Raw genomic sequence first — 48,107 nt, 5'->3', positions numbered from 1 at the left:
GCCGAAGGCCGCCAGGGGGCAGGGTCCTCGTGGCGGCCTTCGCGCTGTCCTGTGGCGGAGGTGGGTGCGTGCATGCCGGAGTCGGGTACTTCGGCGGTGAAGAACGTCTACGCACTGCGTAACCGTCCATGTGTCGGACGAGGTGCTCGCCGAAGTGGGCTGACGCCGAGGCCGGGAGTCGCGCCGAAGGCCGCCAGGGGGCAGGGTCCTCGTGGCGGCCTTCGCGGTGTCCTGTGGCGGAGGTGGGTGCGTGCATGCCGGAGTCGGGTACTTCGGCGGCGAAGAACGTCTACGCACTGCGTAACCGTCCATGTGTCCGACGAGGTGCTCCCCGATGTCGGCTGAGTGCGAAAGCGAACGGAATGCGCCGCGGGATCTTCCGTGGCGCATTTCTTTTTCCCTTGCACTGCAAGGACTTCCGGGGCGCGGCCGGAACTTTTCCAGCCCGGGCACTGGGCGGCGGCGGGCTCGTCAGGCAGAATGTGCGCCGTGACCTCGACGACCCCCGCCGCTTCCGCCGACATCACCGCCGAACTCTCCGCGGACGAACTGCGCCTGATCGAATGGATCGAGACGCAGGCGAAGGAACGCGGCAACGCGGTCATCACGGTCGCGGGTGACGACGAGGGCGCGGGCTACTGCTTCACCGCCTGCGCGTGGGCGCTCCACCACGTCCCCGAGGCCGTCGTCGTCGGGCTGCCCGACCAGATGGGCCAGGTACTGCTCGACGCCTACGTCGACCGCGCGGCCAACGGCGAGATCTTCGAGGTCGGCAAGCGCTACGACGACTTCTTCGAAGGCGTCCCGGTCGTCCTCGAGCGCGTCAACAAGGGGCACTACCCCGAGTTCTTCGGCACGGCGTTCCTCATCTACCCCGACGGCGACTTCCCGGCCTTGCAGCTGATCGTCGCCACGCCCGAGGGCAAGTTCCCCTGGCATCCGGACGCACCCGAAGGGTTCGCCCGGTGGCAGCTGGTGCTGACCGAGAGCGGCGACCCGGAGAGCTGGACCCCGGGCGTCGACGGTCCCTAGAACTTCCGCAGGTCGGCGGCCGCTTCCGGATACCGCACAGCAAGGTCCGCGGCGGCCGCGAACTCCACGCAGCCGTCCGTGTAAGGCGGCACGACGACGGTGCCGAGCAGGCTCCACGAACCGCGCGTGACCGTGGCCTGCCAGGTCCCCGCGGGCACCACGACCTGCGGCCGCTCGCCGGCGGCGACGTCCGTCCCCAGCACCGGCCGCTCGACCGAGCCGTCCGGGTGCAGCAGCAGCATCTCCGCGGGCGCCCCCGCATGGTGCGCGTAGACCTCGACGCGGTCCAGCCGGTGCGGCGCGGAGGACTCCGGCGCGACGAGCAGGTAGTAGATGGCGGACCCGGTCTCCGAGCGCCAGCTCTGCGCCCACCGCCCGCCTTCGACCGGCAGGGGCTCAAGACCCAGGTGGGTGACGAAATCCGACGGCTCCGGCATGTCACCCATCCTGCCGCAGGCGCGCCCAGTAGCCTGCTGCTCGAACTGGTGTTCGCGGCGGGAAGGAAGACGGGTGCGGGTGCTCGGGGTCGACCCCGGTCTGACCAGGTGCGGCCTGGGGGTCGTCGACGGCGGCAAGGGCCGGGCCGTCCGCTGCGTCGCCGTCGACGTGGTGCGGACGCCGGCCGACGCCGACCTGGCGCACCGGCTGCTCGGCATCTCCGACGAGGTCGAGCGGTGGATGGACAAGTACAAGCCGGAAGCCGTGGCCGTCGAGCGCGTCTTCGCCCAGCACAACGTGCGGACCGCGATGGGCACCGCGCAGGCCGGCGGGGTGGTCGCCCTGGCCGCCGCGCGCCGGGGCCTGCCCGTCGTCTTCCACACGCCGAGCGAGGTGAAAGCCGCGGTCAGCGGGTCGGGCCGGGCGGACAAGGCGCAGGTCACCGCCATGGTGATGCGCCTGCTCAACCTCGAGGTCGCCCCGCGCCCGGCCGACGCCGCGGACGCCCTGGCCCTGGCCATCTGCCACCTCTGGCGCGAGCCGATGCGCGCCCGGCTCGCCGAAGCCGAGGCCCGCGCAGCCGAGATGGCCCGCACGCACAAGGCCCGGCTGGCCGCGGCCGCGAAGCAAGCGTCGACGAACACTGCGGCGAAGCAAGCGTCGACCAACACCGCGGCGAAGCAAGCGTCGACGAGCCAGACGAAGAAGCCCATAGTCAACAAGCCTGGAGCAGCACGATGATCTCGTCGGTACGCGGGGAAGTCCTCATCGTCGGCCTGGACCACGTCGTGGTCGAGGTCGGCGGGGTCGGCCTCGCCGTCCAGGCCACCCCGGCGACGCTGGCCACCCTGCGCCGCGGCGAAGAGACCCGGCTGCACACCGCGCTGGTGGTGCGGGAGGACTCGCTGACGTTGTTCGGTTTCGCCGACGCCGACGCGCGGGAGCTGTTCGGGCTGCTGCAGACCGTGTCCGGGATCGGGCCGCGGCTCGCGCTGGCCACCCTCGCGGTGCTGGACCCCGGCAAGCTGCGGGCCGCGCTGGTGGAAGGCAACATCACCGTGCTCACCTCGGTGCCCGGCATCGGCCGCAAGGGCGCCGAACGGCTGACCCTCGAGCTGCGCGACAAGGTCACCGCGCTCGGCGGCGGCGACGTCCCCGCGGTCACCGCGCCCGGCGCCCTGCGCGCGGAGGTCGTCGAGGCGCTGGCCGGGCTCGGGTTCCCGGCCAAGCAGGCCGAGCAGGCCGTGGACAGGGTCCTCGCCGAAGGCGACGGGCACACGACCGCCGGCGTGCTGCGCGCTTCGCTGGCCACCCTCGGCCGGAAGCGGTAGGGCCCCTTCATGGACTATGAGGCCGTGACCGAGGACGAGGACGACGCCCTTTCGGCGTGGGCCCAGACCGGCGAGGAGAACGTCGAGGGCACGCTGCGGCCCCGCAAGCTCGACGAGTTCGTCGGCCAGCCGCGCGTGCGGGAGCAGCTGGAGCTGGTGCTGGAGAGCGCGCGCCGCCGCGGCGTGCCGCCCGACCACGTCCTGCTGTCGGGTCCGCCCGGGCTGGGCAAGACGTCGATGGCGATGATCGTCGCCGCCGAGCTGGGCGCGGCCATCCGGATCACCTCCGGTCCCGCGCTCGAACGGGCCGGCGACCTCGCCGCGATGCTGTCCAACCTGGCTCCCGGCGATGTCCTGTTCATCGACGAGATCCACCGGATCGCCCGCCCTGCCGAGGAGATGCTCTACCTGGCGATGGAGGACTTCCGGGTCGACGTCGTCGTCGGCAAGGGCCCGGGCGCCACGAGCATCCCCCTGGAGATCGCGCCGTTCACACTGGTCGGCGCGACCACGCGGTCGGGGTCGCTGACCGGGCCGCTGCGCGACCGGTTCGGCTTCACCGGCCAGATGGAGTTCTACACCGACGCCGAGCTGGAGCTGGTCGTCCGGCGCGCCGCGACGATCCTCGACATCCCGATCGACCGCGACGGCTGCGCGGAGATCGCCGGCCGCTCGCGGGGCACGCCCCGGATCGCGAACCGGCTGCTGCGGCGCGTGCGCGACTACGCCGAGGTCCGCGCCGACGGCAAGGTGACCGTCGAGATCGCCCGCGCGGCGCTGGCCGTCTACGACGTCGACGAGCTGGGGCTCGACCGGCTCGACCGGGCCGTGCTCACCGCTTTGACCAGGTCGTTCGGCGGCGGGCCGGTCGGGATCTCGACGCTGGCGGTCGCCGTGGGGGAGGAGTCGACCACCGTGGAAGAGGTGTGCGAGCCCTACCTGGTGCGCGCCGGTATGCTCGCCCGCACCCCGCGGGGCCGGGTCGCCACGGCGGCCGCCTGGGAGCACCTCGGCATGGTGCCGCCCGCCGACCACCCGGGGCGCCCCGACCCGGGCGGGCTCTCGCCGTTCGAGCAGGACTGAGCGGCCGGAAGCGGCGGGTGGGTGCTGGCGTCCGCGCTGGTACCTGGCACACTTGACCGGAGCACATACCCAAAAACCGGACATTTCGGCTGGGCCCGGTGTCCGTCGAACGGAGAATCATGCAACAGCTATTGCTGCCCCTGCTGCTCGTGCTCGTCCTCGCCGTGCCGTTGGTGATGAGCACGCGAAAGCAGAAGAAGCAGCAGGCCGCGCAGCAGGACCTGCAGAGCAGCCTGTCCGCCGGTGACCGCGTGATGACCACCTCGGGTCTCTACGGCACCGTCGCCGACGCCTCCGGTGACACCACGATCGACATCGAGATCGCCCCCGGCGTCGTCACCACCTGGCTGCGGCTCGCGATCCGCGAGAAGGTCGAGCCGGTCGTCGAGACCGAAGAGGACTCGGCCGACGAGGTCGTGGAGGCCCCCGCCGAGGATTCGCTCATCGAGTCGGGTGCCGGCATCAAGAACGAAGACGAGCCGCAGACCACCGCTCAGGTGGCGCCGCCGCTGGAGCACGGCAAGAAGTAACCCCCGCGGCACCCTGGGCGTGGCCGCGGAAACGCCCGACGAAAGTCGGTGTGGCCTCGCACGCCGGGCTCACGCAGCACCGAGTACTGTCTCGGTGCTGCGTGCGTGTCCGCCGTCATACCCGCGCCCGGGAGTGAATCGCACACAGTCCCTCCCGGTAACCCTCCGGGCGGGCACCGCAACTTGGGGGTCCACCCCGTCCGAGGAGACCGAAGCACCGTGGCAGCTTCAGCCGGGCATCTCCGCCCGGGACGCTATCTCGCCCTGTTCGCCTTGATCGTGATCGTGCTGTACGCGCTGGTGTTCCTCACCGGCAACCACAAGCCGACCCCGAAGCTGGGCATCGACCTGCAGGGTGGCACTCGCGTCACGCTCACCGCCCGCACCCCCGACGGTGGCCAGCCCACCCGGGAGTCCCTGGACCAGGCGCGCCAGATCATCGAGCGGCGCGTCAACGGGATCGGCGTCGGTGGCACCGAGGTCCTCCTCGACGGCAGCAACGTCGTCATCACCGTCCCCGGCGAGCAGGGCGACCAGGCGAAGAACCTGGGCAAGACCGCGAAGCTGGGCTTCCGGAAGGTCGTCGCGAACGCGACGCAGCCGGTCGTGCCGCCGCAGACCACGCCGCCGCCGGCCACGGGCACGCCCACAGGGACGCCGACGGGGGCCCCGAGCAGCTCGGCGCCCCCGTCTTCGGGTGCTCCGAAGGCCAGCTCCAGCGCCCCGCCGTCGAGCCCGGCCGCCGGTGGTGGCGGTGCCCCCGCCGCGGCGCCCGCGCAGCAGCAGAGCACCACCCCGGCCCCGCCGAGCAGCAGCACCCCGCCGCCGCCCGCGTCGAGCCAGGCACCCGTGGACGACTCGGTCGACGAGCAGACGGCCAAGGAGATCCAGGCCGCCAAGGCGCTGCGGCAGAACCCGCAGCTGATCGGCGCCGACGGCACCGCGAACCAGGAGCTCGTCACGCAGGCGATGGCGTCGCTCACCTGCGCGCCGAACGCCAAGGACCCGCTCGAGGGCAACGACGACCCGAAGCTGCCGCTGGTCGCCTGCGGTGACCACGACACGTACAAGTACCTGCTGGAGCCGGAGTTCCTGCCGGGCACCGAGATCGCGGACTCGAACTCGGCCTACGACTCGCAGCGCGGCCAGTGGGTGGTGAACCTCAGCTTCAAGAGCGAGGGCACCAAGATCTGGGCCGACTTCACGACGAAGAACCAGGGCCAGCAGGCCGCGTTCGTGCTCGACACGCAGGTCGTGTCCGCGCCGAACATCCAGGTGGCCATCGTCGACGGCAACACCCAGATCACCGGCAAGTTCACGCAGTCCGAGGCGAAGGACCTCTCGGACATCCTCAAGTACGGCTCGCTGCCGCTGTCGTTCGCGTCTTCGGACGCCACCACGGTGTCGGCCACGCTGGGCTTCGCCTCGCTGCAGGCGGGCCTGATCGCCGGCGGCATCGGGCTGCTGGTGGTCTTCGTCTACTGCTTGTTCTACTACCGGCTCCTCGGCGTGCTCACCATCCTGTCGCTGGCGTTGTCCGGCGCACTGGTGTTCGCGGTGCTGGTGCTGCTCGGCCGCTGGATCGGCTACACGCTGGACCTGGCGGGCATCGCCGGCCTGATCATCGCCATCGGGATCACGGCGGACTCGTTCGTCATCTACTTCGAACGGCTGAAAGACGAAATCCGGGAGGGCCGGACGTTCCGGTCCGCGGTGCCCCGCGGCTGGACCCGCGCCCGGCGCACCATCCTGGCTTCGGACGGCGTGAGCTTCCTGGCCGCGGCCATCCTGTACGTCATCGCGGTCGGTGACGTCCAGGGCTTCGCGTTCACCCTCGGCATGTCCACGGTGCTCGACCTGGTGGTCGTGTACCTGGTGACGCACCCGCTGGTGGCCATGGTGTCCACGTCGAAGTCGTCGTTCCTGTCCAATCCGAGGAACCTGGGCCTCGGCGCCGTGCAGCAACTGGGTTCGCAGCGGAAGAAGTCGACCACGGTCGGCCGCGCGAACGTGAAGGAGGCCTGACGTGGGGGTCGAAGAACTGGGCACGGACGCCGAAGGCAACACCAAGGCCGCCGTCCGGCCGGGCAAGAAGGAAAGCGTCTTCCACCGCCTCTACGTCGGCACCGGCGCGTTCGACGTCATCGGCAAGCGCAAGCGCTGGTACGTGTTCTTCGGCGCGCTGGTGCTCGTGTGCCTCGCGTCGATGGTCATCCGCGGCTTCAACCTCGGCATCGAGTTCGAGGGCGGCACGCAGATCCAGATGCCGGCCGCCGGCATCCACGGCGTGATCACCGAGGACCAGGCCAAGGAGTCGTTCCAGAAGGCGCTCGGCCACCCGGCCGCGGAGACGCAGAAGGTCGGCACGGGTGCCGCGTCGACCATCCAGATCCGCACCGAGACGCTGAACGCCGGCGAGGTCGGCAAGCTCAAGCAGGTGCTGTTCCAGGACCTGGGGCCGAAGGACGCCAACGGACAGCCGAGCGCGCAGACCATCAGCGACAGCGCGGTGAGCGCGTCCTGGGGCGGGGAGATCTCGCAGAAGGCGTTGCTCGCGCTCGCGGTGTTCCTCGTCGCGGTGGTCATCTTCCTGGCGATCTACTTCGACGCGCGGATGGCCGTGGCGGCGCTGGTCTCGCTGCTGCACGACATCCTGGTCACCGCCGGCGTGTACTCGCTGGTCGGCTTCGAGGTCACGCCGGCGACGGTGATCGGCCTGCTGACCATCCTCGGGTTCTCGCTCTACGACACGGTGGTGGTGTTCGACAAGGTCCGCGAGAACACGCGCGGCCTGCTCGGGCTGACCCGCCGTACCTACGGCGAGGCCGCGAACCTGGCGCTGAACCAGACCCTGATGCGGTCGTTCAACACGGCGTTCATCGCGCTGCTGCCGATCCTGGGCCTGCTGATCGTCGGGTACGTCCTGCTCGGCTCGGGCACGCTGCAGGACCTGGCGCTGGTGCAGCTCACCGGCACCCTGGTCGGCGTGCTCTCGTCGGTCGCGCTGGCGACGCCGCTGCTGGTCGACTTCAAGATGCGCGACCCGAAGTACCGGCAGCAGGCCGAGCGGGTGCAGCAGCGCCGGGCCAGCCAGGAGCGCAAGGCGGCCGGCGCGGAGGACTTCGACGCTTCGGACGACGACTCCCTGGCGAAGGAACTGCGCAAGGAAAAGGCGTACGCGGCCGCGGCCAGCGTCCCCGCCCGGATCCAGAAGCAGCGCCCGGCCGGCAAGCCCGCGGGCAAGCGGAAGCGCTGACGTGCAGCTGGACGACGCCCTCGGCCTGATCGCCGAGGTGCCGGACTTCCCGGAGCCCGGCGTGCTGTTCCGCGACCTGAGTCCGCTGTTCGCGGACGCGGGCGCGTTCAAAGCGGTGACCGACGCGCTGGCGGGCACTCTCGACCCCGGGGTCGAGGCGCTCGCCGGCGTGGAGGCCCGCGGGTTCCTCCTCGCCGCGGCCGTCGGGTACGCCCGCGGCCTCGGCGTGGTGCTGGTCCGCAAGCCCGGCAAGCTCCCGAAGGTGGCGGGCCGGGTGGACTACGCGCTGGAGTACGGCACGGCGACGGTCGAGCTCCCGGCGGACGTCGTCCGGCCGGGCCAGCGGATCGCGATCCTCGACGACGTCCTGGCCACGGGCGGCACGGTCGCGGCGACGGGCAAGCTCCTGGAGGACGTGGGAGCCGTCGTCGACAGCGTGTCGGTGGTCCTGGAACTGGCGGCTCTGGGCGGCCGCTCGGTCCTCGGCGACCGGAAGATCCACGCGCTGCAGGTCTCCTGACCGGACGGCCGGAGTGCCTTGAATGACTCATTCAGGTCTTCGGAGGTCCTGAATGACTCATTCAAGACCTCCGAAGCCGAACGGGCCGAGGAATCCGCTGGTCCGCGGCCTGGCATCCCTCTGAACGGGCGCACCCGAGAGGGCCGCGAGGCGCAACGGCTACCCTGGTGGTTCGAAGGCCGCACGAGCAGCAGGAGGTGCGGGTGAGCCAGGAGCTCGACGCCGCGGTGCCCGCGAAAGAGGGCGCCCCCCAGAACGGGCAGGCGGCGGCCCAGCCGCCGAAGCCGAACGGTGCGGCGCCGAACCCGTCCGCGACCCGGCGGGTCCGGGCCCGTCTCGCCCGGCGGATCACCGCGCAGCGCGCCGCCCCCGTCAAGCAGGTCCTCGAACCCCTGGCCGTCATCCACCGCGAGCTCCACCCCAACGGCGACCTCGGGCTGCTGCAGCGCGCCTACGACGTCGCCGAGGAACTGCACCGGAACCAGCGGCGCAAGTCCGGCGACCCCTACATCACCCACCCGCTCGCCGTTGCGACCATCCTCGCCGAGCTGGGCATGGACACCACGACCCTGGTCGCGGCGCTGCTGCACGACACGGTCGAGGACACCGGCTACGCCGTCGAGAGCCTGAAGGCCGACTTCGGCGAGAAGGTGGCCGAGCTCGTCGACGGCGTCACGAAGCTGGACAAGGTCAAGCTCGGCACCTCCGCCGAGGCCGAGACCATCCGCAAGATGGTCATCGCGATGGCCAAGGACCCCCGCGTCCTGGTCATCAAGCTCGCCGACCGGCTGCACAACATGCGCACGATGCGCTTCCTGCCGCCGGAGAAGCAGGCCCGCAAGGCCCGCGAAACGCTCGAGGTCCTCGCCCCGCTCGCGCACCGGCTCGGCATGGCCACGGTCAAGTGGGAGCTCGAAGACCTCGCGTTCGCCATCCTGCAACCCAAGAAGTACGACGAGATCGTGCGCCTGGTCGCCGACCGCGCGCCCTCGCGCGACATCTACCTGCGGTCGGTCATCACCGACCTGACCAGCAACCTCGTGTCGTCGCGGATCACCGCGAAGGTCGAGGGCCGGCCGAAGCACTACTACTCGATCCACCAGAAGATGATCGTCCGCGGCCGCGACCTGGACGACATCCACGACCTCGTCGGCGTGCGGATCCTCGTCGAGGACGTCCGCGACTGCTACGCCGCGATGGGTGTCGTGCACGCCCTGTGGCAGCCGGTGCCCGGCCGCTTCAAGGACTACATCGCCCAGCCGCGGTTCGGCGTCTACCAGTCGCTGCACACCACGGTGATCGGCCCGGACGGCAAGCCCCTGGAAGTGCAGATCCGCACCTACGAGATGCACCGCACCGCCGAGTACGGCATCGCCGCGCACTGGCGCTACAAGGAAACCAAGGGCACGCACAACGGCAACGCCATGGACGTCGACGAGATGGCGTGGATGCGCCAGCTCCTCGACTGGCAGCGCGAGGCGGCGGACCCGGGTGACTTCCTCGAGTCGCTGCGCTACGAACTGGCCTCGCGCGAGATCTTCGTGTTCACGCCGAAGGGCGACGTGATCACGCTGCCGGTGGAGTCGACGCCGGTCGACTTCGCCTACGCCGTGCACACCGAGGTCGGGCACCGCTGCATCGGCGCCCGCGTCAACGGCCGCCTGGTGGCGCTGGAACGCAAGCTGGAAAACGGCGAAGTCGTCGAGATCTTCACGTCGAAGGCGGAGAACGCCGGCCCCAGCAGGGACTGGCTGCAGTTCGCCGGCTCGCCGAAGGCCCGCGCGAAGATCCGGCAGTGGTTCGCCAAGGAACGCCGCGACGAGGCGATCGAAGGCGGCAAGGAAGCCATCACCAAGGAGATCCGCAAGGTCGGCCTGCCGATCCAGCGGCTGGTCTCCGCGGAGTCCATGGGCGCGGTGGCCACCGAGCTGCGCCACGCCGACATCTCGTCGCTGTACGCGGCGGTCGGGGAGGGCCACACCAGCGCGAAGCACGTCGTGCAGCGGCTGGTGGCGCTCATCGGCGGCGTCGACGCGGCGGAGGAGGAGCTCGCCGAGCGCGCGACACCCTCGACGGTCACCCGCCGCCGCGGCTCCAACGACGTCGGCGTGGTGGTCAAGGGCGCCAGCGACGTCTGGGCGAAGCTCGCCCGCTGCTGCACCCCGGTGCCGGGCGACGAGATCCTCGGTTTCGTGACCCGCGGCGGTGGCGTTTCGGTGCACCGCACGGACTGCACGAACGCCGGCGACCTCCAGTCCCAGCCCGAGCGGCTCGTCGAGGTCGAGTGGGCGCCGTCGGCGTCCTCGGTGTTCCTGGTGGCCATCCAGGTCGAGGCGCTCGACCGGCATCGGCTGCTCTCGGACGTCACGAAGGTGCTGGCCGACGAGAAGGTCAACATCCTGTCGGCGTCGGTGACGACGTCCCGCGACCGCGTCGCGGTCAGCCGGTTCTCGTTCGAGATGGGCGACCCGAAGCACCTCGGCCACGTCCTGAAGGTGGTCCGCGGCGTGGAAGGCGTCTACGACGTCTACCGCGTGACGTCGGCTTCCTGACCTGCGGGGCGCGACGCTAGAAGAGCGCGGCGACCAGTGCGGCGAGCGGCGGCAGGGTCTGGGCGAGCGCGCCACCGCGGCCGGCGCCCCGGGGACGGCTGAGCGCCAGCAGGTCCGAGACGCCGAGGGCGACCCCGGCCAGCGCCATGAACCCGCAGCAGTAGAGCACCAGAGCCTGCCCGGCGACCGCGTTCCCCGTGTGCAGCAGGACGATCCCGGTGATCGGGCCGGCGGCGAGGAACAGGTTGTAGAACCCGACGTTGAACGACCACAGCCGGGTGGCGGGCAGGTTCTCCGACGGAATGCGGAAGAGGTCCCGGTGCACGCCGGGCCGTTCGAACAGCACGACCTCCCACGTGAACGCGAGCAGGTGCACCAGCGCCGCGATCCCGGCGAAGACCTGGACGACGGCGTTCACGGCCGGGCCAGTTCGATGCCGTGCCGGCTCGCGATCTCCGGGAGCCGCTCCGGTGGGGCTTGGTCGACGTCGCGGAAGAAGCGTCCCATCGCATCGGTGAGAGCGACGGCGAGGAACTTCGCCGACGGCGTGTGCACGGTGAAGGTGTTGCGCACGCCCGCCGGAATGCTGATCGACGCGCCGGGGCCGAGGTCGTGCAGCTCGCCGTCGGCGTAGACCGTGATGCGCCCGTGCAGCACGTAGAAGCTCTTCGCCCACGGCTCGGTGTGCGGCGGGACCGACGGCCCGCGGGGCGCGTCGACCTCGAACAGCTCGTAGGCACCGCCGGTGTGCTCGGCGCCGACCTTGACGGTGATCCGCGCGTCCGTCGAATCGAGTTCCGGGCCTTCGCCCGGGGCGCTGAAATGGGTCATGCCGCCAGTCTGGAAACTCCGGGAGCGGGGAGCCATCCCGGAATCGTGGGATACCCGCCGGCCCGCTCGCGGCGCATACTGCGTCCATGTGGGAGGGTCGGGCGCAGAGCGCGCGGCGCGACATCGCCGCACTCGCGACGGCGGGCCTCGGGGTCGCCGAGCTGCACGCCGCCGCCATCGAGCTGGTCGAGCGCGTGGTGCCCGCCGAGCTGACGTGCTGGGCGTCGCTGGACCCGGACACCGCGGTGATCAGCTCGATGACCAGCGGCCGGGCCCGGATCCCGGCGCGGTACGAGCCGCTGCTGGCGACGTACGAGTACGACGGCGCCCAGCCCCACACCTTCGCCGAGCTGGCGAGCCGGCCGGTGCCGGTGGCCCGGCTTTCGGACCTGCCGCGCCGGGAGGCCGAACGGAGCGGGCGGCTCACCGAGATCTGGCGGCCGCTCGGCCTCGATCACGAGCTGCGCGTGGTGTTCCGCGTCGACGGGACGTCGTGGGGCGCGGCCGGTCTGGTGCGGCGCGGCGAGTTCAGCGACCGCGAAGCCGAGTTCCTGACGGCGATCGCGCCGGCGGTGGCGGCGGCGACGCGGGTGGCCGCGCGCACGCGCGACACGGGGGAGCGGGCGGACCCGGCGATCGTGGTGGCCGGCCCGGACGGCCGGCAGCGGGCGGCCACCGCGGCGGCCGCGGTGTGGCGGTCCGAACTGGACGCGATCGCCGCCGGCCGGTTCGCGGTGCTGGTGCGCGCGGTCGTGACCGGCGCGCGGGCGGCCGCGACGGGTACTTTCCGCGCGCGGGTCCGGGACGCCCGCGGCGGCTGGATCGTGCTGGACGCGAGCCGGCTGGTCACCGGGTCCGCCGACGACGAGACGGTGGTGACGATAGCCCGGGCGTCGGGGGCCGAGCTGTTGAGCGTGCGGCTCGCGGCCTACGGCCTGACCGCGCGCGAGCGCGACGTCTGCCGCGAGGTGCTGGCCGGACTGTCCACTTCGGACATCGCCGGCCGGCTCGGCATCTCGGCGCACACCGTGCAGGACCACCTCAAGTCCGTGTTCGGGAAGGCGGACGTCCGCAGCCGCGGGGAACTGACCGCGAAGCTGTTGTCGTAACCCGTCTCGGCGCACGCGAAGAAACTGTCGAACGAATGGTTCCGGGGCGATTCCGTGTCCGAAATACCGTCACTTGTCCCGCTTGTGCATGCTACGGTTCGCAAATTGCAAAGGGTGGCCTTTTCCGGAAATCCCGAGGGAGCGAGCATGTCCCCTGGCTCGGCCGACGACACCACGCGCTACCTGTGCGCGGCCTCCTACCTCGACCCCCGCTACAGCAGGCGGGTGATCACCGAGTTCCTCGTCGAGCCGACCCGGCCGGTGCCGCCGTCACCCGGCCTCGACGCCGGCCGCGTGCTCACCGAGGCGGTGCGGGCGCGGGCGCGCCGGAAGAACTACGACGGCCTGCTGGTGCTGCTCATGGCCGTCGTCATCGGGCTGTCGTGGGACAACCCGCTGCTCTACGGCTGGATCGCGCTGTCGGTCGTGCTCGTCGTCGCGCGGGCGGGGAAGAACGCGAACGCGACGGAGCGGTCGTTCAACCCGAAGACGCTCGCCCTGGTGGGCGCCGTCATCGTGGTCGTCTGGCTGCTGCTGACCTACTCGGACGAGCTCTTCGGCTCCGGCCGCAGCAGCTATTCGTCGCGGTACTACGCCGACGTCGAGTTCGAAGACTCCTCGGGCGGCGACACCGCCCGGTTCGTCATCGGCATCGTGCTCGCCGTGATCGTGCTGATGGTCGTGACGTTCGAGCGCTGGTCGCTGTGGAACCTCCTGACGACCCGCTTCAAGCGCTTCGCCCCGCCCGCCCCCGACAGCGGCAGCCTCACCGGATTGTTCACCGAAGACTTCCGCGCGCAGCTCGCCCGGTACCAGCGGATCGACGAGTTCACCGGTGCGCCGGGCGCGCCGCTGGTGGTGTACCGCGGCTACAAACCCTTCGTGGGCGCGGGTTTCCGCCGCGACGCCTGGTCCATGGCGATTCCGCTGGAGCGCATCGAGGACGGCGAGACCGACCCGGCGAACCACCGCGAGCTCACCACCGAGTCCCTGTACGAGGAGATCCGCGGGGCGATCGGCGACCTGCGCCGCTCGGCCGCGCTGTCCCCGGACGGCCGGCTCGGCGGGCTGACCGTGACCGAGGCGGTGTTCACCCCGGCCTCCGAGCTCGTCGACCACCTGGCGGAGGCCGTGTCCTACCTGCCGGACATCGAATACCCGCCGCACACCCGGCTGACCGAGGCCGACGTCGAGCGGATCCGCCGCGAGCCGAAGGAGTGGGCGCGCTACTACCTGTGCTTCCAGGTGGAGACCTGGGACCGGGAGCTGGTGCTCACGACGTTCCTGCACGTGGCGGTGGACGACACGACGCTGTACGTCGAGTGGACGCCGTTCATGCTGCCGCCGATCCGGGCCGACTACCGGGCGGTGGACAAGATGCGGCAGGAGTCGCTGCGCCCGTTCGGCCAGGGGCTGCTCGCCTGGCTGGAGCTGCCGGCGAGCCTGCCGGGCCGGATCGCGAACCTGGCGTCGTGGATCCGGCCGCCGAGGCGCGAAGCCGGCGTGCTCGACCCGGAGCGCTACGGCGCGGCCAGCACCCTGCGCGAGCTCGCGTCGGTGAACCTGTTCACCGACTACTTCCAGCTCGTCGACATCGAACGGTACGAGAAGATCATCGAAAGCCGGCTCCTGCCGACGATCGGCAAGCTCCTCGGCGACGCCGGGTTCTCGACGGCGAAGTTCGAGGAGCAGGCGGCCGTCGTCATCAACAACGACATCACCATCGGCGGCGACAACCGCGCCCCGATCACCCAGACCGGGCGGCGCGGCCCGACCCGGACGACCGGCCGCCCGGCCGGAGCGGAGGCCTGATGGGACACCGGATCACGAACAAGGTCAGCATCGGCGGTGACAACTCGGGCCGGATCACCCAGACCGGCATCGAGGGCGGCGGCGCCGACGTCACGGTCTCCTCGCTGCTGGAGCTGATCGAGCGGCTGACGGCCGAGGTGCGCGGGCAGGACCTCGCGAAACAGGAGGTCCTGGAAGACACGCTGACCGACCTGGCGACCGACCTGCGCGAGGGCGACGCCGCGGAGCCGGCGGTGGTGCGCAGCCGCTGGGAGAAGGTCAAGGGCCTGCTGGGCGGGGTGGTGCAGTTCTCCGAGCTGGTCGCGAAGATCTCCGACCAGGTGCAGAAGATCTTCACCTGAGCCGGGTCAGAGGACCTTCCGCAGCAGCGCGGTGACCTCCTCCGGCCGTTCCATCGACGGCAGGTGCCCGGTGTCGGCGAGTTCCACCAGCTCGGCGTTCGGCAGTGCTGCCGCGAGGTGGTGGGAAAGCTCGACGAGGCCGGGCGCGTCCGCCGTGCCGATCACCACCAGGGCGGGCGTCGTGATGTCGGCCAGCCGGTGCCGGGTGCCCGGGATCCGTTCCGTCCACTGTGGAGCGGTCCACTCGCGGTGGTAGACCTGCTCGCACATTTCCCGCACCAGTGCGAGCATGTCCGCCGGCAGCACGGACACGTCCCGGTCGGGACCGGCGACCAGGTAGCGGATGTTGGCGTCCGCCATGGCCCGTACGTCCGCCTCGTCGACGTCGATCTCGCGGGTGGCGTAGCGGGCGAGACGCCCCTCCGGAAGCACCTCCGCGGTCAGCTTCGCGATGTCCCGCTGCATGTGCTCCGGCCAGGTGTGCCCGGTCAGGCCCGAGCCGAGCAGCGCGAGCCGGGTGATCCGCTCCGGCGCGGCCAGGGCGGCGTCCAGCGCGCACGCCCCGCCCATCGACGCCCCGACCAGCGCGGCCTGCTCGATCCCCCGGGCATCGAGCAGGGCCAGCAGGTCCTCGTAGTGGGCGAACTCGCCGGGGCCGTCGGCGGTTTCGCCGAAGCCGCGGCGGTCGTAGCGGATCACCCGGTGCGTGGCGGTGAGCGAGGCGAACTGGGCGTCCCACATCCGGCGGTCGCCGATCGCGGCGTGCAGCAGCACGACCGCGGGCCCCTCACCCGCTTCGTCGTACCCGAACGCCGTCCCGCCCACCTCGATCATCGCCATGGACCCAAGCTAGCCACCCGACCGTGTCACACACCGCACTTTTCGCTCAGGGCGAGAAGCTAATGTGCCAGGCATGACCGACGGATTCGACCTGACGCGCGACGGCGAAGTCGCCCGGCTCACGCTGACCCGACCGGAGAAGATGAACGCGATCACCTACGGCATGTGGTCGGCGCTCCCGGACGTGGTGGCCGAGGTGGAGGCCGACCCGGCGCTGAAGGTGCTCGTGATCGCGGGCGCGGGAAAGCACTTCTCGGCGGGCGCGGACATCAGCGAATTCCGCGAGCTGCGGACGACGGCCGACGGCGCGGCGAGCTACGACAAGGCGGTCGAGGGCGCGGTCGCGGCGCTGACCGCGATGCGCAAGCCGTCGGTGGCGATGATCCAGGGCAACTGCATCGGCGGTGGCTGCCAGGTCTCGGTCGCCTGCGACTTCCGCTTCGCGGCCGGGGGGTCCCGGTTCGGCATCACCCCGGCGAAGCTCGGCATCGTCTACCACTTCGATTCGACACGTCAGCTCGTGTCGCTGGTCGGGCCGGCGCACGCGAAGTACTTCCTGCTGTCGGGTGAGCTGATCACGGCGTCCCGGGCCCGCGAGATCGGGCTGCTCAACGACGTCTTCGCTCCCGACGACCTGGAGGCTTCGACGCTGGAGTTCGTCTCGACGCTCTGCTCGCGCTCGCAGGCGTCGATCCGCGGGATGAACCGGATCATCGAGAAGATCGTGGCGGGGCAGGAGACCTCGGACGCGGAGGTCGAGGAGATCCGGTCCGAAGCGCTGCACGGAGTGGACTACGCGGAGGGCGTCGCCGCGTTCCTCGAGCGGCGCCCTCCGCGCTTCACCCACCGCTGACTCAGGTGCAGGTCACCGTCGCGTCGGCCCAGTCGGCGTGGTCGTAGTCCCCGTCGTCGCCGCCGTCGGCCACCTCCAGCGTCAGCCGCCGGATGCCCGTCACGTCGGCCGTCAGCGGCACCGCGCCGTCGGCGTCGCGGAGCACCGGGGTCGACGCCAGCAGGCGGCCGTCGCCGACCACCCGGAAGGCCACCGAGCCTTCCTTGCCCACTTCGTCGTCGAGACCCGTCATCGCCGAGAACGCCGTGCACGCGCCGCCGAGCCAGACCGTCACCGAGCTGGGCGCGTTGGTGCCCAGGCCGTGCGCGTAGGTCCTCCCGGCGATGGTCAGCGGCTGCCCGTCACCCTCGGACGTGTCGCCGTTGGACCGGTCGCGCTCCACCGGGCCCCAGCCGTTCGACGACGCCAGGAAGGGCAGCGCACTGACCTGGGCGGTGCCCGTCGGCGCCGGTGGCGGGATGAACGCGCTGGTGGCGGCCTCGACGTGCACCGGCCGCTGCTCCGGGTCGCCCCGGAAGCGGTAGGTCGCCGCGACCGGCAGGTCCGTCGTGCCGGCCGGGCCACCGGTGAACCGCCAGGTCCCCGCCATCTTTTCGCCGGCGGACAGCACCGGCCGGAAGACCGGCTCCCCGGTCACCCGCCAGCCGGCCGGGGCGATCGGTGCCAGGCCGACGTCGTACAGCGACGCGCCACCCTCCGGCAGCTCGAAGGTCGCCGAGACGTCGACGCTCGTGCCCTCGGCCGTGGGCGGCGTGACACTCAGCCGGGTCGTGGGCACCTGCCGGACCTCCTGGTCGCAGGACGTCCGGCCGGGCCGCACGGGACAGAGGACCGTGACGAACCCGCCGTTCGCGGCCACCGGCACGGTCAGCTGCCCGCCCGCGGTGACCGTCGACTTCTCGCGCACCAGCCCGCCCGGCCCGTCGCGCAGGGTGTCGGCGAGCCAGCGGCCGTGGCCGAGGAAGTCCAGCGACGCCGTCGTCTTCGTCGCCGGGCCGGCGAAGATGCCGCCGACGAACCAGCGCTCGCCCGAGCGCCGCGCGAACACGGCCTCGCGTCCGGGCCGCCCGGACAGCAGCCGGGTCTCGTCCCAGACGGTCGGCAGCTGGTCGAGCGTGTGCAGCGCTTCCGGCCGTGCTTCGTAGTTCTCCGGCTTGTCGGCGCCGTGCTGCCAGCCCGACTCGTAGACGAAGAACGTCGCCACCTCGTGCGCGTCGGTCGTGTCTCGATCGGACACGACGAAGGCGGTCGGCGTGTAGTCCATGCTGCCGACGACGTTGCGGGTGAACGGGAACATCGTGTTGGTCGCGGCCCGCGTCTTGAACTGCTCCGCGCCGCGGACGGCTTCGAAGCTCATCACGTGCGGCCAGGTGCGCTGGAAGCCGCGCGGGACGGTCGCGCCGTGGAAGTTGATCATCAGGTGCTGCGCCGCGGTCGTCTTCGCGATGTCGTCGTAGAACCCGAACCGCGCCTGCGTGTCGGAGTCCATGAAGTCGACCTTGATCCCGGCCGCGCCCCACGACTTGACCAGCGGCAGCCACTTCGCGCGCTCGGCCGGCGTGTCGAGCGTGGTCCAGCGGAACCACAGGATCACCTCGACGCCGCGGGCGCGGGCGTAGCGGATGACGTCCGGTACCCAGGAGGCGTCCCAGCCTTCGTCGATGAGCAGGTACGGCCAGCCGTTGCGCGCGGCGAAGTCCGCGTACTGCTTCTGCCGCACGGGATCGCCCGGGCTGTCGTGTTCGGACAGCCAGGACCATGCGACCTTCCCCGGCCGGATCCAGGACGTGTCGGCCGGCTCGGCCGGCGGCGCGAGATCGTCGACCAAAGTGGACTCGGTGACCGTCGCCAGGTCGCCGGTGATCGCCACCCGCCACGGCGTGGCGAACGGCCCGGACCCGGTGACGGCGGCGTCGGCGAGCTTGATCGTGTAGGTGGAACCGCCGGCCGCGTGCGCCAGCCGCGCGCCCGAATAGCGACCATCCACATCGGACTCGGTCAGCAGGGTGTATCCGCCGTCGCCGGTGTCGAACAGCGACGGGAAGCCGTAGTCGCCCGCCGCCGCGCCGCCCGCGGTGGTCTCGACGCGGACTTTCTCGTAGTTGGGGGAGTAGGGCAGCAGCCACGCCGGCGCCGCCGCGGGCGGGGTGAACGACGAGACCTCGCCGGTGATCGTCCCGCCCGCGGGCAGCACGTAGCGGTAGGCGACGCCGTCGGCGGCCGCGCGCACGACGACGTCGAGCTGCGTTTCGCCGGACCCGGTGAAGGACAGCGTCGTCTCCGCCGCCCGGGCGTGCCGCTGCAGGCGCTTCCCGGTGGTCATCGTGTAGTGCTCGTCGACGACCCGGTCGGTGCGACGGGCGAACCGCAGGTCGCGCGTCAGGTCGGCGGTCTTCGTCCGCAGGCCCAGCGGGGCGGGGGCGAGCACCGTCGCGCCGTCGCGGGACACCGCGAACGTCAGGCCGCCCTCGCCGGTGCGGGCGACCTCGGCGGTCACCGCGCCGGTGAGGCTCACGGTCCAGCGATCGGCGGCGTCGGCGGGCATCGTGGTGACGAGGGTAGCCGCGCAGGCCACGGCGAGCACCCATGCGCCGCGCCTCATCGGTGGGCTCGCCAACCACTCGGACGGCGTAAATGTGCGAAACCGGTGACGCTGCGTTCGGCCGATTCGGTGACGTTCGCCGAATCGGGGTGAAGCGCTTTCCTGGACGCCCAAGAACCCAGCTCCTTCGCCGCACGGAGAAACGGTGTCGATCATCGATCTTCGGCGGCCGTTCCGCATCCGGTCAACGGACAGAGCGGGACGAAAACGTCGTCAGGCGTCCAGGTACTCGCGGAAGTGCTCGGCGACCACGTCGGTCACGCCGGCCGGATCGAGCCGGCCGTCGATCTCGATGACGCGGATGCCGAGCTCCCGCGCCGAGCGGACGGCCTGCGCGGCGAGCATCCGGTCGCGCGTCAGCCGGCTCCGCTGCCGCGGGATCGCCGGCTCGTCGGATCGGTGCCGCAGCTGGTGCTGGCGGAACAGCTCGGTCGGCACCAGCACGACCATCCGGCTCGGCGAATCCACGAGCGGGGCGACCAGTTCCGGCCGCAGCCCGCGGCCCTCGGCGACGATCGGCCGCGGTGACTCCCACGCGCGCAGCTCCTCCAGGGCGCGCTCGAACCGCTGCCGGAACTCGGCCAGCGCCGCGGTCAGCTGATCACCGGCGGGGATGTCGTCGGCCGGGGTGGCGGCGGTGCGGGTCCGGTCGTCGTGGTGGTAGGTCGCCAGCCCGTGGCGGGCGGCCAGCAGCCGGGCGACGGTGGACTTCCCCGTCCACGGGGCCCCGCCGATCCAGAGCGTCTTCCGCAGCGTCCCGAAGGGATCCGAGGTCATCGTCCGACTATCGCGGCACCGGCGGGCCGAAGGCCAGTGTTCCGGCGCCGGTTGAGCCGTTCAGCGCAGAGTGACCCTCTGCGTACCGGGGGCCACCCGGGGATCCGTCACGATCTGTCGCCCTCGTCGTCGACGACCAGGACGGTGGAGCTGTCGGCGAAGTCGGGTTTCCCGCCGATCCGGAAGTGGAACCGCGAGCCGGGCCGGACCGCGGCGACCACCTGGGTCTCGGCCGTGTCGAGCACGATGATCGAGAGCTCGGTGGTGATCGGCTCCGGGTACAGCACCTCGGGCGGCACGATCGGGATCGGCAGGGTTCCGCTCACCGAGCCGGATCCGTCGTCGTCCTCCTCGTGATCGGCGTTGTCGGACGGCGGCGGCGGGACGAGCCGCGGCCGGCGTCGCCACCAAAGTCCGGCGATCAGGCCGGTCAGCAGACCTCCGGCGCCACTGACCGCGGACGCGAGCCCGACACTGAGCGCGGACGAGGGCTCTTCGGCGGGTTGCGCCGCCGGCACGGCCGGGGGAGCGGCCGGCAGGGGACCGAACCGCACGGCGGGGTCCTGGGCGTCCTCCGGCAACTGGAGAACCTGCCCGGGCTCGACGACGGCGGGGTCGGTGAACGGCGTCCCGTCCGGCCGCGGCCGGCCCTGGTTGAGCCGGAAGATCTCGGGGAAGCGGTTCCCGTCGCCGAGAGCGCGCTCGGCGATCTTGAACAGCGTGATGTCGTCGGGGTTGTCGGCGTGCGGGACGACGTAGTACTTGACCGGAGGCGGCGGCGTGGCCTGCGCGAGCGCGGGCCCGCCGGCGAGCACGGCGAAGAGGACACCGGCGGCTCCGGCCTGCCCGGCCCGCCCGAGAACGCGGCGTACCGCGGGAACCCGGTTTTCGGCCATGGTCGTCCCACCCTCTCCCCGGTGACCCCGGCGGGTTCCGGTGCTGCCCCTTAACACGGGGCGGGAGCGGGCGCGGTTCAGATCTTGTGGTGCGGCGGCGGGTTCGCGCCTGCGCTGGGGGCGCCCGGGGTCAGATCTCGTCCCAGGGCACGGTTTCGTACGCCTTCGCGAGCAGGTCCACCGCGCGGTCCGCGGGCGGCAGCACGAGGTCGTCGACGGACGCCACCGCCCGCCCCGGCGTCTCGGAGTTCGTCACGAACATCGCGTCGAAGTCGCGGAGGTCGGCGGGCCGGACCTCACGCGTCTCCTGCGGGACGCCCAGGCGGCGCAGGGCTTCCTTCTGCACCAGCATCGTGATCCCCGGCAGCACCGCGGCTTCCGGCCACACGACCGTGTCGCCGGCCAGGAACCCGGCGTTCCAGATCGAGGCCTCGCTGATCCGGCCCGCGGGATCGACGAACAGCGCGTCGTCGTAGCCGGCCAGCTCGGCCTGGCGGGAGTGGTAGATGAGGCCGAACGTGCCGAGGTGCTTCACCTGCGGCAGATCCCGTTGGTAGCGCACGGTCCCCAGGCGCAGCGGCGCCGGTTCGGGCGGGTGCGGCGGGAGCGTCCGGACCAGGATCTCCGGCTTCATCGGCTCGTCGAACGAGCGCGTGAGCACCATGACCCGCACCGACAGCGCGGGTTCGCCGTCGATCGCCCGCCGGACGTAGGACCGGACGAGGTCGACGTCGAGGTCGGCGCCGAACAGCAGGCGCGTGCTCGTGGCGAGCCGCTCGAGGTGGTATGCGAGCCCGCGGACCCGCCCGTCCCGGACCTGCATCGCGGTGAAGTGACCGTAGGAGGTCATTCCCGCGACGAAGGCGTCCGGGCCGAGCGGGTCCCCGTTCAGCTCGATGCGCCGCGTCACTACTGGACGGTGACGCCCGTGAACTTGACCTGCTTCGTCGGCGCCCCGGTGCCGTCCTGCGGGTTCGGGTTCGCGATGCCCGCCTTGGCGACCGCGTCGAGCACCTTCAGGCCCTCGTCGCTGATGCTGCCGAACACCGAGTAGTCCGCCGGGAGGCCCTCGGCGCTGCCGTAGACCATGAAGAACTGGCTGCCACCCGAGTTCGGCGCGGACGTCTTCGCCATCGCGAGGATGCCGCGGCCGTACTTGATCTCCGGGAACGCCTCGTCCGGCATCGTGTAGCCGGGGCCGCCCTGACCGTCCTGGGTCGGGTCGCCGGTCGCCGACGGGTCACCGCACTGCAGCATCTGCAGGCCTTCGGTGCCCAGCCGGTGGCACATGGTGTCGTTGTAGAAGTTCTGCTTCGCGAGGCTGATGAAGCTCTGCACCGCGCACGGCGCGAGCGCCCGGTCGAGCGTCAGCGGGATGTCGCCCGCGGTGCTCTTCAGCGTCACGTTCACCGTGCCGGTCGACGGGACGTTCTTGCCGTCGGGCAGGTTCACCTTCTTCGGCGCCTTGCCCGTCGTGTCGGCCTTGAAGTCGCACGTCGTCGGGTTCGGCAGTGCCGTGGCCCGCTTCGGCAGCGCCGTGCGCTGCGTCGGGATCTGGAGGTCGGTCGGCGGCGGAGCGGCCGACGACGACGCCGCGGTGTCGGTGTTCTCGCCGCCGTTCGCGCTCACGATCCACACCACCACGCCCGCGACGACGAGCACGGCGACGCCGACGACACCAGCGCCGATCCTCCTGCGTCGCTTCTGCTGCTCCAATCGGCGCTCGAGTTGCCTCTCGAGCTTGCGCTTCGCAGCTTCGCGGCGCTGCTGGTTGGTCGCCACCCCGTACCCTCCCAGGTTTCCGCTCGTGTCACACGTCTGAGGTAGCGGCAGTGTATGGGCACAGCCTGTGAGGACCATGTACAGGGCCCGCTAGTCTCAACCCGATCGTGATCGGCGCCATCCGGCGCGGAAGTCCGGGAGGCGTTCGGTGCTCGTCGTCGGGTTCGGCAGCGGCCCGCTGCAGGCCAACTGCTACCTGCTGGCGGAGGCCGCCGGCGGGCCGTGCGTGGTCGTCGATCCGGGGCAGGAGGTGGCTGCGCCGCTGGCCGCCGCGCTCGCCGAGCACCGGCTGGTCCCGGCGGCGCTGGTGGCCACCCACGGGCATCCCGACCACGTCGCCTCGGCGGCATCGCTCTCGGCCGAACACGGCGTCCCGCTGCACCTGCACGCGGACGACGCGGAGCAGTACGAGGGGGCCAGCGTGCCGCTCGAAACCGGCACTTTCGCCGGTTTGGCCGTCGAGGTCCGGCACGTGCCCGGGCACACGCCGGGATCGGTGGTGCTGGACCTCGGGACGCCGGAGGGCGGGCGGCTCGCGCTGACCGGCGACACGCTGTTCGCCGGGTCGGTCGGCCGCGGCGCCGACGCGGAGTCGGTGCGGGCCCTGTTGGAAAGCCTGCCGGACGACACGGTGGTGCTGCCGGGCCACGGCCCGGCGACGACGATCGGGCGGGAACGCGCGGGCAACCCGTTCCTCGCCGGGACAGGGGCGTGAGCATGGCCGAGGAGACAGAGGCGTCATCGGAACGGATCGCGCTGTTCGAGGAAGACCCGCGCGGACGCCGTCGCCGCGGGATCTCGGGGCTGATCGGCGTGGTGATCGTCGCCGCGGCGTTCGGCGGCGTCGCGGGGCTGATCGGCGGCACGCTGATCGGGTTGATCGTCGCCCTGGTGATCGCGCTGCCGCTGCTGTACGTGATGGCGGTCAGCATCCGCCGCCGCGTCTGGCTGGAGGGCTCGACGCTGCTCGTGCGCACCTGGGGGCTGCGCCGGGTCGACCTGGTCACCGCGACGCGCCTCGACCTGGTGATCGGGGACGTCCGCGGCTCCCGCACGGTGAGCCTGCTGGTCAACGCCGGCCGGCGGGGCAAGGTCGGGAAGGTGGACCTCGCGGTGTTCTCCGGGACCGGCGGCCGCGAGCTGGGCGTCCTGCAGCTGCGGAAGCTGGCGAACGCGCTGATGAACAACGTCGAGGCGAACGGCCTCGTGTTCGGCGAACTGCTGGTCGCCGAGCTGAAGGCCGAGGCGCGCGGCTCCGGCGTGGCGGACCGCCCGCTCTACCGGCTCGCGTCGGCGGCGCCGTCGGGCAAGTACGTGCAGCGCTTCACGATGGAGGCCGTCAGCCGGTTCGTGGCGACTCTCGACTGAGCTCCTCGCACAGCTCGCTGCTCCGGCCGCGGCCGGGGTGCGCCGGTGTCACGGGTGGGACGGAACGGCTTTCGTGGTGCCGCTGAGGTACGTCGCCGGCTCGCGTGAGGCGATCAGCGCGGCCAGGACCGTCGTCACCGGGACGGCCGCCACGATGCCGACGCTGCCGGCGAGCGTCCGGATGATCTCCTGCGCGATCTCCTCGCTGCCGAGCAGCGCACCCAGCCCGACGCCGGAGATCGACGAGTACAGCAGCACCGGCAGCGCCGCCCCGGCATAGGCCATGACGAGCGTGTTGACCGCCGAACCGACGTGGTCGCGGCCGATCCGCAGGCCCGAGCGGTACAGCTCCTGCCAGCTCAGGTCCGGGTTGGCGCGGCGGAGCTCCCAGACCGCGCTGGTCTGGGTGACGGTGACGTCGTCGAGCACGCCGAGCGCGCCGATCACGACGCCGGCGAGCAGCAGGCCACGCGAGTCGATGCCGTGGCCGAGCGAGCCGATGAGCGTCGACGTGCTGTCGTCGAGCCCGGTCAGCGACGCCGCGGCGGAGAAGATCGCCGACAGGACGCCGATGAGGGCGAGGCTGGCGAGCGTGCCGAGGACGGCCGCGGATGTTCTCGCCGTCAGCCCGTGGGTCAGGTAGAGCGCGATGAACATGATCGCGCCGGACCCGGCGATCGCCACGACCAGCGGGTTCTCCCCGGCCAGGATGGCCGGGAGGATGAACAGCGCGATCACGAGGAAGGACAGGCCGAGCGCGACGAGCGCGGCGAGACCCTGCCAGCGGCCGAGCACCAGGACCGCGACCGCGAAGAGCGCGGCGAGCACGAGCAGCGGGGTGCCGCGCTGGAAGTCGACCAGCTGGAAGCTCGCGGGGTCGCTCGCGTTCCCGCCGTTGTAGGCGAGCACGACGGCGTCGCCCGCGGAGAACCGCGGCGTGCTGGGTTCGATCGGCACGGTCAGCTTGAGCTGCTTGCCGCTCGCCGGGCCGTCGGTCATGGTGAGGTCGGCGGTCAGGCACGGCTTCGCGTTCGGGTCCGTCTGGTCGCCGACCTGGACCTGACCCTGGGCGAGGCAGGGACCGGTGTTCGTGGCGGTGATGCTCGCGGCCACGGGCGTGCCCTGCGGGACGACGCTCGTCGGGTCCGGCTTGCCCCACGGGTAGAGCACGATCATGCCGGCGACGGTGGCGAGGGCGAGCGGGGCGAGCAGCCAGATCAGGAGCAGCCGGACCCGCTTCGACGCGGGGGCGGCGGGGCCGTGCCCGTGTCCATGGCCGTGGCCGGTCTCGGGCTCGGGTTTCTTCGCAGTGCGCGGCTTGGTGCCGGCCGGGACCCGCTGCGGCCCCGTGTCTCCGCGACGGGCGGCGCGCTGCGGTCCGGTGGGGACGCGCTGAGGTCCCGTTTCGGTCCGCTTGTCGCCGGCCGGCACGCGCTGGGCGCCGGTGCTCGGCACCCGCTGTGGTCCCGTGTCCGCGCGGCGCCGCGCGGGGTCGGCGGCCCGGCGCGCGCCTTCGGGCGGCGTCCGGCGGACGGGTTTGCGGGGCGTTTCAGCCGCCGAAGGGGACACCTCGTCCGTGATCCGGCGAATCGGGCCGGTTGCGTCGTCATCCAGGTCGGGGCGGTCCACGCGCACATCCTGACAGCGGGATTCCCCGCCCCGCGCGAGGGGCCGCCGACGGCCCGGTTCGTCCCGATGCGCGTGATCGCGGGGTCGACACGGGGTCAGCCGTAGGCCTGGCGGACGTGGACGCGCCGGTAGGCCGACGGCGGGGTGTCGAAGTGGTCGAGGAAGGCCTGCCGGAGCGTCTCCGTCGAGCCGAAGCCGCAGCGGCGGGCGATCGTCGCCAGAGGGAGGTCGCTGCCGGACAGCAGGCGCGCCGCGTGCTCGGTGCGGACCGTGCGGACGTACTTGCCCGGCGTCGTGCCCAGGTGCGCGTCGAACAGGCGGGTCAGCTGGCGGGTGCTGATGCCCGCGCGGGCCGCCAACGCCGGCGTGCCGAGGTCCTCGTCGAGGTGCTCGGCGATGTACGCGGTCAGGTCGCGGACCTCGCGGTGTTCCGGCGGCGGGCCGGCCAGGAACAGGCTGACCTGGGCCTGGTTCCCCGGCCGCTGCAGGTACGTCACCAGCGACCGGGCCACTTCGCGGGCCAGCGTCGGCCCGTGGTCGGCCTCCACGAGCGCCATGGTCAGGTCGAGCCCGCTGGTCACCCCGGCGGCCGTGTAGACGTTGCCGTGCCGGATGTAGAGCGGCACCGGGTCCACCGTCACCGCCGGGTAGGCGTCCGCCAGTTTCGCGGCCCAGCGCCAGTGGGTCGTCGCGCGGCGGCCGTCGAGCAGGCCCGCCGCGGCGAGCACCTCCGCGCCCGTGCACACCGACGCCACCCGCCGGCTGGTCTGGGCCAGCCGCCGGAGGTGGGCCAGCACGCGCTCGTCGGACGCCGCCGTCGTGCTGCCCCAGCCACCCGCGACGATCAGCGTGTCGAGGTCGCCCGCCACCTGGTCGAGCCGCAGGTGGGGTTGCAGGATCAGCCCGGAGCACGTGCGGATGGCCTGGCCGTCGATCGTGGCCAGCCGGATTTCGTACGGCGGGCGGGCGCCGTGGCGGTTGGCGGCGTCGAGGACGTCCGCCGGGCACGCGACGTCCAGCAGCTCGACGTCGGGAAATCCGACGATCGTTACCCGTCTGGGTGGGCCGGCCATGATCGCACGCTAGCAGCCGGACCGGCCTTCGGACGCGGTTCGCAGGATTTCGGACATCCGCGCCCGCCGCGCGGCGCCTGCTCGCCAGGGTGAGGGCCATGACCGCTGAGCAGAAGACCCTCGCTTTCGTCGTCTACCCGGGGCTGACGCCGCTGGACCTGGTGGGCCCGCTCCAAGTGCTGAGCGCCCTCGCCCAAATGGACCCGAGCTTCCGGACCGTCGTCGTCGGCGCGACGAAGGACACCGTCGGTACCGACACCCCGCTGAACGTCGCGCCGAGCCACACGTTCGACGAGGTGCCCTCGCCCTACGCGGTGCTGGTGCCCGGCGGCACCGTGCCGACGCTGCGGGCGATGTCGGACGAGCGCCTCCTCGCCTGGCTGCGCACCGCGGCCGCCGGCGCCGGACTGGTGACGTCGGTCTGCACCGGCTCGATGATCCTCGGCGCGGCCGGGCTCCTCGACGGCAAGCGCGCGACGACGCATTGGATGTTCCGCGACCTGCTGGCCGGCCTCGGCGCGACCCCGGTCGCCGAGCGCTGGGTCGAAGACGGCCGGGTGATCACCGCGGCGGGCGTCTCGGCCGGGATCGACCTGGCGCTGCACCTGGCCGAACGGCTGGCCGGGCGGCGGATCGCGACGAACATCCAGTTCGCCATCGAGTACGACCCGGAGCCGCCGCAGGGCCGCCTGGACTGGGAGAACCAGCCGTACGGCGACCTCAAGCCGCTGCGCGAGCACACGTTGCGCGCCGGGCTGGCGGAGAACCCGGAGCTGCTGGACAAGCTGCTCGCGCACAGCTGAACCAACGTCGTCGGCCATCCGGGTGAACGAGGGAAATGCCAGCCGCCCGGCGGCTACATTCACCCCGCTCGATCAGGTGATCTCGCGGGTGAGGTGTAGCCGTGCGGTTCCAGGTCCTCGGCCCGATGACGGCCTCCGTCGCGCTGCCGTCGGCGGCCCAGCCGCGCCGGCTGCTCGCCGTCCTGCTCGCGCGCGCCGGGCAGTACGTCGGCCGCGACACGCTCGTCGACGAGCTGTGGCCGGACGGCGCGCCGTCCAGCGCGGCGGCGATCGTGCAGGTCACCGTGTCGAAGCTGCGCAAGACGCTTTCGCCCGGTCTCGGGGCCGGCGAGGCCGGGCAGCGCCTGCGCTCGGGGCCGCGGGGCTACGCGCTGGCCGTCGAGCCGGGGGAGCTGGACGCGGACGACTTCCTGACGCTGCTGTCCTCCGGCGCCGACGACCGCGCGCAACGCCGGCGCGCCCTCGAACGGGCCCTGGCGTGCTGGCGGGGTGACGCCTTCGCCGACGTCGCGGGCGGGCCGCTGCTGGAGGCGCACAAGCTGTGGCTGGAGGACCGGCGCTCGGCCGCGCTGCTGCAGCTGGTCGAGCTGGAGCTCGCCGACGGTGACGGCCGGGCCGTCGTCGAACGGCTCGACCCGGTCGTCGCGGCCCGGCCCGCCGACGAGCGGTTCGCCGCCCGGCTCGCGTCCGCGCTCGGCGCCGTCGGCCGCCGCGAGTCGGCTCTGGAGGTGCTCCGCCGGACGCGGCGGGCGCTCTGGGAACAGGCGGGGGTCTGGCCGGGTGACGACCTCGTCGCGGTGTACCGCCGGATCGCCGGCACCGACTGGACGACGCCCGGGCCACCCGCCCAGCTCCCGCCCGCGGTGCCCGACTTCACCGGCCGCGCGGCCGAGCTGGCCGACGTCGGCCGGGCCCTGCGCGGTCCGGGCCCGGTCGTGCTGCACGGGGCCGCCGGCGCCGGGAAGTCCGCGCTGGCCGTGCAGGCGGCCTGGCGGGCCCGCCGCCGGTTCCCCGACGGTCAGCTGACCGCTTCGCTGCGCGGCCCGGACGGCGCGCCCGCCGCCCCGGCGACCGTGCTGACCGGTTTCCTGCGCCTGCTCGGCGCGACCCCCGCGGAGCTGGCCGACCGCGCCGGCCTGAGCGGGCTCTGGCGCAGCTACACCGCGGACCGGCGGGTGCTGGTGCTGCTGGAGGACGTCACGAACGAGGCTCAGGTGCGGGCGCTACTGCCCAGCGGGCCTGGCTGCGCGACGCTGGTCACCGCGCGCCGCGAGCTGCCCGGCCTGTGCGGAGCGCGGCCGGTCCCGGTCGCGAGACTGTCCACAGCGGACGCCTGGGCGCTGCTCGCGGCGATCGCGGGGGAGGAACGACTGCGGGCGGAACCCGAAGCGGCGCAACGGTTTCTCGGCCACTGCGCCGGGCTCGCGCTCGCCGTCCGGATCGCCGGGGTGAAGCTCGCCGCGCGGCCGCACCAGCGCGTCGCCGACCTCGCCGCCCGGCTCGCCGACGACCGCCGCCGGCTCGACGAGCTGACCACGGGCGACCTCGGCGTCCGCGCCGCCGTGACGTCGGCGCTGTGCGAACGGCCCGCACCCGACCGGTACCTCCTGCGCCTGCTCGCCGCTTTCGCCGGTCCCGTCCCGGATTGGTGCGCCGCCGCGCTGCTGGACCGCCCCCTCGATGAAGCCCGCGACCGGCTCGACACCCTGGCCGGCGCGCACCTGCTGGACCGGCACGAGGCCACACGAAGCGAAAGCTGGCCGGGGAAGGAACGCAGCGGTCCGCTCGGCGCCCAGGTGCCGGCCTCGACCGGAACGCACTGGGCGGTCGCCCCGTTCGCCCGGCTCGTCCTGACCGAAGGCGTGCCTCCGGAGACGGACCGGATCGCGTTGCGCCGGGCGTGCGAGGTCACGCTCGCCCTCGCCGAGCACGCCCGAGGCCGGGCACCGGCGGGCTCGCCGAAGCCGGATCCCGGTGCACTGCGGCAGGTCGCCGCCGATCCGGCGGCCTGGGCGGCCGAAGAGACCGCCCACGTCGCCGCGGCCGCCCGGCTGGCCGGCGCGCACGGCTGGCACGACCTCACCGGACGGCTCGCCGACGCGTGCACGGCGCTGGCCGGCACACCGTGGCTCGGCCACGCCGCCCGCGCCGTGTCGGTGCTCGGCCTGGCCGCGGCCCGCCGCCGCCAGGACCCGCACGCGGAAGCCGAAAAGCTGTACAACCTCGGCTCGGTGCACCTGCAGCACGGCCATGCACGGCAGGCGCGCAACTACTTCGTCATGGCGGAGAACCGCTTCCGCCAGCTGGACGACCCGCAGGGCACCGGCGCGGTGCTGACCGCGCTCGCCGACGTCGACCTCGACAGCGGTGACGCGCGGGCCGCCGAGGCCGCGCTGCTGGAGGCGCTCGACCTGCTGCGCGAGTGCGGCGACCGCCACGGGCAGGCGGCCGCGGCGGCGCAGCTGGGTTCGCTGGCCGAGGACGTCGGGGACGTGCGGCGCGCCGTCGAGAGCTTCGAGGTGAGCATGCTGCTGGCCCAGGAGTGCGACGACGGCCGCGGGCACGACCACGCCGCCAAGCGCTACGCCGACGTCCTGCGCCGTCACGGCGGCTGCGACCAGGCGGCCGACCTGCTCACCGGCGCGCTCGGCGGCGCCGTCCGCACCCGGGAACGGCACTGGGAAGCCCACGTCCTGCGCAGCCTCGGCGACCTGCACACCGAGGCGGGGGAGCTGGGTGACGGCGAACGCTGCCTGACGCGCTCGCTGGCGCTGTTCGAGCAGATCGGGCACCGGCACGCCGCCGCGTACACGCACCGCAGCCTCGCCGAGCTCCGCCGCCGGGCGGGCGACCCGGCGGGCGCGCGGTGGCACCTGCGCGTCGCGATGGCCGTGTTCCGGGAGCTGCGGGACCGCCGCGGTGCCGGGTACACCCTGCTCAGCCTCGGCCGGACCCACGCGGGCGAGGGGGCCGGACCGGAGGCCGCGCGGCTGCTGCGGACGTCGGCCGGCCTGTTCGAGGAGCTCGGGTTCCCGCTGTGGGAGCTGCGCGCGCTGCGGGAGCTGACCGCCGTCACCAGTGAATCCCCGGCGCGGGACCGGGCTCGTGAAGTCTTGACGAAGATCAGGACCTGACCCGCTTCCCCCGGGTCCCGCGGCCCCGCCGTTTGGCGAAGTTATGGCCGTCCCGATTTGGCTGCCGCCGTATCGATCGTCGCAACCCCGAGGAGGCAAGGCATGCCGGGACAACGGATGCTCGCGCGCGTGGCAGTGGGATTGACCGCTTCGGCCGCGACGGTGGCGTTCGCCACCATCGGCACGGCGTCGGCGAGCGTCGAGGTCACCAAGCTCAGCCAGTCGGCCGCCGCGTCGCAGCTGTCCGCCGCCGGGGTCACGCACTCCTCGAGCGGGGGCTGCACCACGCGGTCGAACTCGACCTGCACGTCCTACGAGCAGATCAACCAGTCCACGGTCACCGGCGTGATCACGCTGAAGCGGGCCAGCGGCTGCGCGATCAACATCACCGGCGGGACCGAGGTGGGCCACGCGTCGGGCACCTACAGCCACTACAACGGGTACAAGGTGGACATCTCGCACAACAGCTGCATCGACAGCTACATCAAGAACAGCTTCGGCTACATCGGGCTGCGCGGCGACGGCTACCCGCAGTGGAAGGCCGGCTCCGGCAACCTCTACTGCGACGAGGGCAACCACTGGGACATCACGTACTACACCTGCGGCTGCTGAGCTCCGGTGCGGGGCCTGCCCGTTTCGAGGGCTGCGGGCAGTCCCCGGTTACCGGCCGCCACCGCCGGGTACCTCTCCGGGGTGGAGAGGACTTCGCCTGGTACCCCGGCAGGCAGGCCGCGCACCGCCGTGCTCGGCGCGGCCGCGGGCCTCGTCCTGCTCGCCGGTCTCTACTTCGTGCTCGCCCCCTGGGTCACCGGTTTCGGCGGGGCGGGCGTGCTCGCGTTGAGCAACACCGTCGTCGGCCTGGTCCTGGTCGCCCTGGCGATCGCCCGCACCGCGACGCGGCGCCTGCGGTTCCTCGGCTGGGTCGTCCCGGTGCTCGGCGCGTGGGCGGCGCTGTCCCCGTGGCTGCTGCGGCAGGCCGCCGGAACGCAGCCGTCGACGGCCGCGCTCGTCGGCAACATCGTGGCCGGCGCCGTGGTCATCGCGGCGGGCGTGGTCGTGGTGATCCGCGGCGACTGACCTCGCAGCCGGGGAGATGAGCCGACCGCCTCGCGGTTCGTACGGTCGTTCGCACGACCTGGACGAGCATGGGAGCGCGGATGACCCTCGCAGAATCGGCGCGGCCGGACTCGGCCGCGCGGCCGGCGGACCCCCGGCGCCTGGCGGCGCTCATCTTGCTCTGCGCGGCCAACTTCATGGTGATCCTCGACTCGCAGACCGTGATCATGGGCGTGCCGGTGATCGCGGCGGACCTCGGGCTCTCGCCGGTCGAGGCGCAGTGGATCCTCTCGGCCAACCTGCTGACGTTCGGCGGCCTGCTGCTGCTCGGGGGCCGGGCCGCGGACCTGCTCGGGCGCCGCAAGCTCTTCATGATCGGCACGGCGCTGTTCCTGCTGGTGTCCCTGCTTTCGGCGCTGGCCACCGCGGGCCCGCTGCTGCTGGCCGCGCGGGCGCTGCACGGGATTTCCGCGGCGCTGATGGCGCCGACGGCGCTGGCGATCCTCACCGACACCTTCCCGGAGGGCCGCGAGCGCAACCGGGCGTTCGCCGCGTGGTCGGGGATCGCCGCGCTGGGCGCCACGATCGGCCTGCTGCTCGGCGGCGCGCTGCTCGACTGGTTCGGCTGGCAGAGCCTGTTCTACGTCAACGTCCCGGTCGCCGTGCTGATGCTGGCGCTGAGCCCGGTGCTGCTGCGGGAGAGCCGGGACGCCTCGGCGCACCGCACCTTCGACGTCACGGGCGCGGTCCTCACCACCGTGGCCCTGGGCCTGCTGGTGTACTTGCTGGTCGAGGCGCCCGCCCGGGGCTGGACCAGCTTCCACACGCTCGGCCTCGCGGTGGTCTTCCTGGCGCTGACCGCGGCGACGGTCGTCGTCGAACGGCGGTCGGCGGCGCCGCTGCTGCCCGCCCGGTTGTTCCGGTCGGCCACCGTCGTCGGCGGCAACGTCCTGACGGCCTTGATGGCGATGCTCGCCTACGGGTTGTCGGTCGTGCTTTCGCAGTACGCGCTGGGCGTGCTCGGCTACACGCCGATCGTGTTCGGGCTGAGCCAGTCCGCGATGCCGATCGCGGCGGTGATCGGCGCGTACGCCGGCCAGGCCGCCCTGGCCCGGCGCGGCCTCCGCCCGGTCGCGGTGACCGCGCTGCTGCTGATGGCCGTCGGCAGCTTCCTGCTGACCGGGCTTTCCCCGGACGCCGGCTACTTGACGACCGTGCTGCCGGGCCTGGTGGTGTTCGGCCTGGGACTGGGTATCGGCCCGGTCGTCCTGGCCTCGGCCGCGCTGAACGGCGTCACTTCGGCCGACGCGGGGATCGCCTCGGGCATCAACGTGGCGGCGTTCCAGATCGGCGGCGCGCTCGGGGTGGCGGTGGTGTCGACGATCATCGCGGTGAACTCGGCCGCGGTTCCCGGGCCGGCGGGCGCGCTCGCCGGGTTCCACGCGGGCATGTTCGCCTGCGGCGGGATCGGGGCTGCCGGTGTGCTGGTCGCGTTGTCGCTGTTGAAAAATGCTCGGCGCGGGAAGCTGGCCGCCGTGCCGCGGGTGCATTGAGGTTCAGTCCGCGATGAACAGCCAGTCGCCGGAGTCGTCGCCGGGGCGGTACACGCCGTCCGCCCGCTTGGCGACCACTCCCGGCAAGCCGTGCTCGCGGCTCGCGCCGAGGACGTCCGCGCCGCCGCCGAGGTAGTAGCGGGGGACCTGCCAGTGGCGATCCGTCACCGGCAGGTCCTCCAGCAGTTCGCGGCGTTCCGTGTAGGGCAGGGAAAGCGTCGGCGTGCCGTCGAGGTGCAGGACATCCGATGCGAAGTAGAAAACCGGGCAGCTCGTCTTCAGCCGCTTCGCCGCGGAGCCGTCGGCCCGGCGGCGTTCTTCGAGACCCTTCGGATACGGCTTGCCGTCCTTGATCACGACGACTTCGCCGTCCAGCAGGACTTCCACCGACCCGAGCTCTTCGCCCAGCTTGTGCAGGTCCGGGTAGCGGCCGGTGACGTCGGCGCCGGTGTCGTCGTGCGCGATGACGCGGCCGCCGGAGACCTGCAGCATCGTGCGCAGGCCGCCCCACGCGAACTCGTACGCCCACTCGCCGTCGTCCGCCGGGAGGTCGCCCGGGACCGCCGTCATCGGCTCGAGGAACTCGGGGGCGTCCTCGTGCCCCGGCTCGGCCGGGTCGAGGCGCCGCAGCATCCAGTCGCGGTCGTCGTCGACGTTGTGCCGATTGAGGAAGAGGTACTTGCCGCGTGCCCGCTCGCCGTGGAAGACGACCTCGACCTTGTGGTCGTTCCAGTGCAGGGTTTCGTACTTCCCGGTATCCCACACCGTCATCCGGCCGCCGCCGTACTCGCCCGCCGGGATCTCGCCCTCGAACGTGAGGTACTCCATGGGGTGGTCTTCGGTGTGCACCGCGAGCCGGTTCACCCCGGGCGCGAGCGGCAGGCCCCGCGGCACCGCCCACGACACGAGCACGCCGTCACGCTCCAGCCGGAAGTCCCAGTGCAGGCGGGAGGCGTGGTGCTCCTGGATGACGAAGAGGTCGTTGCCGCCCGGTTCCGGCGGACCGTCGGGCCAGGGTTCGGGGGTGCGATCCTTCCCGCGTTTGCCGCGGTACTCCTCGAGCCGGTCGGCCATCGGTGCCCGGTACCCCTTCCGCTCGAGAGCTTCCAGGGTACCGGGCGCTACGGACAACGGAATCCGCGGAACCGCGGAACCCGCGTCAGTCCGTCTCCGCCATGGCTTCGGCGAACTGGGCCGCGTACAGCCGCGAGTAGGCGCCGCCGCTGCCCAGGAGCGTCTCGTGGTCGCCGTGCTCCACGATCTGGCCGTGCTCCATCACCAGGATCACGTCGGCGTCCCGGATCGTGGAGAGCCGGTGCGCGATGACGAAGCTGGTGCGGCCGGTGCGCAACTCGTTCATCGCCCGCTGGATGAGCACCTCGGTGCGGGTGTCGACCGAGCTCGTCGCCTCATCGAGGATGAGGATGACCGGCTTGGCCAGGAACGCCCGCGCCACCGTGATCAGCTGCTTCTCGCCCGCGCTGACCGTGCCGCCCTCGTCGTCGAGGATCGTCTCGTAGCCGTCCGGCAAGGTGCGCACGAACCGGTCGACGTACGTCGCCGTCGCCGCTTCGATGACCTCCTCGCGGCTCGGGTTGTCCGCGCCGTAGGCGATGTTCTCCGCGATCGTGCCGCCGAACAGCCACGCGTCCTGCAGCACCATCCCGGTCTGGTCGCGCAGCTCCTCGCGGTTCATCTTCGCGATGTCGACGCCGTCGAGCGTGATCCGCCCGCCGTCGAGCTCGTAGAACCGCATGAGCAGGTTGACCAGCGTCGTCTTGCCCGCGCCGGTCGGGCCGACGATCGCCACCGTCTGGCCGGGTTCGACGGTGAGCGACAGGTCGTCGATCAGCGGCTTGTCCGGCAGGTAGCGGAACGAGACGTCCTGGAACTCGACGCGCCCGCGGATCTCGGCCGGCCGCTCCGGGTGCTCCGGCTCCGGCGCCTGCTCCTCGGCGTCGAGGAGCGCGAACACCCGCTCGGCCGAGGCGACACCGGACTGCAGCAGGTTCGCCATGCTCGCGATCTGCGTCACCGGCTGGCTGAACTGGCGCGAGTACTGGATGAACGCCTGGACCTCGCCGAGCGTCAGGCTGCCCGACGCGACGCGCAGCGCGCCGATCACGGCCACCAGCACGTAGCTCAGGTTGCCGATGAACATCATCGCCGGCTGGATCATCCCGGAGATGAACTGCGCCCGGAAGCTCGCCTCGTACAGCGTTTCGTTCTGCTTGTCGAAGATCGCCGCGGACTCCTCGCGGCGGCCGAACACCTTGACCAGCGAGTGCCCGGTGTACATCTCCTCGACGTGCGCGTTGAGCTTGCCGGTCGTCGACCACTGCTTGATGAAGTTCGGCTGCGCGCGCTTCCCGATCTTCGCCGCCACGACGGCCGAGAGCGGCACCGTGAGCAGCGCGATCAGCGCCAGCAGCGGCGAGATCAGGAACATCATGATGAGCACGCCGATCACCGTCAGCAGCGACGAGACGATCTGCGACAGCGTCTGCTGCAGCGACATCGCCAGGTTGTCGATGTCGTTGGTGACGCGGGAAAGGACCTCGCCGCGCGGCTGGCGGTCGAAGTACTTCAGCGGCAGCCGCGCGAACTTGTCCTCGACGTCCTGGCGCAGCCGGTACACCGCGTTCTGCACGAGGGTGGTCGTCAGCCGGGCCTGGACGAGCCCGAAGAACGACGCGATCACGAACAGCGCCAGCACGGTCAGCAGGATCTGCCCGACCTTGTCGAAGTCGATGCCCATGCCGGGCACGAGATCGACGCGGCCGTAGATGTCGGCGAGCGTGCCGTCACCGCGGGCGCGCAGCCCGGCGACGACCTGCTCCTTGGTGACCCCCGGCGGCACCTGCTTGCCGAGCACGCCGGCGAGGATCGCGTCGGTGGCCTGGCCGAGGATCTTCGGCCCGATCACGGTCAGCGCGACGCTCGCCGCGCCGAGCACGAGCACGCCGATCAGCTGGAGCCGGTGCGGGGCCAGCATGCGCAGCAGCCGCTTGAGGGAGCCCTTGAAGTCGAGAGCCTTCTCCGGCGGGGCGCCGCCGGCCATCCACCGGCCGGGTCCGACGGTCGCGGCCCCGGTGTTCTTCTGCCGCTCGGCGGTCGGCCGTTCCCCCGCTTCGGTGACGGCGGGCTTGGCGTCCGTGGTACTCACGCCGCCTCCTGTTCGGTCAGCTGGGACAGCACGATCTCCCGGTAGGTTTCGTTGCCCTCGAAGAGTTCGTGGTGGGTGCCGGTGCCGACGACGCGGCCCTCGTCGAGGACGATGATGCGGTCGGCGTTCCGGATGGTGCTGACGCGCTGCGCGACGATGATCACCGTCGCGTCGGCGGTCTCCGAGACCAGCGCGCGGCGCAGGGCCGCGTCGGTCGCGTAGTCCAGCGCCGAGAACGAGTCGTCGAAGAGGTAGATCTCGGGCTTGTGGACCAGCATCCGCGCGATGGCGATCCGCTGCCGCTGGCCGCCCGAGACGTTCGTGCCGCCCTGGGCGATCGGTGCGTCCAGGCCTTCGGGCATCGCCTCGACGAAGTCCTTGCCCTGCGCCACTTCGAGGGCGTGCCACAGCTCTTCGTCGGTGGCGTCCGGGTTGCCGTAGCGCAGGTTGGTGGCCACCGTCCCGGCGAACAGGTACGGCTTCTGCGGCACGAGCCCGACCGCGCGGGCGAGCACCCCCGCGTCGAGGTCGCGCACGTCGACGCCGTCGACCTTCACCGTGCCCCGGGTGGCGTCCATCAGCCGCGGGATCAGGTTGAGCAGCGTGGTCTTCCCCGTGCCCGTGGACCCGATCACGGCGGTGGTCTCACCCGGCCGCCCGATCAGCGAGATGTCCTGCAGCACCGGCTTTTCCGCGCCGGGGTAGCGGAACTCGACGCCGGAGAGCTCCAGGTGGCCGTGCAGCGTGCCGAGCTTGACCGGCGACGCCGGCAGGCGGACGCTCGACTCGGTGTCGAGCACCTCGCTGATCCGCTCGGCGCTGACCTCCGCGCGCGGCACCATCATGAACATGAACGTGGCCATCATGACCGACATCAGGATCTGCAGCAGGTAGGACAGGAACGCCGTCAGGGCCCCGATCTGCATGCTGCCGGAGTCGATGCGCTGGCCACCGAACCACAGCACCGCGACGCTGGAGGCGTTCATCACCAGCATGACGATCGGGAACATCAGCGCCATCAGCCGGCCGACGCGCAGCGAGACCGTGAGCAGCTGGTCGTTCGCGACGTCGAAGCGCTCGCGCTCGTGCTTGTCGCGGACGAACGCGCGGATGACGCGGATGCCCATGATCTGCTCGCGCAGCACCTGGTTGATCCGGTCGATCCGCTCCTGCATCAGGCGGAACGCCGGGCGCATCTTGGTGATGATCGCGCCGACCGCGACCGCCAGCACCGGCACGATCACCAGCAGCAGCGAGGAGAGCGGCACGTCGAGGTTCAGCGCCAGGATGATCCCGCCGACGCACATGATCGGCGCCGACACCATCAGCGTCAGCGTCATGACCACGAGCATCTGGATCTGCTGGACGTCGTTGGTGGTTCGGGTGATCAGCGACGGCGTGCCGAACTGGCCGACCTCGCGGGCCGAGAAGGCCTGCACCCGGTGGAAGACCGCGGACCGGATGTCGCGGCCGACCGCCATCGCGGTGCGGGCGCCGTAGTACACCGCGCCGATCGAGCCGGCGATCTGGGCGAGCGTCACGGCGAGCATCACGGCGCCGACGCGCACGATGTAGGCCATGTCGCCCTTGATCAGCCCGTTGTCGACGATGTCGGCGTTGAGCGTCGGCAGGTAGAGCATGGCGATCGTCTGCACCAGCTGGAGCAGCACGATCACCCACAACGTGGTTTTGTACGGGCGCAGATGGCTGCGCAGGAGCTTGACTAGCACAACGCTTCCCCCAGTGGAGTGGTGGTGGTGTTCGGGTTTCGGTTCGGTTCGCCGCCGGTCAGCGTCGGCATGCCGGTGGCCAGCTCGTCCAGCAGCCGTTCCAGGATCGGGAGGAACGGCTCGCCTTCGGTCATGAACCAGTTGACGAAGGCGACCCGGACGGCGCTTTCCACCGTGGCGGCCATCAGCCGGCACAACAGGTGGTCCACACCGCCCACCCGCTTCGCGATCGTTTCGGCGAGGACCCGCTCGACCGCCGCGTGGGCGTTGAGAAACTCGCCACGCAGCATGAGCTGGCCCATCAGCTCCCGGATACGCGCAACATACGCGCGATCGGGCTCGCCCTCACGCGAATATTGCTCGATCACCGCCTGCTTGACGGCCTCCCAGAGCGGCTCGCCCTCCGGCCGCGCGAGCAGGGCTTCGCGCATCCCCTCGTGGCGGTCGACGACGATCGAGCAGACCGCCTGCTCCTTGCTGGAGAAGTAGTTGTTGAATGTGCGGGGGGAGACGCCGACCTCGGTGGCGATGTCCTCGACCCGCACGTTCTCCAGCCCACGGTCCAGCGCCAGCCGCAAGGCGGCCTGCGCGAGCGCCCGGCGGGCCTCGCGTTTCTTGCGTTCCCGCAGCGTGAGCTTCGGTGGTTCGTCCGACGGCACACACGGAGTGTAGCCAAAAACTTGCGTGCCCCGCAAAAAAGTGCGTGGCACGCAAAATTAGGGCGAACCGGGCATGACCCGGATTTCGCCGTGCGCACCCTCGCTGCCAGCGGTATCGGTGCCCGTGTGCGCTCTGTTGCGGGACGCAATTTGCAAAATTGAACCGAATGGCGTAATCCACTGCGCTCACCAGGCCTGACGTTCCGAATCCTTGCTCACTCAACGCGATCACGTGGGGACCGGTTGTGGACACGTCACGAGGCTTTCTGCTTGCATGTCGGTCGTCGCCGCCGGGGGTCGGCACGCCGCACCGCGTCCGAACTGAGCAAGGAAGAAGTGGGACCACATGGCCAGCCGGGCCCGGGAACTCCTGGATCGATCACGCGTCCTGCTGGACCGCTCGCGGGTCGCCGCCGCGCAGTACCTCACCGCGCCGCCGAAGCACCCTGTGCAGGCGCCCGCGGCCGGGCCCGCGCTCGCGCAACTACCGCCGCCGGCGCCCGCAGCGGTGCCGGAAGCGCCGGCGGACGACGCCGTGCTGGCGGAAATCTGCGCCAGCGTCGCCCTGCGTGACCTCAACCTCCTCGACCAGCTCCTCGCCCGGCTCGAAGAGCTGGAGGCGGGGGAGGAGGACCACCACCGCCTCGCCGAGCTCTACCAGCTCGACCACCTGGCGACGCGGCTGCGGCGCAACGCCGAGAACCTGCGCGTGCTGGCCGGTCAGGAGACCGCCGACGACGCCGCCCGCGCGACGTCGCTGCTCGACGTCATGCGCGCGGCGATGTCCTCGATCGACCACTACGCCCGGATCACCATCGGCCGGGTCGTGAACCTCGGTGTCGTCGGCTTCGCCGCGGAGGACCTGGGCCGGGTGCTGGCGGAGCTGTTCGACAACGCCGCCAACCAGTCGTCGCCGAGCTCGCCGGTGAACGTCAGCGCGCACCTGACCGAGCAGGGCAGCGTGCTCGTCCGGATCGAGGACGAGGGCATCGGCATCCCGGCCGACCGCGTAGACGGTCTCAACGCGCGGCTGGCCGCCGGCGGTGAGCTCGACGACGCCGCGGCGCGCCACATGGGTCTCGCGGTCGTCTCCCGGCTCGCCGCCCGCCACGACGTCACCGTGCGCCTGGACCGGCGCAGCCCGCACGGCACGGTGGCCACCGTGCTGCTGCCGACCGGCATCGTCACCGAGCTCGCCGAGAACGCGTGGTCGGGTACTCGCACCGTTTTCGGTTCGGGGGTCCGGGTGGCGGAGCCCCCGGCTCGGGGCGAAGCCCCGGATGGCACCGTCACCGTGGAGCCGGTCAAGGCCCCGGTCGGCGAGCTGGCCACCGCCGGCGGGCTCCCGCGCCGCCGTCCGGGCGCCTTCCCGCGGGAAGAGCCGGTCACGCCGATCCCGCGCCGCCCGACCCCGCGCCCGCGGCCGGTCGAGCAGACCGGCGGGACCACCGCCAACGGCCTGCCGCGCCGGGTGCCCGGCAGCATCCGCGGTGCCGCGCCCGAACCGCCGCCGCCCCCACCGGCCCCGGCTTCGCCCGGCACCGGCCACGACCAGCTGCTCGCCGACCTCGGCGCGTTCGCCGACGGCGAGCGGGCCGCGCTCGCCGAGAACCGTTCCCAGCAGGACGAGACGCCCGGAGGAACCGCCTCGTGAGCGCCCCCCACCCGGCCCCGGCGAACTTCGCCTGGCTGCTCGACGACTTCGTGCGCAAGGTCCACGGCGTCAGCCACGCGCTGATCATGAGCGTGGACGGCTTCCCCCTCACCGCGTCCGACTCGGTCGGCGAGGCCGAGGCCGAACAGCTCGCGGCGATCGCCAGCGGCCTGCTTTCGCTGGCCGGCAACAGCGCGGCACTGTTCGGGAAGGGTGCCTGCGAGCAGATCATCATCCGGCTCACCCACGGCTACTTCCTGTTCATGGGCATCGGTTCCGGTGCCGGGCTCGCGGTGCTGACCTCGGGCGAGGCGGACATGAAGGTGGTCGCCTACGAGATGACCCAGTTCATCACCAACGCCGGCCACGCGCTCACCCCCGAGGTGCGCGCCGAACTGCGCCAGGTGCTCACCGCGCGCCGGCCGCGGGTGTGATGAGCGTGCCCGAGGATGTGATCCCCGTGTCCGAGAAGGACACCGCCTTGCCGCGGCGCAGCCGCCGGATCCGCGCGTACGCGCTCACCGGTGGCCGCACCAGCACCCGCCACCAGCTGCTGGTGGAGACGCTGGTTTCGGTCCCGCAGTACGACCCGGCGCTGAGCGGCACGCTCATGCCGGAGTCGCGCTCGCTCTACGAACGCGCCCGGGCGCGGTGCTCGATCGCCGAGCTGTCGGTCGGGCTGGACCTGCCGCTGGGCGTCGTGCGGGTGCTGATCGGCGACCTCGCGTCCCAGGGCGCGGTCTTCGTCCACCCCACGGCGCACGCCTACCACCACGACACCAACGTGCTCGAGAGGATCCTTGATGGGCTCAAGCGGCTCCCCGCCTGAGGGCGATCTGCTGACGATCTCCGCGAAGATCGTCGTCGCCGGGGGCTTCGGTGTCGGCAAGACCACGTTCGTCGGGTCGGTGTCGGAAGTGCCACCGATGAGCAACGAGGCGTGGATGACCGAGGCCGGCGAAGGCATCGACGACATCCCGCCCGGCGGCAAGTCGACCACGACCGTCGCGATGGACTTCGGCCGCATCACGCTGCGCCCGGACCTGCTGCTGTACCTGTTCGGCACGCCCGGCCAGGCGCGGTTCTGGTTCCTGTGGGACGACCTGAGCCGGGGTGCGCTCGGCGCGGTCGTGCTGGTCGACACCAGCCGGATCGACGACTCGTTCGCGGCGATCAACTACTTCGAGAACGACTCCGAGCTGCCGTTCGTCGTCGCGGTCAACCAGTTCGAGGGCATGCCGGTGCACGACCTCGACGAGGTGCGCGACGCGCTCGCGCTCGACCCGAGCGTCCCGCTGGTCACCTGTGACGCCCGCGACCGCGCCTCGACGATCGCCACCCTGACCGAGCTGGTCAGCCACACGTTGTCGCTGGCGGTGCTCTCCGGCCCGGCGGGCCGGGAGCTCGCCGGCAGCGCCCCGCACGCCTGAACGAGGAGAGAAGAGCTTCATGCGCAAGGTCCTGATCGTGGGCGCCGGGCAGTCCGGGCTGCAGCTGGCCCTGGGGCTGCTGGCGAAGGACTACGACGTCACGGTGATGTCCGCGCGGACGCCGGAGGAGATCCGGAGCGGGCGCGTGATGTCGACGCAGTGCATGTTCCACGACGCGCTGCAGCACGAGCGGGACCTCGGCATCAACCAGTGGGAAGCCGACACGGTGAACGTCGAAGGCCTCGGCGTGTCCGTGGCCGCGCCGGACGGCGGGCGCGCGCTCGACTGGTTCGCCGAGCTGGACCACATCGCGCAGTCGGTCGACCAGCGGGTGAAGATGGCCGGCTGGCTCGAGCTGTTCGAAGACCGCGGCGGCAAGCTCGTCATCCACGGCGTGATGACGTCCGAACTGGACGCCCTGGCGAAGCTGTACGACCTGGTGATCATCTCGGCCGGGAAGGGCGAGCTGGTCCAGCTGTTCGACCGCGTGCCCGAGCGGTCGCCGTACACGAAGCCGATGCGCGCGCTGTCGCTGGCCTACGCCCACGGCGTGCGCCCGCGGCCGGAGCACCCGGACAGGATGGCGGTGCGGTTCTCCATCGTCCCCGGGGTCGGCGAGCTGTTCATGATCCCCGCGTACACGCTGAGCGGGAACTGCGACATCCTCTTCTTCGAAGGCGTGCCCGGCGGGCCGCTGGACTGCTTCGCCGACCGGCCGGGCCCGGCCGAGCACTTCGCGCGGATCCTGGACCTGATGAAGCGGTTCGTGCCGTGGGAGTACGAGCGCAGCCGCGACGCCGAGCTCACCGACGCGAAGGCCACCCTGGCCGGGGGCTACACGCCGGTGGTCCGCAACCCGGTCGGCACCCTGCCCGGCGGGGCGACCGTGCTGGGCATGGCCGACGTCGTCGTGGCGAACGACCCGATCACCGGCCAGGGCTCGAACAACGCGAGCCACTGCGCGGCGACCTATCTGGATGCGATCGTCGAGCGCGGTGACCGCCCGTTCGACGCGGAGTGGATGGACGCCACGTTCGAGCGCTACTGGGAGTACGCCCGCCACGTCACCGAATGGACGAACGCGCTGCTCCTCCCGCCGCCCCCGCACGTGCTCCAGATCCTCGGGGTCGCCGGCCAGAACCCCGCGGTCGCGCGGCGGTTCGCGAACGGCTTCACCGATCCCACCGACTTCCAGAACTGGTTCATGGACCCCGCACTTTGGGAGAAATACCTGGCAGAGGTCTAGATCGTCGCCTCGCCGGGCTGTCGCCGCCGCGCATTTCGGGCTACCTTTGTCACGTAGCGTGAGTGCGAGGGCGAAAGGTGTGTGGCATGCGGGCGATGTGGAAGGGCTCGGTCTCGTTCGGGCTGGTGTCCATTCCGATCCAGCTGTACGCGGCCACGGAGAACAAGAACGTCTCGCTCCGGCAGGTGCACGAGGCCGACGGCGGCCGCATCCAGTACAAGCGGTTCTGCACGATCGACGGCGCCGAAGTGCCCTACGCCGAGATCGCCAAGGGCTACGAGCTGCCCGACGGCGAGATGGTCGTGATCACCGACACCGAGATGGCCGACCTGCCGCTGCCCACGCAGCGCACGATCGACGTCCTGGAGTTCGTGCCGATCGAGTCGATCGACCCGATCCAGTACGACCGGACGTACTACCTGGAGCCGCAGAAGAACGCGGTGAAGCCGTACATCGTGCTGCGGGACGCGCTGCACAAGTCGAGCCAGGTGGCCGTCGCGAAGGTCGCGGTGCGGCAGCGGGAGAGCATGGCGGTGCTGCGGGTGCACGCCGACGTGCTGGTGATGACGACGATCCTGTGGCCGGACGAGGTCCGCGAGCCCGACTTCCCGTTCCTGCGCGACGACCCGCCGCAGATCCGGCCGCAGGAGCTGACCATGGCCGGGTCGCTGATCGACTCCCTGGCCGAGCCGGTGTTCGAGCCGGAGAAGTACCACGACCACTACCGCGAGGCCCTCGAGGAGATGATCGAGGCCAAGGTGGCGGGGGAGGAGACGACCAAGCCGGCGGCGGTCACCGCGAAGGCCGACGTGGTCGACCTGATGGCGGCGCTGCAGGCCAGTGTGGACGCGGCGAAGAAGTCCCGGGGGGCGAAGTCCACTTCGGAGGAGTCCGATGAGGACGAGGCCCCGGCTCCGGCGAAGAAGAAGCCGGCCGCCCGCAAGCGGGCCCCGAAGTCCGCTTGAGCCCGTCGCACGCGGTGAACGAGTCGATCCTCGCGTGAGGAACCGGTCAAGCGCGTAACACGATCGTGTATGCAGCTGTGTACACGGGCTTGGCGATGTGCTAACACTAACGGGGTCCTTCGGCTCTCCCTCCCCCTCGGAGCCGGAGGACCCTTTACTTGGTGCCGAACGGCCGAACGGCCTGGCACGGCGAGCATTGCTGCTGACGCCGTGCCAGGCCGTTCGCGAGTCCGTGGATCAGTACCAGTGCGCACGCCCACCGATCCGGCGGCCGGTGCCGCCCAGGATGGCCAGTGCCACGCCGGCCACCGCGAGAATGATGCCGATGGTGTAAAGCACCGGGATACCCACGATGAACCCGATGATCAGAAGAATTACACCGAGAACGATCACTTTGACACACACTCCTTCGCATGGGACCCGTCCGCCGTACCGGCCGGGCGGATGCGCTGTCACGGGGAGAATGGCCAGTTTCCCGATAAACCAAACTGCGTCAAATGGAGCAATCTCGGTTCAGTACCGGTAGTGGTCGAGCTTGTACGGGCCCTCGACGTCGACGCCGATGTACTCGGCCTGCGCCTTCGACAGCTTGGTGAGTTTCACACCGAGGGCGTCCAGGTGCAGCCGGGCCACCTTCTCGTCGAGGTGCTTCGGCAGCCGGTGGACGTCGGTGGCGTACTCGCCGGGCTTGGTGAACAGCTCGATCTGCGCGATGGCCTGGTTGGTGAACGAATTCGACATCACGAACGACGGGTGGCCGGTCGCGTTGCCGAGGTTCATCAGGCGGCCTTCGGAGAGCACGATGATCGCGTGGCCGTCCGGGAACGTCCACTCGTGCACCTGCGGCTTGATCTCGTTCTTGACGATCCCCGGCAGCTTCGCCAGCCCGGCCATGTCGATCTCGTTGTCGAAGTGCCCGACGTTCGCGACGATCGCGTTGTGCTTCATCCGGCTCATCTGGTCCGCCGAGATGATGCCGAAGTTGCCCGTGGTCGTGATGAAGATGTCAGCCGTCGTGACGACGTCGTCCAGCTCCACCACGTCGAGCCCGTCCATCGCCGCCTGCAGCGCGCAGATCGGGTCGATCTCGGTGACCGCGACCCGGGCACCCTGGCCGCGCAGCGCCTCGACCGCGCCCTTGCCGACGTCGCCGTAGCCGCAGACGACGACGCGCTTCCCGCCGATCATCACGTCGGTGGCCCGGTTCAGGCCGTCCACAAGGGAGTGCCGGATGCCGTACTTGTTGTCGAACTTGGACTTCGTCACGGAGTCGTTGACGTTCATCGCGGCGAAGAGCAGCTCGCCGTCCTTGGCGAGCTTGTAGAGCCGCTTGACGCCGTTGGTCGTCTCCTCGGTGACGCCGCGGATCTCCTTGGCCGTGCGGGTGAAGCGGTCGCCGTCGGCCGCGAGGCTCGCGCGCAGCGTGCCGAGGACGATCCGGTACTCCTCCGGGTCCTCTTCGGACGGCTGCGGCACCGCGCCCGCGGCTTCGAACTCGACTCCCTTGTGGACGAGCATGGTCGCGTCGCCGCCGTCGTCGAGGATCATGTTCGGCGTCCGGCCGTCGGAGAAGGCGAAGAGCTGGTCGGTGCACCACCAGTACTCTTCGAGCGTTTCGCCCTTCCACGCGAACACCGGCGTGCCCGCGGGAGCGTCGACGGTGCCCTGCGGGCCGACGACGACCGCCGCGGCGGCTTCGTCCTGGGTGGAGAAGATGTTGCAGGACACCCAGCGCACCTCGGCGCCGAGCGCGACGAGCGTCTCGATGAGCACGGCGGTCTGCACGGTCATGTGCAGCGACCCGGCGATGCGTGCGCCCTTCAGCGGCTGCGCGGCGGCGTACTCGCGGCGGATGGCCATCAGGCCGGGCATCTCGTGCTCGGCCAGCCTCAGCTGGGTGCGGCCGGCCTCGGCCAGGGACAGGTCGGCGACGGCGAAGTCGAGACCGTTGCGGCGGGTGAGTTTGTCGCTCATGGTTCGGTGTACTCCGGAGCTCGTTGACGGAACGCTCGGGAGGCGGCACGGAGAAATCCGTGATGACAAAGAAAAGGCACCTCCCTCGCGGGAGGCGCCCTTGGAGTCGTGGTCCGGGCCGAGCGTGGCGGAAGGAGTTCCGTCGCAGCGCCTCTCGGCCCGTGACCAGGATGGCAAAGCCGCCGGGAAGCTGTCAAGCGAGCGAACGGGCCATGAGGACGTCGTCGACGTCGGTGCCGTCGACGCGGAATTCGGCTCGCAGCAAGCCTTCCACGACGAACCCGCAGGCTTCGTAGACCCGCCGGGCGGCGGTGTTGTGACCCAGCACGCGCAACGTCACCTTGCGCGCGCCGCGTCGGCGCGCTTCGGCCACGGCGGCGTCGACGAGCTGCCGGGCGATGCCGAGCCGGCGCCGGTCCGGGTCGACGGCGAGCCCGCCGATCACGCGCACGTGCCGGTGGGCGGGAATGCCGAACCCCTCGCCGAGGCGGACGTAGCCGGCGACCGCGCCGTCGTGTTCGGCGACGAGGATGTCTTCGGGGCGGGTGCCGTCGTCGAAGAACGGCGTGCCGGGCGGCAGCGGGGGAGCGGGCGACACCATCGAGGTCCAGGTGCGCTCGTCGAGTTCGGCGAGCGCACCTTCGTCGTCGGCGCGGGCCACGCGGATGGTGATCACCCGTCCAGTGTGGTCCACGCCTCGTCGACGATCCCGGCCAGCTCACGCGCGTCGTGGTTGCCTTCGGTGCCCATGCTCCGCACCGTGACGGTCAGGCCGGGGCCGGTGCGCTGGCAGTTCAGCACGAACGAGCGGTCCGGGTCCGGGGCCGAGCCGGACGCGGCCGGGTCGTTGTGCACCAGGTACTGCACGGCGCCGACGCGCACCAGCTCGGTGCTCGGTGCGGCCACGCCGAGGGCCTGGACGTCTTCGTACGGCGCGAACAGCTCCGGCGAGGGCGCGCGCACGACGACCAGCTGGAACGACCGCCGCAGCCGGTCGTCCTGGTACTGCTGCACCACCGCGCCGGCGCCGTCGTAGGCCGCCGAGACCCGGGAGGCCGTCTCGCGGTCGGTCTTGTCGATGCGGTCGATCGTCGCCTTGCCGCGCGCGGCGTCGAGCTTCGCGATCGCGTCCTGGGCCCGGCTGAGCCCGCCGAGGTTCGCCGGGGCGGTCAGGGTCTGCCCGCTGGGCCCGTCGAGCAGGCTCAGCGTCAGCCACGGCACGCCGACCAGGAAGGCGCCGACGAGCACGCCGAGGAGGCCGGCGACGACGGGCCGGGCGAGTGGCGGGCGCGGTACGGGCTGCCGTACCGGCGGCTGCGGGTGCTGCCCAGCCGCCGGCCCGACGGGGAATTCCTGCGAGTGGCCCTCGGTCACCCGGGAATCGTGGCGCAGTCCGGTCCCTCCCGGGAAGGAATTTTGCCGGGCCCGGTCAGATGAGGTGCGCGCGTCGCCAAATGCCCTCGGACCGGCCGCCGATCAGCCCCGCGTCACGCAGGAAGGGCACGATCTTCTCGGCCATCCAGCGACGTGTCTCGTGGAAGTGCGGGTTCGCGAGCGCCGCGGCCCGGCCTTCGCGCGGGTCGATCCCGACGCTGCGGTAGACCCGCGGGTCGACCATGCCGTCGATGACGCCGAACGCTACGAGCGCGGTCCGCAGCCGGTGCCGGTGCAGCGCTGCCTTCGACAGCTTCGGGGTCTCCCGCAGCACCTCCTCCTTGGCGAACCGGACGTGCCGGGCCTCCTCGACGACGTGGATGCGGTTGACCGAGCGGATCAGCGGCTGGATGCCGTCGTCGTCCATCATCGAGCGCTGCAGCCGGTCGGTGGTCTCCTCGGCGACCAGCACGCTGGCGAACATCGACGGCCCGGCGGCGGTCGCGCCGAACACCTTCGCGGCGCGGTGCACGACCTTCGGGACGCCGTAGCGCGGCACGCCGAGCCGGTCGGCGGTGCGGGCGAACATCACCGAGTGCCGCGTCTCGTCGCCGATCTCGGTCATGGCGTACTGCGCGTGCTCGGTGCGCGCGTCGAGGTCGAAGACGTACCGCGCGAGCAGCTGCATCAGGACGATCTCGAACCACA

Annotated in this window: 46 protein-coding genes and 1 riboswitch (1 of these 47 cut by a window edge); of the genes, 26 read left to right on the top strand and 20 right to left on the bottom strand. The window is 71.6% G+C overall.

Translation table 11 applies throughout. From position 1 onward, the window contains the following. The first annotated feature begins 480 nt into the window (after positions 1-480). Positions 481-1,032: a DUF4262 domain-containing protein gene (locus ACZ4TR_RS12070; RefSeq protein WP_465287044.1), complete on the top strand. Its 552-nt coding sequence runs from the start codon at positions 481-483 to the stop codon at positions 1,030-1,032. Here the strand turns inward: ACZ4TR_RS12070 and ACZ4TR_RS12065 are convergent. Continuing rightward, entirely contained in the window at positions 1,029-1,469 is a 441-nt protein-coding gene (locus tag ACZ4TR_RS12065; RefSeq protein ID WP_465287043.1) for a cupin domain-containing protein, read from the bottom strand. The two genes, ACZ4TR_RS12070 and ACZ4TR_RS12065, sit on opposite strands and share 4 nt — an antisense overlap. A 73-nt stretch (positions 1,470-1,542) precedes the next feature. On the opposite strand from ACZ4TR_RS12065, the gene ruvC reads away from it, so the two are divergent. The 8 genes from ruvC (at position 1,543) to ACZ4TR_RS12025 (ending at position 10,742) form a co-directional block, all read left to right on the top strand. Continuing rightward, a complete protein-coding gene (ruvC, locus tag ACZ4TR_RS12060; protein WP_465287042.1) occupies positions 1,543-2,211 on the top strand; it encodes a crossover junction endodeoxyribonuclease RuvC in 669 nt (222 codons plus the stop codon). Next, positions 2,208-2,801 carry a Holliday junction branch migration protein RuvA gene (gene ruvA, locus ACZ4TR_RS12055; protein WP_465287041.1) on the top strand — a complete coding sequence of 198 codons (594 nt, stop codon included), beginning with the start codon at positions 2,208-2,210 and terminating at the stop codon, positions 2,799-2,801. The genes ruvC and ruvA overlap by 4 nt, the downstream gene beginning before the upstream one ends. Positions 2,802-2,810: 9 nt before the next feature. Beyond that, complete coding sequence (ruvB, locus tag ACZ4TR_RS12050; protein ID WP_465287040.1) at positions 2,811-3,884, top strand: Holliday junction branch migration DNA helicase RuvB; 1,074 nt, start codon at positions 2,811-2,813, stop codon at positions 3,882-3,884. 119 nt (positions 3,885-4,003) lie between these two features. Further along, entirely contained in the window at positions 4,004-4,414 is a 411-nt protein-coding gene (gene yajC, locus ACZ4TR_RS12045) for a preprotein translocase subunit YajC (protein ID WP_465287039.1), read from the top strand. Positions 4,415-4,633: 219 nt separating this feature from the next. Continuing rightward, positions 4,634-6,439 (top strand): protein translocase subunit SecD, encoded by a 1,806-nt coding sequence (gene secD / locus ACZ4TR_RS12040; protein WP_465287038.1) that lies wholly within the window; start codon positions 4,634-4,636, stop codon positions 6,437-6,439. A 1-nt stretch (position 6,440) separates the two neighbouring features. After that, the gene (gene secF, locus ACZ4TR_RS12035) at positions 6,441-7,670 is read left to right on the top strand and encodes a protein translocase subunit SecF (RefSeq protein ID WP_364525857.1); all 1,230 of its coding nucleotides are present in this window, start codon (positions 6,441-6,443) and stop codon (positions 7,668-7,670) included. Position 7,671: 1 nt separating this feature from the next. Next, positions 7,672-8,190, top strand: coding sequence for an adenine phosphoribosyltransferase (locus ACZ4TR_RS12030; RefSeq protein ID WP_465287037.1), 519 nt, complete (start codon positions 7,672-7,674; stop codon positions 8,188-8,190). 203 nt (positions 8,191-8,393) lie between these two features. Next, entirely contained in the window at positions 8,394-10,742 is a 2,349-nt protein-coding gene (locus tag ACZ4TR_RS12025) for a RelA/SpoT family protein (protein ID WP_465287036.1), read from the top strand. 16 nt (positions 10,743-10,758) lie between these two features. On the opposite strand, the gene ACZ4TR_RS12020 is transcribed toward ACZ4TR_RS12025, so the two are convergent. Then, positions 10,759-11,160 carry a DUF1304 domain-containing protein gene (locus ACZ4TR_RS12020; RefSeq protein ID WP_465287035.1) on the bottom strand — a complete coding sequence of 134 codons (402 nt, stop codon included), beginning with the start codon at positions 11,158-11,160 and terminating at the stop codon, positions 10,759-10,761. After that, the gene (locus tag ACZ4TR_RS12015) at positions 11,157-11,573 is read right to left on the bottom strand and encodes a cupin domain-containing protein (RefSeq protein ID WP_465287034.1); all 417 of its coding nucleotides are present in this window, start codon (positions 11,571-11,573) and stop codon (positions 11,157-11,159) included. Before ACZ4TR_RS12015 ends, ACZ4TR_RS12020 begins: the two co-directional genes overlap by 4 nt. A gap of 86 nt (positions 11,574-11,659) precedes the next feature. On the opposite strand from ACZ4TR_RS12015, the gene ACZ4TR_RS12010 reads away from it, so the two are divergent. The 3 genes from ACZ4TR_RS12010 to ACZ4TR_RS12000 all read left to right on the top strand — a co-directional run bounded on the left by ACZ4TR_RS12010 (position 11,660) and on the right by ACZ4TR_RS12000 (position 14,835). After that, positions 11,660-12,682, top strand: a complete 1,023-nt coding sequence (locus ACZ4TR_RS12010) for a helix-turn-helix transcriptional regulator (protein WP_465287033.1) — start codon at positions 11,660-11,662, stop codon at positions 12,680-12,682. A 147-nt stretch (positions 12,683-12,829) separates the two neighbouring features. Then, positions 12,830-14,494, top strand: a complete 1,665-nt coding sequence (locus ACZ4TR_RS12005; RefSeq protein ID WP_465287032.1) for a hypothetical protein — start codon at positions 12,830-12,832, stop codon at positions 14,492-14,494. Then, entirely contained in the window at positions 14,494-14,835 is a 342-nt protein-coding gene (locus ACZ4TR_RS12000; RefSeq protein WP_465287031.1) for a hypothetical protein, read from the top strand. Before ACZ4TR_RS12005 ends, ACZ4TR_RS12000 begins: the two co-directional genes overlap by 1 nt. A 6-nt stretch (positions 14,836-14,841) precedes the next feature. Here ACZ4TR_RS12000 and ACZ4TR_RS11995 read toward each other — a convergent pair whose 3' ends face one another. After that, a complete protein-coding gene (locus ACZ4TR_RS11995; RefSeq protein WP_465287030.1) occupies positions 14,842-15,675 on the bottom strand; it encodes an alpha/beta fold hydrolase in 834 nt (277 codons plus the stop codon). A gap of 73 nt (positions 15,676-15,748) precedes the next feature. Between ACZ4TR_RS11995 and ACZ4TR_RS11990 the strand changes: the two genes are divergently transcribed. After that, positions 15,749-16,528, top strand: coding sequence for an enoyl-CoA hydratase/isomerase family protein (locus ACZ4TR_RS11990; protein ID WP_465287029.1), 780 nt, complete (start codon positions 15,749-15,751; stop codon positions 16,526-16,528). Position 16,529: 1 nt separating this feature from the next. Here ACZ4TR_RS11990 and ACZ4TR_RS11985 read toward each other — a convergent pair whose 3' ends face one another. The 5 genes from ACZ4TR_RS11985 to ACZ4TR_RS11965 form a co-directional block, all read right to left on the bottom strand. Beyond that, on the bottom strand, positions 16,530-19,130 hold the full coding sequence (locus ACZ4TR_RS11985) for an NPCBM/NEW2 domain-containing protein (protein WP_465287028.1): 2,601 nt from the start codon (positions 19,128-19,130) through the stop codon (positions 16,530-16,532). A gap of 213 nt (positions 19,131-19,343) precedes the next feature. Then, positions 19,344-19,907: a hypothetical protein gene (locus tag ACZ4TR_RS11980; RefSeq protein WP_465287027.1), complete on the bottom strand. Its 564-nt coding sequence runs from the start codon at positions 19,905-19,907 to the stop codon at positions 19,344-19,346. A 107-nt stretch (positions 19,908-20,014) separates the two neighbouring features. Next, complete coding sequence (locus ACZ4TR_RS11975; RefSeq protein ID WP_465287026.1) at positions 20,015-20,803, bottom strand: LysM peptidoglycan-binding domain-containing protein; 789 nt, start codon at positions 20,801-20,803, stop codon at positions 20,015-20,017. Positions 20,804-20,933: 130 nt separating this feature from the next. Next, complete coding sequence (locus ACZ4TR_RS11970) at positions 20,934-21,713, bottom strand: aminotransferase class IV (protein WP_465287025.1); 780 nt, start codon at positions 21,711-21,713, stop codon at positions 20,934-20,936. Then, on the bottom strand, positions 21,713-22,585 hold the full coding sequence (locus ACZ4TR_RS11965; protein ID WP_364525831.1) for a peptidylprolyl isomerase: 873 nt from the start codon (positions 22,583-22,585) through the stop codon (positions 21,713-21,715). Before ACZ4TR_RS11965 ends, ACZ4TR_RS11970 begins: the two co-directional genes overlap by 1 nt. A 148-nt stretch (positions 22,586-22,733) precedes the next feature. Here ACZ4TR_RS11965 and ACZ4TR_RS11960 point away from each other — a divergent pair, with 148 nt between their 5' ends. Continuing rightward, entirely contained in the window at positions 22,734-23,300 is a 567-nt protein-coding gene (locus ACZ4TR_RS11960; RefSeq protein ID WP_465287024.1) for an MBL fold metallo-hydrolase, read from the top strand. Positions 23,301-23,302: 2 nt separating this feature from the next. Continuing rightward, positions 23,303-23,953, top strand: a complete 651-nt coding sequence (locus tag ACZ4TR_RS11955) for a hypothetical protein (protein WP_364525827.1) — start codon at positions 23,303-23,305, stop codon at positions 23,951-23,953. Between the two features lie 48 nt (positions 23,954-24,001). On the opposite strand, the gene ACZ4TR_RS11950 is transcribed toward ACZ4TR_RS11955, so the two are convergent. Further along, positions 24,002-25,582 (bottom strand): YibE/F family protein, encoded by a 1,581-nt coding sequence (locus ACZ4TR_RS11950; RefSeq protein ID WP_465287023.1) that lies wholly within the window; start codon positions 25,580-25,582, stop codon positions 24,002-24,004. Between the two features lie 95 nt (positions 25,583-25,677). Further along, positions 25,678-26,655: a GlxA family transcriptional regulator gene (locus tag ACZ4TR_RS11945; RefSeq protein ID WP_465287022.1), complete on the bottom strand. Its 978-nt coding sequence runs from the start codon at positions 26,653-26,655 to the stop codon at positions 25,678-25,680. Positions 26,656-26,753: 98 nt separating this feature from the next. Between ACZ4TR_RS11945 and ACZ4TR_RS11940 the strand changes: the two genes are divergently transcribed. The 5 genes from ACZ4TR_RS11940 to ACZ4TR_RS11920 all read left to right on the top strand — a co-directional run bounded on the left by ACZ4TR_RS11940 (position 26,754) and on the right by ACZ4TR_RS11920 (position 33,201). After that, entirely contained in the window at positions 26,754-27,458 is a 705-nt protein-coding gene (locus tag ACZ4TR_RS11940) for a DJ-1/PfpI family protein (protein WP_465287021.1), read from the top strand. A gap of 101 nt (positions 27,459-27,559) precedes the next feature. Continuing rightward, a complete protein-coding gene (locus ACZ4TR_RS11935; protein ID WP_465287020.1) occupies positions 27,560-30,592 on the top strand; it encodes an AfsR/SARP family transcriptional regulator in 3,033 nt (1,010 codons plus the stop codon). A 102-nt stretch (positions 30,593-30,694) separates the two neighbouring features. Next, positions 30,695-31,204: a hypothetical protein gene (locus tag ACZ4TR_RS11930; RefSeq protein ID WP_364525817.1), complete on the top strand. Its 510-nt coding sequence runs from the start codon at positions 30,695-30,697 to the stop codon at positions 31,202-31,204. A gap of 81 nt (positions 31,205-31,285) precedes the next feature. Beyond that, positions 31,286-31,669 carry an SPW repeat protein gene (locus ACZ4TR_RS11925; protein WP_465287019.1) on the top strand — a complete coding sequence of 128 codons (384 nt, stop codon included), beginning with the start codon at positions 31,286-31,288 and terminating at the stop codon, positions 31,667-31,669. Positions 31,670-31,749: 80 nt separating this feature from the next. Continuing rightward, positions 31,750-33,201 carry an MFS transporter gene (locus tag ACZ4TR_RS11920; protein WP_465287018.1) on the top strand — a complete coding sequence of 484 codons (1,452 nt, stop codon included), beginning with the start codon at positions 31,750-31,752 and terminating at the stop codon, positions 33,199-33,201. Positions 33,202-33,204: 3 nt separating this feature from the next. Here the strand turns inward: ACZ4TR_RS11920 and ACZ4TR_RS11915 are convergent, their stop codons facing one another. The 4 genes from ACZ4TR_RS11915 to ACZ4TR_RS11900 form a co-directional block, all read right to left on the bottom strand. After that, a complete protein-coding gene (locus tag ACZ4TR_RS11915) occupies positions 33,205-34,275 on the bottom strand; it encodes a DNA polymerase ligase N-terminal domain-containing protein (protein WP_465287017.1) in 1,071 nt (356 codons plus the stop codon). Between the two features lie 85 nt (positions 34,276-34,360). Next, the gene (locus ACZ4TR_RS11910) at positions 34,361-36,262 is read right to left on the bottom strand and encodes an ABC transporter ATP-binding protein (protein WP_465287351.1); all 1,902 of its coding nucleotides are present in this window, start codon (positions 36,260-36,262) and stop codon (positions 34,361-34,363) included. A gap of 101 nt (positions 36,263-36,363) precedes the next feature. Continuing rightward, a complete protein-coding gene (locus ACZ4TR_RS11905) occupies positions 36,364-38,097 on the bottom strand; it encodes an ABC transporter ATP-binding protein (RefSeq protein ID WP_364525589.1) in 1,734 nt (577 codons plus the stop codon). Continuing rightward, positions 38,091-38,756, bottom strand: a complete 666-nt coding sequence (locus tag ACZ4TR_RS11900; RefSeq protein WP_465287016.1) for a TetR/AcrR family transcriptional regulator — start codon at positions 38,754-38,756, stop codon at positions 38,091-38,093. The genes ACZ4TR_RS11905 and ACZ4TR_RS11900 overlap by 7 nt, the downstream gene beginning before the upstream one ends. A gap of 346 nt (positions 38,757-39,102) precedes the next feature. On the opposite strand from ACZ4TR_RS11900, the gene ACZ4TR_RS11895 reads away from it, so the two are divergent. From ACZ4TR_RS11895 to ku, 6 genes are all read left to right on the top strand, one after another. After that, positions 39,103-40,410, top strand: a complete 1,308-nt coding sequence (locus tag ACZ4TR_RS11895; RefSeq protein ID WP_465287015.1) for a sensor histidine kinase — start codon at positions 39,103-39,105, stop codon at positions 40,408-40,410. Continuing rightward, the gene (locus tag ACZ4TR_RS11890) at positions 40,407-40,844 is read left to right on the top strand and encodes a roadblock/LC7 domain-containing protein (RefSeq protein ID WP_125315245.1); all 438 of its coding nucleotides are present in this window, start codon (positions 40,407-40,409) and stop codon (positions 40,842-40,844) included. Before ACZ4TR_RS11895 ends, ACZ4TR_RS11890 begins: the two co-directional genes overlap by 4 nt. Next, positions 40,844-41,239, top strand: a complete 396-nt coding sequence (locus ACZ4TR_RS11885) for a DUF742 domain-containing protein (RefSeq protein WP_465287014.1) — start codon at positions 40,844-40,846, stop codon at positions 41,237-41,239. Before ACZ4TR_RS11890 ends, ACZ4TR_RS11885 begins: the two co-directional genes overlap by 1 nt. Then, a complete protein-coding gene (locus tag ACZ4TR_RS11880) occupies positions 41,214-41,840 on the top strand; it encodes a GTP-binding protein (RefSeq protein ID WP_465287013.1) in 627 nt (208 codons plus the stop codon). The genes ACZ4TR_RS11885 and ACZ4TR_RS11880 overlap by 26 nt, the downstream gene beginning before the upstream one ends. A 19-nt stretch (positions 41,841-41,859) precedes the next feature. Then, positions 41,860-43,086, top strand: coding sequence for a styrene monooxygenase/indole monooxygenase family protein (locus tag ACZ4TR_RS11875; RefSeq protein WP_465287012.1), 1,227 nt, complete (start codon positions 41,860-41,862; stop codon positions 43,084-43,086). An 86-nt stretch (positions 43,087-43,172) separates the two neighbouring features. After that, positions 43,173-44,051, top strand: a complete 879-nt coding sequence (gene ku, locus ACZ4TR_RS11870; protein WP_364525579.1) for a non-homologous end joining protein Ku — start codon at positions 43,173-43,175, stop codon at positions 44,049-44,051. 237 nt (positions 44,052-44,288) lie between these two features. Here ku and ACZ4TR_RS11865 read toward each other — a convergent pair whose 3' ends face one another. From ACZ4TR_RS11865 to ACZ4TR_RS11845, 5 genes are all read right to left on the bottom strand, one after another. Further along, positions 44,289-44,444, bottom strand: coding sequence for a hypothetical protein (locus tag ACZ4TR_RS11865; protein WP_086678182.1), 156 nt, complete (start codon positions 44,442-44,444; stop codon positions 44,289-44,291). Between the two features lie 120 nt (positions 44,445-44,564). Continuing rightward, positions 44,565-46,025, bottom strand: a complete 1,461-nt coding sequence (gene ahcY, locus ACZ4TR_RS11860; protein WP_465287011.1) for an adenosylhomocysteinase — start codon at positions 46,023-46,025, stop codon at positions 44,565-44,567. A gap of 85 nt (positions 46,026-46,110) precedes the next feature. Then, positions 46,111-46,187, bottom strand: a riboswitch (S-adenosyl-L-homocysteine riboswitch). Positions 46,188-46,218: 31 nt separating this feature from the next. After that, positions 46,219-46,701 carry a GNAT family N-acetyltransferase gene (locus tag ACZ4TR_RS11855; protein ID WP_465287010.1) on the bottom strand — a complete coding sequence of 161 codons (483 nt, stop codon included), beginning with the start codon at positions 46,699-46,701 and terminating at the stop codon, positions 46,219-46,221. After that, positions 46,698-47,399, bottom strand: coding sequence for a hypothetical protein (locus ACZ4TR_RS11850; protein ID WP_465287009.1), 702 nt, complete (start codon positions 47,397-47,399; stop codon positions 46,698-46,700). The genes ACZ4TR_RS11855 and ACZ4TR_RS11850 overlap by 4 nt, the downstream gene beginning before the upstream one ends. Positions 47,400-47,454: 55 nt before the next feature. Then, a protein-coding gene (locus ACZ4TR_RS11845; protein ID WP_364525595.1) for an AurF N-oxygenase family protein crosses the window boundary here: on the bottom strand, positions 47,455-48,107 show its 3' portion. The gene runs 238 nt beyond the window's last position; only the last 653 of its 891 coding nucleotides appear in the window; its start codon lies off the right edge, out of view; the stop codon is at positions 47,455-47,457.

Source organism: Amycolatopsis sp. NPDC028719 (genome assembly GCF_055565395.1).
This window is presented reverse-complemented; position numbering and strand designations above follow the sequence as displayed.

Coding starts and splice junctions, on each gene's coding strand:
- ACZ4TR_RS11895 (WP_465287015.1), top strand. CDS start 39,103: ATGGCCAGCCGGGCCCGGGAACTCCTGGATCGATCACGCGTCCTGCTG.
- ACZ4TR_RS11920 (WP_465287018.1), top strand. CDS start 31,750: ATGACCCTCGCAGAATCGGCGCGGCCGGACTCGGCCGCGCGGCCGGCG.
- ku (WP_364525579.1), top strand. CDS start 43,173: ATGCGGGCGATGTGGAAGGGCTCGGTCTCGTTCGGGCTGGTGTCCATT.
- ACZ4TR_RS12005 (WP_465287032.1), top strand. CDS start 12,830: ATGTCCCCTGGCTCGGCCGACGACACCACGCGCTACCTGTGCGCGGCC.
- ACZ4TR_RS11980 (WP_465287027.1), bottom strand. CDS start 19,907: ATGACCTCGGATCCCTTCGGGACGCTGCGGAAGACGCTCTGGATCGGC.
- ruvA (WP_465287041.1), top strand. CDS start 2,208: ATGATCTCGTCGGTACGCGGGGAAGTCCTCATCGTCGGCCTGGACCAC.
- ahcY (WP_465287011.1), bottom strand. CDS start 46,025: ATGAGCGACAAACTCACCCGCCGCAACGGTCTCGACTTCGCCGTCGCC.
- ACZ4TR_RS11995 (WP_465287030.1), bottom strand. CDS start 15,675: ATGGCGATGATCGAGGTGGGCGGGACGGCGTTCGGGTACGACGAAGCG.
- ACZ4TR_RS12070 (WP_465287044.1), top strand. CDS start 481: ATGTGCGCCGTGACCTCGACGACCCCCGCCGCTTCCGCCGACATCACC.
- ACZ4TR_RS11985 (WP_465287028.1), bottom strand. CDS start 19,130: ATGAGGCGCGGCGCATGGGTGCTCGCCGTGGCCTGCGCGGCTACCCTC.
- ACZ4TR_RS11940 (WP_465287021.1), top strand. CDS start 26,754: ATGACCGCTGAGCAGAAGACCCTCGCTTTCGTCGTCTACCCGGGGCTG.
- ACZ4TR_RS11930 (WP_364525817.1), top strand. CDS start 30,695: ATGCCGGGACAACGGATGCTCGCGCGCGTGGCAGTGGGATTGACCGCT.
- ACZ4TR_RS11880 (WP_465287013.1), top strand. CDS start 41,214: ATGGGCTCAAGCGGCTCCCCGCCTGAGGGCGATCTGCTGACGATCTCC.
- ACZ4TR_RS11910 (WP_465287351.1), bottom strand. CDS start 36,262: ATGGCCGGCGGCGCCCCGCCGGAGAAGGCTCTCGACTTCAAGGGCTCC.
- ACZ4TR_RS11885 (WP_465287014.1), top strand. CDS start 40,844: ATGAGCGTGCCCGAGGATGTGATCCCCGTGTCCGAGAAGGACACCGCC.
- ACZ4TR_RS11975 (WP_465287026.1), bottom strand. CDS start 20,803: ATGGCCGAAAACCGGGTTCCCGCGGTACGCCGCGTTCTCGGGCGGGCC.
- ACZ4TR_RS12010 (WP_465287033.1), top strand. CDS start 11,660: ATGTGGGAGGGTCGGGCGCAGAGCGCGCGGCGCGACATCGCCGCACTC.
- ACZ4TR_RS12015 (WP_465287034.1), bottom strand. CDS start 11,573: ATGACCCATTTCAGCGCCCCGGGCGAAGGCCCGGAACTCGATTCGACG.
- ACZ4TR_RS11875 (WP_465287012.1), top strand. CDS start 41,860: ATGCGCAAGGTCCTGATCGTGGGCGCCGGGCAGTCCGGGCTGCAGCTG.
- ACZ4TR_RS11945 (WP_465287022.1), bottom strand. CDS start 26,655: ATGGCCGGCCCACCCAGACGGGTAACGATCGTCGGATTTCCCGACGTC.
- ruvB (WP_465287040.1), top strand. CDS start 2,811: ATGGACTATGAGGCCGTGACCGAGGACGAGGACGACGCCCTTTCGGCG.
- yajC (WP_465287039.1), top strand. CDS start 4,004: ATGCAACAGCTATTGCTGCCCCTGCTGCTCGTGCTCGTCCTCGCCGTG.
- ACZ4TR_RS11990 (WP_465287029.1), top strand. CDS start 15,749: ATGACCGACGGATTCGACCTGACGCGCGACGGCGAAGTCGCCCGGCTC.
- ACZ4TR_RS12065 (WP_465287043.1), bottom strand. CDS start 1,469: ATGCCGGAGCCGTCGGATTTCGTCACCCACCTGGGTCTTGAGCCCCTG.
- ACZ4TR_RS11915 (WP_465287017.1), bottom strand. CDS start 34,275: ATGGCCGACCGGCTCGAGGAGTACCGCGGCAAACGCGGGAAGGATCGC.
- ACZ4TR_RS12000 (WP_465287031.1), top strand. CDS start 14,494: ATGGGACACCGGATCACGAACAAGGTCAGCATCGGCGGTGACAACTCG.
- ACZ4TR_RS11955 (WP_364525827.1), top strand. CDS start 23,303: ATGGCCGAGGAGACAGAGGCGTCATCGGAACGGATCGCGCTGTTCGAG.